The sequence below is a fragment of the Enterobacter sp. BNK-8 genome (assembly GCF_048685095.1).
GTDB classification, from domain to species: Bacteria; Pseudomonadota; Gammaproteobacteria; order Enterobacterales; family Enterobacteriaceae; genus Enterobacter; species Enterobacter quasiroggenkampii.
The window spans coordinates 1,986,146-2,043,309 of the sequence record NZ_JBLQTN010000001.1; the positions used below are offsets into that span (position 1 = coordinate 1,986,146).

Genomic DNA, 57,164 nt, shown 5'->3' on the forward strand with positions numbered 1-57,164 from the left:
TGCAGTTCTGCAATGCTCTTCTCCTCGCTGTATGTGTCGGGGTTGAGCGGATACTCGGCGTCGTAGTAGACCAGCGCGGCCTTTTTCGTGACAGGGTCACGTTTTAGCGTGATATCTCCCTTCTCCAGCTCCGCCTCAAAGGTGTCGCCAAGAAACGGCAGCGTTAGCGGTCGCGACCCGTCGATATCGAAGTAGCGGAAATAGCGGCTCTGCTGGCCATATTCAATCACATCCCGCCACCATGCGTTTTCCAGCGAGGTGGACATGTGGTTGGGGACAATGTCCAGAATCAACCCCATACCGGCCTGCTTAAGCGCGGCGGCCATACGGTCAAACCCGTCTCGCCCGCCGATGGCAGGGTCGATTTCATTCGGGTTGGTCACGTCATAGCCGTGGGTAGACTCCGTCGTGGCAGTGAACACGGGCGACGCGTAAAGGTGGCTGATGCCGAGATCCTTCATATACGGCACCAGCGCCACAACGCGGTCGAAGGTCATGCCGTTACGGAACTGAATTCGGTACGTGGCGGAAGGGATCATAACGATGCTTCTCCATCAGCAAAGCGAACGACAATACCGTTCGGGGGTAAAACGTCAGTGACCTCCGGCGAGGCAAAACGCGTCTCCCCCGCCAGAGCGGGCAGCGCGACAGGCTTAATGCCGATATTAAGCGCCAGTGAGAGCGTCCCCGACGGAAAGCGCCAGCATACCGCCACCATGCCGGGCGCGGTCTTGAGCACATGGCCCTCAACGGCGCCGCCCGGATGCAGAAGCGGAACGATATAGCGATGGCGCAGCGTCAGCAGATGGCGCGTATAGCGCAGCCACGTCTTGCCCTCGTCGGTGGCGACTTTATGCCAGTCGAGCTTTGAGCGGATAAACGTGTTCACGTCGTTCGGGTCCGGGACGGTTTCATCGTGCCCGGCATGGCCAGTAAACTCTTTCGCGCGCCCTTCCCGCACCGCCTTTGCCAGTTCGCCGTGAAAGTCGGTGAAGAACAGGAACGGATGCGTTTCCCCAAACTCCTCGCCCATAAACAGCAGCGGGATATGCGGGGAGAGCAGCAGCGCGGCAAGCAGCACCCGCGTCTTGTCGGCACCCGCGAGGGAGATAAGCCGCTCGCCCTGGGCGCGATTGCCGGTCTGATCGTGGTTTTGAATAAAATCGACGAAAAACTGCGGCGGCTGGGTGCGGCACTCCACCCCGCGAGATTCTCCGGTTTGCAGAGACACCTCGCCCTGGTAGACAAACCCTTCCGCCAGCGCCCGGGCGAACTTTTTCTCCGGCTCAAAGGCAAAATCCTGGTAGTAGGCGTGCGTCTCACCGGTGGCAAACACGTGGGCGGCGTTGTGGAAGTCATCGTTCCACTCGCCGGTAAACAACGGCGCGTTGCCCTGTTCATCGCGCGGATGCAGGAAAATCACGTTGCGGCTGTCTTCCGTGGTCAGGTGAACGTGACGGTGCGGAATGGCCTCGCGAATTTTTGCGGCAATCTCCTCGAGAATATGCGTATCCGAGCCGTCTTTAATCTGGTCGATGGCATCAAACCGCAGGCCGTCCAGCCGGTATTCCGTCAGCCAGAAGAGCGGCGCGTCGGTCATGTACTGTCTCACCGGCTCGCGCTCGTAGGCGATGCCGTTGCCCCACGGCGTCATCCGCTGAGCATCGAAAAACGCGGGCGACAGCAAAGGCAGATAGTTCCCCTCCGGGCCGAAGTGGTTAAGCACGATATCCAGCACCACGGAAAGCCCCAGCCCGTGCGCGGCATCAATAAACGCGTGGAAATCCTCCGGCGTACCGTAGGCAGAGTGAGGGGCATACAGCAGCACGCCGTCGTACCCCCAGCCGCGGGAACCGCCAAACTGAAAGACGGGCATCACTTCAAGCTGGGTAATCCCGAGCTCCGCCAGATACGGCAGCTTGTCGATGGCCGCCCGGAAGGTGCCCTCCGGGGTAAAGGTGCCGATGTGCAGTTCGTAAATGATCGTCTCTTCCCACGGCCGCCCTGCCCAGTCGCGGTTGACCGGCTGGTAACGTCGGGGATCGATCACTACCGAGGGGCCGTTAACGTCGCCCTTTTGCGCCCGCGAGGCGGGATCAGGCACCGCCATGCCGTCCTGAAGAACAAACTGATATTCTGCACCGTGCGTGACGCCAGGGACGTCTGCCTGGAACCAGCCGCCGCCTGTTGCCGTCATCGGCACATCGGTGGCGGCAAGACGTAGCGTAAGTTCTTTCTGTCCTTCTGCCCAGACGCGAAAACGTACAACGTCATCGGAAATAAACTCAGCACCCCACTGCTTTTGAAATGTCCTGAATTCCATTCATTGTCCTCGAATGACCCACATTTTACGCGGAACGAAGTACAAGCTTAGTTCAGGATTAAAAGTGCGTGAGCTCAGCGGATTTAACCGCTTCGTCTATTCTTTATGAAATAACTCACTATCGGGAATACTATGCAGATTCGAAAAGGATTAAATACGGACCTCGTCCGTCTTGAATGTTGTGACTTTTCTTTCACTATTAGCCACATTGCGCGAGAGCCCTTTATCCATTGTGATTTGCATATTGAAGCCGTCGCCGAGCCGTGGATAAAAACCTACGAACTTGACATTCAAACGCTTGAAAACCATTGCGTTAATCCGGACGCCATATTTCTTGTGGCGGAAACGGATGATGGTGAATTAGCCGGATTTATTACCGCGTCAATCGGCTGGAATAAGTTTATTTCAGTGGATTATATTGCCGTTGATCGCACCAGACGCAGAACCGGCGCCGCGCAAAAATTAATGGCCGCCGCCCACGTCTGGGCCCGCAGCGTAAACGCGCCCGGATTACGGCTTGAAACACAAAATGTGAACGTCTCCGCCTGCCTGTTTTACCGTCACTACGGATTTACTCTGGGCGGGTACGACCGTTATCTCTACAACGCCTTGCCGGAAAAAGACGAGGTCGCCCTGTTCTGGTATTACATGCTGGTCTAGCGGAAACACATTGCCACATCGCGGTCATATTTCTGTCACTGAATTTCATTACGCTTTCGGGATTTTAACCAGGGTGTTGAGGAAAAAAGCGTGAATTCAATGGCTAAGGCATTACTGCTGGCATTACCTGTTATGAGTGCAGCGGCAACCGCGACGGCTGCCGGGCGCGACCTGTGTGAACCGAAAGCGTACGAAATGGCGCTGCGCTATCAGCAGAAATCGGCAGAGATTATGGCCCTTCAGCTGCAAACCTATCGGTTTGCCACCGAGCGTTTCAACGAGAAGTTAAAAGATCTGAAAACGCCCGAAAACTACGCCGTGGTGATGGACCTCGACGAAACGGTGCTGGATAACGCCCCTCTGCTGGTGCGCGACGCGGAGCAGTGTCACGACTATACACAATGGGACACCTGGAGCGACTGGGAGAAGCAGGGAAAACCCGGCTTAATCCCGGGTGCAAAAGCGTTTCTTGACCACGTGAATCAGAGCAAGGTCCGGATCTACTATGTCTCGGATCGTATGCAGGAAAATAAAGCCGACACGCTGAAAACGTTAAACGCTCTCGGCCTGCCGCAGGTGTCTGACGAAAGCGTGCTGCTGGATACGGTCAGCAAGGAAGAGCGCCGCCAGAGCATCCTCAAAAAGCAGCAGATCGTGATGCTGTTCGGCGACAGCCTGCCGGACTTCGCCGTGCAGTTTAAAAACAAAAAGCCGAGCGAGCAGCAGCGTGAGCTGGTTGAAGCCAGCGCCGAACACTTCGGCAACGACTGGATTGTGCTGCCTAATGCCGCTTATGGCGCCTGGTCCAAAGCCACGCTCGAGAGCTGGAACGCACCGCTGAAAAAATAAGGTCTTACGGGCCGGAAAAGCATTGCACGCCTTCCCGGCCTTTCGGTTGACTATCCATCCCGTTTATAGGTCCTATCATTTCTGGGCAGGTTCTTATAATTTTACGGAGCAGTAAGATGAGCACTTTCAAAGGAGACTCGTATGCTTACCGTGAAAAAACTTGCTCTTTCCACGCTGATTTCCAGTTCACTGCTTTTCTACCCTGCGCTCCAGGCCTCGGCAGAGACGCCCCAGCACGTCGTTAAACAACCGGCGGGCGGATATAGCGTTCAGGTTGGGGACGTTCTGGTCACCTCGTTTACCGACGGGACCGTCGCGCAGGATCTGCACAAGCTACTGCGCCGGACAACGCCGCAAAACATTGATGCGCTGCTCGCGAAAAATTTCCAGACCAACCCGGCTGAGGTCTCCATCAACGCGTTCCTGATTGCGATACCCGGACATAAAATCCTGGTGGATACCGGCTCTGGCCAACTCTTTGGTCCTGATACCGGCGGACGTCTGGTTGAAAGCCTCGCAACGCAGGGGATAAAACCCGAGGACATCACTGAAGTCCTGCTGACTCACGCTCACTCCGATCATGCCGGTGGTCTGGTGAAAGATGGCAAGGTGGTGTTCAGCAACGCGCGCGTTTTCGTTGGCAAACCGGATATCGACTTTTTCTTTAACGACGACAATCAGAAGAAAACCGGCTACGGCAAGAACTACTTTGACGTCGCGCAGAAGACCTTGAAGCCCTATCTTGACGCGGGGAAAGTGGTGCCGTTTAGCGGCACATCGGAAATTCTCCCGGGTCTGACCGGCACGGTTCATCCCGGCCATACGCCGGGTTCAGCCTTCTACACGCTAACGAGTAAAGGCGAGAAGATCACCTTTGTCGGCGACATCATTCATGCCGCGGCGGTTCAGTTCCCGCAGCCTGCGGTGACCATCACCTATGATGAAGATCAGAACAAAGCGGCAAGCGTACGCGAGCATGCGTTCGCTGACTTTGTGAAAAACAAGGACCTGGTTGCCGCCCCGCACCTGCCTTTCCCGGGCATCGGCTATGTGACGAAAGGCGAGAAAAGCGGTTATGCCTGGGTCCCTGTCACCTATACCAACCGGGACGCCAGCGGCGCGAAATAGAGCGATGACGCGGATATCTGACATGGACATAGCCCTGCTCCTGACGCTGGACGCCCTGCTTCAGGACAGGAACATCACCCATGCGGCCGCTCGGCTGGGCATCAGCCAGCCCGCGCTGTCTGCCCGTCTCGCCCGTCTGCGCACGCTGTTTGGCGAACCGCTGTTCATTCCCTCCCCGCATGGACGCGGGGTATTACCCACGCCGCGAGCGGAAGCGCTCAGGCCGCAGGTGGCGAACGTACTGCGCGGCATCAGCGCGATGTTTGCCCCCACGGCATTTGATGCGCAAACCAGCAGCCGGACCTTTGTTATCGCGCTGCATGAGAACCCGGCGCTGATGCTCGGCACCGAACTACTTAACCAGGTGGGAACCGACGCCCCCGGCATCCGCCTGCGCTTCGCCCTGCCAGCAATGGCTGACCTGCCGCAGCAGCTGGAAAACGGGGATGTGGACATCTACATCGGCGTGAGCGCGGGCGCCCATGACGGCTGGGTGAGGCGCAAACTCCTCGACGACGCGTTTGCCACCGCTCAGCGTAAAGGCCATGCGCGCGGAACAGGTCCGTTAGATCTGGAAAGCTACTGCGCGCTTTCCCATCTGGTGGTGTCGTCAGTGGGAGATCCGTTTACCGGCTTTGTCGACCAAACTCTTGCCGGGCTGGGCTATCAGCGACACGTCGCCATGTCCACCCAGAGCTACGCCATGGCGCCGCCGCTGGTTGCCGGTACCGACCTGGTCTGTACCCTGCCGGAACGGATGCTGCGACGGTTCGCCAGCACGCTGGATATTTTTCCACCACCGCTGCCGCTCCAGCCGATTATCATCAACATGTACTGGCACCCGAAAAACAGCCAGGATCCGGCGAATGCCTGGCTACGCGAGCAGCTGCTGCGGGCCGCCGGACGTCAGGTGTGATCGAGGGTAACCAGAAACTTTTTAAGCACTTCTGAGCGTATAATCCGGTGGCAAACCAGGGTGAGTTCGCTCTCCCGCAACCGGTCGAGGATGTCCACGTAGACGACGTTCTCGACGCTCACCGCCTTTGCCGACGCGGGCAGCAGCGCCAGACCAAACCCTGCCGATACCAGGCTTATCACCGTGGGCACGTCAGTCGCGTTTTGCACCACGTCCGGCTGAAAGCCCGCCCCGCTGCAGGCGTCATAGAAATACTGTTCCAGCCCCATACCCTCCGGGTCGCGCAGGGAGATCCATTTTTCGTCTTTCACCGAAGAAAGCGTCAGCGCGGCGGACCCGGCCAGCGGATGCTGACGATACAGCGCCAGCACCGTTTTCTCCGAGGCGAACGGCCGGCTTTGCAGATCGTCCGGTAGTGACGGCAGCGGCGCGCGGATGATGGCCACATCCAGCTGGTTGCTCTGCACGGCGGCATAGAGCGTCTGCACGTTTCCCGTCATCAGCGACATGGTAATGGCCGGCCAGCGGCTATGCATCTGGCGAAGCGCGGCGGGTAGCCTGCCGTCGAACATCGCGCTCGACACGCACCCGAGGTTTAACACGCCCTGCTCGCCCCTTGCCGTCTGTCTGGCGTCCAGCACCGCCTGCTCGGTTAACGAGATGGCAAGCCTGGCTTTTACCAGGAACGCTTCGCCCGCGGGCGTCAGGGTTAAGCGGCGATTCGCACGGCTGAAAAGCGTGACGCCTAAACGTTCTTCCAGCGCCTTTATCTGCTGGCTCAGCGCCGGTTGCGCCATGTTCAGACGCTCGGCGGCCCGGTGCATATGGAGCTCTTCGGCCACGACGATGAAGTGGCGCATCTGACGAAACTGCACGAGACGACTTCCTGAATTGATATGAATTTACTTATCAATTTAACAGTAATGATGCAATTGATGCTATTGGTCATTGCCATAAAAATGGAGGTATTCAACCGAGGGAGGAAAATATGGAACACAAGATTAACGATCTCCGCAGCGCCATCGCCTTACTGCAGCGCCACGAAGGGCAGTATATCGAAACCGATCATCCGGTCGATCCCAATGCGGAGCTGGCGGGCGTCTATCGCCATATCGGCGCGGGTGGCACGGTCAAACGTCCAACCCGTACGGGCCCGGCCATGATGTTCAACAGCATTAAGGGCTATCCGCACTCCCGCATCCTGGTGGGCATGCACGCCAGCCGCGAGCGCGCGGCGCTCCTTCTGGGCTGCGAGCCCTCTGAACTGGCAAAACACGTCGGCCAGGCAGTCAAAAAGCCGGTTGCGCCGGTTGTCGTCCCGGCCTCGCAGGCCCCCTGTCAGGAGCAGGTCTTCTACACTGACGATCCTGACTTCGACCTGCGCAAGCTGCTTCCGGCCCCAACCAACACGCCGATTGATGCGGGTCCGTTCTTCTGTCTGGGGCTGGTGCTGGCAAGCGATCCGGAAGACAGCTCGCTGACGGATGTCACCATTCACCGCCTCTGCGTGCAGGAGCGCGACGAGCTTTCCATGTTCCTTGCCGCCGGGCGCCATATCGAAGTGTTCCGCAAAAAGGCGGAAGATGCCGGAAAGCCGCTGCCGGTGACGATCAACATGGGTCTCGATCCCGCCATCTATATCGGCGCGTGCTTTGAGGCCCCAACCACGCCGTTTGGCTATAACGAGCTGGGCGTCGCCGGGGCGCTGCGCCAGCAGCCGGTTGAGCTGGTGCAGGGCGTGGCGGTCAAAGAGAAAGCCATCGCGCGGGCGGAAATCATCATCGAAGGTGAACTGCTTCCGGGCGTGCGCGTGAGAGAGGATCAGCACACCAACACCGGCCACGCGATGCCAGAGTTCCCGGGCTACTGCGGCGAGGCGAATCCCTCCCTGCCGGTGATCAAAGTGAAAGCCGTGACCATGCGAAACCACGCCATCCTGCAGACGCTGGTGGGACCGGGGGAAGAACATACCACGCTGGCCGGACTGCCGACCGAGGCCAGCATCCGCAATGCGGTTGAGGAGGCTATTCCGGGCTTCCTGCAAAACGTCTATGCCCATACCGCGGGCGGCGGTAAGTTCCTCGGGATACTGCAGGTGAAAAAACGCCAGCCGTCAGACGAAGGACGCCAGGGCCAGGCGGCGCTTATCGCCCTGGCCACTTATTCGGAGCTGAAAAACATTATTCTTGTCGACGAAGACGTGGATATTTTCGACAGCGACGACATCCTGTGGGCGATGACGACGCGCATGCAGGGCGATGTCAGCATCACCAATATTCCGGGGATCCGCGGCCATCAGCTGGATCCGTCCCAGTCGCCGGATTACAGCACCTCGATTCGCGGTAACGGCATCTCCTGCAAGACGATCTTCGACTGCACGGTGCCGTGGGCACTGAAGGACCGCTTCGAGCGCGCGCCGTTTATGGAGGTGGATCCGCGTCCATGGGCGCCGACGCTGTTTGCTGACAACACGAAATAAAATCATGCGCGTATGACCTGCGGGTCATACGCTGATTTTCTTCTCAAGTGTGGCGATATTTTCACCCGCCACGCGTTCCACAGTGAAACGATCGACGCTCAGCAAAATGAGCATCAGCCCCCTGCCGCTCTCCAGCAGCGGCGACATTTCGCAGAAGCGGTCTCGCCTGGCGGCCTCAAGCCGCTCCTGCGGGAACGCGTCACCCGCGTCGCTAAAAACAACGCAGACGTCATTGCCGCGGACATCGAACTGGACGCGAAAGACGCGCGAGTTATCCTCGTGAAGCGCGTAGCGGATGATGTTCGTCGCCACTTCACAGGCGGCGAGATCGAAGGCGAAACGCCACTCATCATCGACGGGAAGCGCGCTCAATCTGTCGCCAAGCCAGCCGGACAGCGGCGTCAGGGACGCGATCGCCGCCGGAAACTCAGCCTGTTCCGGCCTCTGCATCTACTGCCCCAGTTGCGCAAGCGCGCTATGTTTATCCGGATAGATGCGGAAGATGCGATCCATTCGGGTCAGGGTGAACATGTTCATGATCCCGGGGTTCAGGGCGCACAGCGCCATTTCGCCTTTTCCGTTCATCAGCTTGAACAACGACACCAGCATCCCCAGCCCGCTGCTGTCGATAAAATCCACTTTGCTAAAGTCGACGATTAAGGCTTTACGATCGCTGCCAATTTCCTCCGTCACGGACGCTTTAAACGTCGCGGCAACGGAGGCATCCAGCCGCCGGACCGCGGGCGTGAGAATGTTGGCATGCGGTAGTCGCTCGGTGTTAATAATCATTCTGTTCTCCCTGACGTTCAATCACGAGCAGTGACACGTCGTCGGTTAAGGCGATCGGTTCATCACGATTTGCATTGCGCCAGCCAGTCAGGTGGTCACCAAACCGCGGCAGGAGCTGGTCAACCGGGAGCCGGGCATGCTCATGAAGCCAGCGTTCGAGACGCTGCGGGCCAAACTGCTCGCCGCTGACGTTCTCGCACTCCGTAATACCGTCACTGAATAAGCATAAGCGATCCCCCGGATTGAGGGTAAACGCGACATCCTCCCAGCTCAGGTCTGGGATCAGGCCGACCGGCGGGCCGCCATCGCCCACGGACGTGACAGCGCTGTCTGCGTTCACAATGACGGGAGTAGGATGCCCTGCCTGGCACAACAATCCCTGCCCGCTTTCTGGATCGATCACGCCGTAAATGAGCGTGAAATAACTGGTGATGTCGCTCTCTTCACTGCAAAAGCGGCTGTTCAACATCCTGACAACCTCCGCGGGTGACTGAATGCCGCCCTCATCGGTAAACAGGAAGCGGTCCACCACCCGGCCATGTAAAAACTGGCGAGCCACCGCGAGGGACATCATCGCGGCCCCCACGCCGTGACCCGAGACATCAACGCAATAGAATCCCAGATGGGAATCCAGCGGAAAGATATTGAACACATCGCCCGAGACCCAGGCTGACGGCAAGAAAAGCCAGTCGGAGAAGTAGTCGCCGTAGCGTAAGCGGTGTGAAGGCAGCACCGAGTGCTGAACCCGTGCCGCCAGTTCAAGATCTTTTTCAATCTGATGCAAGGCTTCACTCAGGCGCTTGTTGTGCGCCGCGAGGGTCGCCTCCAGCGTCAAAATACGAACCCCGGCGTGAAGCCGCGCCCGGAGTTCAGCCTGTTCAACGGGCTTACTCAAAAAATCATCCGCCCCGGCATCAAACCCCTGCGTCACGTCCCCGGCATTCTCACGGGCCGTCAACAGGATCATATACACATAGCGGCCAAACTGACGGTTGCGGATGGTCTGACACAGCGTCAGCCCGTCCATTTCCGGCATTTCCCAGTCGCTTATCACCATGCTGACCGGCTGACTGGACAAGATTTCCAGCGCGGCAACACCATTTTCCGCCTCGCTCACGAGATACCCCCACTGGGTGAGCATCCGGGAGAGTAACCGACGATAAATCAGCGAATCTTCAACAATTAACACGTGCAGCGCCGACATGTATCCCTCCTATAGCGGTAAGAACCAGATGAGGCTCACGGTCCCTTCCCTGAATTTTGCGTTACCGTTGCCGTGCCCCGGATAGCGCGTCCCCGCATAGTTAGCATACTGAACAGAGAACGATCCCGGCGTATAGCCCGCGTAGCCAAAGCTGTAGCTGTAATCGCCGTTCCAGGGCTGCTGCTGGCTGCTGTCCGGGAACCAGAATGCCGTCGCACGAACGAAGAAATGTTGTTTAAAGGTGTAGCCGCAGCCGCCAAGCATGACGTTTTTATTTTTACGGATGTCATCGCTGCTGAGGTCGTAGTAGCGCGGCACCCAGCTGTACCCGACCTGGCAAATGATGGAATCCCCTTTATTAATCAGGAGCGTGTTTTCAACCGGTTTCGGTAGTGAAAACTTGTAGGCCAGCGTGAAGGCGCCCTGTTCGAAATAGGTATGTCTCCGGCTGCCTGACGTCCAGAAGTGGTTTTCACCGTAGTTACCGTAAACCAGGCTGAACGTATTGGCGTGCCAGTCGTCATAGCCGAAGCTGTAGCGAAAATCGGCGGTATAGCGGGTGGTATCTCTGACCGGCAACCGGGAGGTAATGTTGGCAAACCAGAAGCTGTACGGGGAATACTGCAGACTAAGGTTGAGCGTCTGGTTAATTTTTTTCTCCTGCGCGGCGCTGTCAGAGCTATTAGGCACGCTCACCAGCTGCTCTTTCAGCCCCGAACTGAAGCTCAGAGCCCCTGAAAATTTCTTGTCATTACCCGAGAACAAACGCCCCCACCGGCTGGTAAAAACGCCTGCCTGAACGGGTTCACCGTTCTTATCGCGCAGGGTTTCTTTATCACTATTTTGTGCCGCCTCTGCGGCGGGGATCGCGGCGAGCAGCACGCCCGCCAGAAGCCATTTTTCGCGCATAACCGCCATCCTTAGTTAGGTATCCAGCGTGCGCCGACGTCGTATTTTGCCATCAGCCACAAAATACCCAGTGCCGCCGCATGCACTAACGTGTTCTCTATCCAGGCGTGACGCCATAAATCGAAGGTGATGAACTGGCTCACCAGCAGCACCACGTACACATGCAAAATAAAGGTATAGAGCGAGTGCTGGCCTAGCGGGATCAGGAACCATCCCAGCAGGCGGTTGAGCGGCGTCCAGCAATACGTCAGCACCAGGTAGACGGTAACCATCAGGGCGATATCGTTTAGCACCCTCACCGGGCCCAGCCCGTTCTTCGCCGCCCAGGTGTGATAAAACGTATTGAAGCTGTCAGGCGGGATGACGTGCATGAGAAGCGCGGGCGGCATAAACGGGTTGGTATGGTTCTGGGCAACAAACCCCAGAATGAGCGCCACCAGCACCAGCGCGATCGCGACCCCTTTTCCCGGCGGCGTCCGGGCGAAAGAGAGCAGTTCGGCTTTATACCAGCCGCTGGCCATCCCCAGCACAAAGATGAACTGCCAGGCGAGCAGTGGAAAGGCAAATTCGAACTCCGATGGCGTCAGCCGAAGCGGCCACCATTGCCACAGGCTGTACACCAGCAGCGACAGCCCCAGCAGCCACCAGACTTTCCCTTTCTGCAACATCCCTAAAAAAAGGGGGCTAAAGAGCAGCAAAAAGATATACAGCCCAAGAATCTGCGTCTGATGGGGGCCGATCTGCAAATAGAGAATAATGTTGAACCAGGTCTCTTTAATTTGCGGCGTAACAGGATAAAGCGACCAACTTTGACCCGAAAAACGGTCGGTAAAATGGGTGACCTCGAAAACATTAATATGTGGGATATAGGCCAGGAGAATAAATGACACTATGATAATGATATTTACGCGATATATTTTCCACGCCCTGAGATAAAGCCCCCAGGAAACCGTGAGTAAAACCACTTTTTGCAGACGCGCGCGATTCAGCATGCCAAGCATAAACCCCGAGAGAATGACAAAGCCTTCTGCACCGGTTGTTAGCCCAAAACGTTCCCAGGAGAATATATTAAATACCGACATGACCTCCGTATGCGCCACGACCATCATGACGAGGGCTATGCCGCGCATAAAGTCAATTCTCAGGTCCCGTGCACCTGCTACGGCATAACGCCATGCTGTTGATTTAGCATCATCTTCTTGCGCTACCGACGGCGCAACATGGCTCATAGGGTGTCCTTTGCCTGAAAACGAAAATTAAGGTCTAAATAAAGTAGATAGCCTAAAGGAATAGTAACCGCAATTTATCGACGGCCGATGAAACATCATTAAGCAGAATTTAAGCTGAATTAACCACCGCTAAATATTAATAAAAACGTGGCTGGACACTTTTATTCGGCGTTCTACACTTATCTTAAATCTTGTTTAATCGCTATTTTATCTCGCTTTTGGGCAACTGTCTGCGCAGCAGAATGGGTCTGCATTTTCACGGAATCAGGAACGCCGGAACTATGGATTTTTATTTTTCCCGTTTTGAACATCGTCGTCCTCCGGAGCCGTTAACAACACCGCGTTGGGTGATGATGACCTGGCAGGTGTTAGCGATCGCGGCGCTTATTCTTGGTGCCAATTATATTTACTGGCGCTGGACCGCCTCCCTGAATACTGACGCATTATGGTATGCCATTCCGCTGGTCCTCGCCGAAACCCTGGCGTGGATTGGCACCGTGCTGTTTACCATCAATTTGTGGAAAGAACAGGATCCTCCTCAGAGTCCGCCGCCCGGCGAAATTAACGAATGTCTGTCGCCTGAGGAGGCCGTAGAACCTCGTCCTGTAAAAGTGGATTTGTTCATTGCCACCTACTCGGAAGATACCGAGTTGGTCAGGCTATCCATTCGCGATGCCCTGAAGATGGCGTACCCGTTCCCGATTGACTACCGCATCCACGTGCTTGATGACGGCCGCCGCCCGGAGATGAAAGCCGTCTGTGAAGAGGAAGGCGTTAACTATATTACTCGCCAGACCAACATCGGCTTTAAGGCCGGCAACCTTCGCAACGGCCTTGAGCAAACCGACGGCGATTTTATTGTTATCTGCGACGCCGATACCCGCGTATTTCCCACCCTGCTCAGCCATACGCTGGGTTATTTTCGCGATCCGGACGTGGCCTGGGTACAGACACCGCAGTGGTTCTTCGATCTTCCGGAAGGAGAAAATCTGTCGCGCTGGGGCCAGCGAAAAGCCGGAAAAGTGGGCTACGGTCTGGGCTGGCTGATACAAAAGTGTGTTGGCCCGGTCACGATAGGCCGCGACCCGTTTTTTAACGATCCGCGCATGTTCTATGACGTGATCCTGCGGCGGCGCAACTGGGCGAACGCGGCTTTCTGCTGCGGTGCGGCGTCCATTCACCGTCGCGAGGCGGTCATGCAGGCCGCGCTGAGAAGCTATGTCTGGTCCGTCGAAGAGGAGATCCATCGCCATACCCGCGACATCCGCGATGACGAAACCCGGGACGCGCTGCAGAATGCAATGCGTCCGCACGTGGCGTTTGACACCGAGCTTACCCCCTACAAATTCCACGTCTCGGAAGATATTTACACCTCGGTACTGCTGCACGGTGACGCCGCACGACGCTGGCGCTCGGTTATGCATCCGCGGGTTGAGTCGAAGATGCTCTCTCCGCAGGATATGCTGACCTGGATGATCCAGCGTTTTAAGTACGCCGCCGGCTCGCTGGATATTTTGTTCCATGACAACATCTTCAGCCGTCGCCGCTTCAGGCTTTCCCTTCCCCAGACGCTGATGTATGCCACCACCTTCTGGTCGTACATGGCCTGCGTGTGGAACACGGTGTTTTTGATTTCGCCCATTATCTATCTGTTTACCGGCATTCCGCCGGTGTCCGCCTGGTCGACGCCGTTCTATCTGCATTTTCTTCCGTTTTTTATTTTCTCCGAACTGGCCTTTATGTTCGGTACGTGGGGGATCTCGGCCTGGGACGGCAGGGCCTCTTACCTCTCCTTCTTTTCCATGAACCTGCGCGCGCTCAATACGGTGCTGCGCGGCGAGCAGATCAAATTTCACGTCACGCCAAAAGAGCGGCAGACGGGCCGTTTTCTCTACCTGGTGAAGCCGCAGATTGCCATCGTAGTGCTGACCCTCGCAGGGCTTATCTGGGGCGGTATCCAGGTGGCGCGTGGACAGGTGGACGACCCCTCCGGCTACGTCATCAATATTTTCTGGGGAGGGGTGAACATCGCCGCCATGCTGCCGCTGATTTTCGCGGCCATGTGGACGCCCGCTGAAGAGGATGAGGTCACCCAATGAGGATACGTGATGCCCTGCTGCCCGCGCGCAGCTACCTCACCATTTTGCTCGGCTTCCTGCTCGGCTTTGCCATTGTGGTCTGGGTGGAGAAACAGATGCCCACGCGCGTGGAAAGCAGCGGCGGCATCGCGCTCAGTAAAGACTTCCCGCCGCTGCCTGCGAAACGCGCGCTGACCTATGACGAAGCCATCTGGGCGCGGGTCGCCTGGCAATACTACGTGAATAATACCCAGCCAAACGGGCTGGCGAACGCCAGCGACGGTGAGCCGTGGCTGAGCCTCTGGAGCGTAGGGAGCTACCTGTTTGCGACCGCTGCCGCAGAGCAGCTCAATATTATTTCCGCCGATGAATTCGACGAGAGGGTCGGCACGGCCCTGTTCACGCTGGGGCAGTTACCGCTCAACAAGCAAGGCCTCCCTGCCGCGTATTACCATGCGGACACCCTGAAGATCCTCGGCAAACCCGACGCCTCGGCAATTGGGCTGAGCCGCCTGCTGACGGCGCTTCAGACCCTCCTGTGGCGCTATCCTCAGCACGCGGCGGCTATCCACGATCTGTTTAGCCTCTGGAACACCGGCGCACTGATTGAAAATAACGTTCAAAGTCAGGCGGCCGTTCCGCTCCATCACTGGACGCTGACTGATGACGAACAGCGGGACAGCTTTGGCTACCGTCTCTATGCCAGCCATACGCTGCGCCTGATTGACAGCGCGGCAGGCCTCGCGGTGACCAACCCGCCTGAAGGGCAAAAGATGATCGATCTGGATGGCGTGATGGTGCCCGATGAGGGACTACGCACGCCCTGGGGCAAGCAAACCTCCCTGATCAGTCTCCCCTATCTGTTAACCGGTCTTGAGCTGGGCTTTGATGCGCAGAGCGCTGAAATCGCGTGGCGGATTATGCAGATCCAGCAGCGGCGCCATAGCCTGCGCAGCCCAAAACCGCCGGTCAGCACGGATTATGCCGAACCGGCGCCGGATTACGTCAACGATCTGCCTGACAGGCAGCCGGTTCAGGCGCGTAACCTGCGCGACGAGGTCCCGGAGAAAGTGGCGATTACCTCCACCCGCACCGCGTTTGCCTGGTATGCCCTGTTCCGCAACAGCTGGAGCGAAGCGCTGCGCCAGCAGGTTCTGGCCCTTCAGGTGCCTGGTAAAGGCTGGCAGCGCGGGTTAAATCTCAACAACAGCGTCAATGCCGTCGTGGACGCCGATACCAATGCCATTGTGCTGGAAAGTCTGTCTTACATCGCGCATGGTCAGATGCTCTGTCTGGCCTGCCTCTACACTTCCCCCTCAGCAGGAGCAACGCCATGAAGCCACGATCCCCGATCCTTTTCCAACTGCTCACGGGAATAACGATCTGCTGGCTGGCCTTATCGACCGTGCGTGCGGATACCGAGCTGCCTGCATCAGGTTACTCCCCGCGCAGCGGCGAGCTGACCGCCCGGGAGATGACCATCGCGAAAAACGCCTGGCAGTATTTCGTCACCAACTATCAGCCCACGACGGGCCTGGTGAATGCGGTCAACAAATATCCCTCCACCACCATGTGGGACAGCGCCTCCTATCTGGCCGCCCTGACGGCGGCGCGCGAGCTGGGGATCATTGATAAAGCGGAATTTGACCGCCGGATGCTGAAGTTTCTCGCCACGTTAAACACCCTGGTACTGTTCCGCAACGAGCTGCCCAACAAGGCCTATAACACCATCAGCGGCCAGAAGGTGGACTACACCAACAAGCCCGGCGAAATTGGCTTCTCGGCGCTGGATATCGGGCGAATGCTGGTCTGGCTGAAAATCATCAAAGAACGTTACCCGGAATACGGCAACAGTATTGATAACGTGGTGCTCGGCTGGGATTTCAGCCATGCGATCGACCCCTGCGGCACGCTGTATGGGGCCTATCTGGAGAACGGCCAGCCGAAATATGTTCAGGAAGGTCGACTGGGCTATGAAGAGTACGGCGCGGCCGGTTTCCAGCTGTGGGGGTTTAATACCTGTAAAGCCAGCCGTCCGCAGCCTTACGAGCTGGCCGAAATCTACTGCGTGCTGGTCCCGTACGATACGCGCGATCCGCGCAACACGTCGCAGCATAACTACGTGGTGACGGAATCCTACCTGCTCTATGGGCTGGAGTTCGGCTTTGATAAACCGACCGACCGGGATAACGCCCCGCGCGACTACTCCCTGACGTGGATGAAAAACTTTGCTGACCGCGTTTATCAGGCTCAGGAGAACCGCTATACCATTACCGGCGTTCTGACCGCGCGCTCCGAGCACCAGCTCGATAAGGCGCCTTACTTCGTCTATGACACCGTCTTCAGCGACGGATACAACTGGAACACCATTACCGATAAGGGCCAGTTCGTCCCTAACGCTGCCGCGATTTCGCTGAAGGCGGCGCTGGGCATGTGGGTGCTGTGGAACTCCCCTTATACCGACCGCCTGCTGAATACCATTGAGAATGCCAACGAAGAGGGAAAAGGCTACTACGAAGGGCTGTATGAAAACGGTGACGGCCCGATCAAAGAGTTCACCGCGAACAATAACGGCATCATGCTGGAGGCCCTGTTGTTCAAAAAAGAGGGAAAACTGCTGGCCTTCAACACCGACAACCCGAAGAGCAAGGATTTTGCGCCGTCGCTGTGGGATCAAAAGCTGCTCGATCAGTTTGAAGAGAACAACGCGCTGCGCAGTCGCCCGTTCCTGACCAGCACACCGGCCGTAAAAAGCTGGTGCGACCGGACCGGCGTCACGCAGCGTACCAAACCCGCCTGTCAGGCCTGTCAGTGCGCGTCATGCAGCGCGGACGAGCCCGTTAAACTGCCTCCGGTGACTGCGCAATGCTTAAAACCTTAGCCAGAGGGCTCGCGGGATTACTCCTCGCAGGCGCGATCGTCTTTGCCCTGTTTGGCCATCAGGGCGCAGGCTGGCGCTGGCTCATCCACGGCGGCTGGCACTCCAGTGCGCGTATTGCCGCCCTGACGCCGGAGGAGCAGACGTGGGCGGCGATCGCCTGGCGCTATTTCGTCAATAATACCCAGCCGCAAACGGGCCTGGTCAACGGGAGCGACAAACAGCCTCGCGTCACGCTCTGGCAAATGGGCGATACGCTTATCGCCCTGCTGGCGGCAAAAGAGCTGGGGCTAATTGATGATGCCGAGTATGACGCTCGCTTAACCCGTATCATGGGCACCCTTAACCGCCTGATGCTGACCGATGCCCGGACGCCGGGCCGACTCTATTCCAGCCAGACGGCGACGCCCGTCGACTTTAGCGGCAAGCCCAGCAAAAACGGCTGGTCCGCGCGCGATATGGCGCGTCTGATGCTCGCCCTGCGCCTTACCGCAGAGCGGGAACCGCAGTACAGCGAATACCTCGATAAAATCATCCTGCGCTGGAATTTCTGCCCGGTCATCGACGGCGAAGGCGAACTGTGGTCATCTTCCCTGCAAAACGGCCAGCCGGTGGTGCGCGAGGAGCTGCGCCTGGGCGAGAGCGAGTATGCCGCAACGGCGTTTCAGCTATGGGGGTTTTCCCCGGAGAAAGCGTTTACGCCCCCGGCGCACCACGTCATCATCGCCCAGCGGCGTCTGGCCGTTGATGCCCGGGATCCGCGCACCACGTGGCAGCCCTCCCTGATTACCACCCTTCCCTATATGCTGCCGGGTCTGGAGTTTGGCTGGGAGCCCGAAGGCGTTGCGGCCGATCGGCAACAGCGACTGCGCAAGCAGGCCGAAAACGTGTGGCTGAGCCAGAAGAGCCGCTGGGAGACCGATAAGACCCTGACGGCCAGAGCAGATTTCTCGCTCTCTCAGGCGCCCTGGCATATCCAGGATACCGTCTGGGGAAATGGCTATGCCTGGAACTCGGTCGGCGACGATGGCCGGGACTACACCCGTTTCGCGCAGGTATCGACCAAGGCGGTTTTTGCCCTGTGGGCTCTTTGGGACACTCCGTACACCGACGTGCTGATGACGGTCACAAAACACCTTAACGATCCGCAGAAAGGCTGGTACGAAGGCCGTCAGGAAGCCACGGGCGATACCAACGCTGCCTTAACCCTCTCAACCAATGCCACGGTTCTGGAAGCCCTTTTCTTTAAACACAACGCCGGGCCGCTGTTTGATGTGCGTCGGTCGAAGAAAGAGAGCTATTTTTCACGCCGTCTGGCAGAGGAATACACGCCTGTCGGCCACTGTCTGCCGGGCGAAAGCACCATAAGGAGGACGCCGTGAAGTTTTATCGCGATCTGTTTGAATCCAGCCTGAACCGCGTCTTTCCGAATAATGAAAAAACCGCGTTTTTTCAGACGTTCTATGACGCCTTCGTCCATATGTCACCCGAAACTGAAGCGCATTTTTCTCGTCTTCCGGATCGTGAAGGTCAGCAGACCCTGTTTAAAAGTTTCTTCGCCATGCTTGCGGTGGACGGCGCCCTGATTGTCCCTGATTTCCTCGAGCGCCTGGCGCGGGAGCAAAGCGACGACGGCCTCCACCTCCCCCCGCGATTCTTTGCCCTGTGGCGCGAAGCGATGTTGAACGCGGTGAGCGAGCGCGATCCGCAGTGCGACGATGAGATCCTGACGGCCTGGGCCATGGCGATCGCGCCCGGGCTGGAATACCTGCGCCGACAGGCAGAACTGCACTACCGCGCGTAGGGAGGATCACGATGAGTTCGTTCACGTACGATCTTAACGCACTGCCGGCTGCCGTCATGATTTATGACCGCGAGGAACGCCTTCAGGCCTGGAATCACAACGTGGCTCTGTTTTATCCGGTCATAACCCCGTGGCTGAAGGTGGGGACAACACTTGAGGCGCTGGCGGAACGCTTTATCGATGCCGTTTACAATGTCGACCCCGGCCTGCGCCAGACGCTGCGCGAGTCGATCGTGCGCAACTGTCGGCAGGATAAACATTGCGAAGTGCGGCAGGCGGGCCAGCGGCGGATCTTCGTCCAGCACCAGCGGCTTGCGGACGGCGGCATTGTCAGCCTGCACAGCGATATCACGGAGCTGGATGAAGCGCAGCGCGCGCGCCATCAGCTGCATGACGACTTTCTGCTGACGGCGGAATCCATCCATATCGGGATCTGGGACTGGCAGGTTTCTGGCGACACGCTCCAGGTGAACGACACTCTGCTTGCCATGCTGGGCCAGTCGCGCACACAGTGGCGATATCCGGTGCGTTTTCTCCTCAATCAGGTCCACGAGGACGATCGCGCAGCGCTACGCAAGGCGCTGCACGCTTCGAAGCAGGATCACCGTCCGGTCTTTGAATGTGAAATTCGCGTGCATCACCCTACCGAAGGACTGCGCTGGATGCTGCTCTCCGGCCAGGTGGTCACCCTCTCAATTGAGGGAAACGCCGAGCGCGTGATTGGCACGCTGCAGGATATTACGCGGCGCAAAGAGGCTGAAATTCAGGCGTTCGCCTCGGCCATTGAGGCACAAAAAGCCAATGAGGCGAAAAGCGCGTTCCTGGCGAATATGAGCCATGAAATTCGCACCCCTATGAACGGCATTATTGGCATGACCCAGCTGTGCCTGGATACGTCTCTCAGTGCCGATCAGCGCGATTATCTGACCCTGGTGATGAGCTCTGCCCAGTCTCTGCTGCATATCATCAACGACATTCTCGATTTTTCCCGAATTGAAGCCGGCAAAGTGGAGCTGGAGGCGGACCCCGTGCCTGTGCGCCCCTTTATTCAGTCGCTTATTCGCCCACACATGCCGGGGGCGAGCGAAAAAGGCATTGAGCTGCTGGTTGATATTGCGCCCGGCGTCCCCGACGTGCTGCTGGTCGACGGCGCGCGTCTGCGCCAGATCCTGACCAATCTGCTGGGTAACGCGCTGAAGTTTACCCATCAGGGAGAAGTGATCCTGATTGTTGAGCCCGACGATAGCGCGGACAGATGGCGTTTTCGCGTGCGCGACAGCGGCATTGGCATACCGGCAGATAAGCAGAAGGCTATTTTTGAAGCCTTCAGCCAGGCGGACAACTCAACCACCCGCCGCTACGGCGGTACGGGGCTCGGGCTAACCATCTCGGCAAGACTGGTTGCGGCCATGGGGGGCGAATTAACGGTCTCCAGCGAGCCGGGAAAAGGCAGCGAATTTTCGTTCTCGCTGCCGCTGGCGGCGCAGACCCTTGCGCCCGGAGAGCGCCCACATAGCCAGCGCTTTAACGGGGAACCCGTGCTGGTAGTTGATGATAACGCGACCAACCTACGGCTGCTGGCAGCGATGCTCAGCCAGATGGGGCTGAAACCCACCTGCGTTAACAACGCCAGCGAGGCCATCAATCGGGTTAAAACGGGAACGGCTTGGCCGCTGATCCTGCTGGACGCGCAGATGCCGGATATGGACGGCGTGTCGCTGGCCCTTGAGCTTTCAGTTCTGCCGCAGGTTGCTGAGAGCCATATCATTATGCTGAGCTCCATGAGCCGACATTTTGATATCAATATGCTGAAGCGGATCGGGATCAAGACCTATCTGCATAAGCCTATCGCCCAGGATGAATTACATCAGGCGATTGCCGCCGCGTTTGAACGTTCGCCGGCGCCCGTGGGTGAAAGCCCCCCCGCGCCTGTCTCCTCGCCAGGGGCTACGGGACTGCGGATCCTGCTGGCTGAAGATAATCTGGTCAACCAGAAGGTCGCCGCGCGCCTGCTCGAGCGGCTCGGACACACCTGTCAGATCGTCGATAATGGCGTCGCGCTGCTGGAACGCTGGCGCGAGGATATGTGGGACGTTTTGCTGATCGACCTTCAGATGCCAGAGATGGACGGTGAAACCGCCATTCGTCTGCTGCGTGAAGAAGAACGGTCCCGCCCCGGCCCGGCTCAGCCCACCGTCGCCATGACCGCACACGCTATGCAAGGGGACAAAGAGCGCTGTCTTAACATGGGTTTCGACGGCTACATTCCCAAACCCATCAGCCAGGAGCGTCTCGCTGAGGAGATTGCTCGCGTACTCCAGCGCCATGAAGATTTCTCCGACTTTCCGGATGAAGCACGCCTGCTGAAGCAGTGCGCTGACGATCCCGCCCTGGTGCAGGAGCTGCTGGCCCTGTTTGGCGAAGGGCTAAATGAAGCAATCAAAACCATTACCCAGGCGATCGACAGCAACGACCGCGAGGCGCTGCGCCGCGCGGCCCACAAGCTGCGCGGAGAAGCCGTCACCCTGGACTTCAGCACGCTCGCACAGCAGCTGCAGGTGCTGGAAAGCGACGCGCATGCGCTGGATGGGCAACAGCTTGCGGCCCTGAATGACAACCTTCGCCAGGAATCGCTGCGCCTGATGGCGTGGCTCACCGCACGCGGGGTAAACGCATGATGACTCGCAACTGCGCGCTGCTCTTTGCCCTGTTGACCACCCACACGGTGGCGAACTCCGTGCCGGTCAGCTGGTCTCTGGCAGGAGAATGGCAGGTTCAGGATGCCAATGACAGCGCACATCCTGCCGCATCTGGCTGGCGCCCGCTTCAGGTTCCTGCCAACTGGTACAGCGCCGGGTACGATCACCAGGGCGCGCTGTGGTATAAGCACGCGTTTTCCCTACCCGTGCAGCCCCCCGACGTAATGAGTACCCTGGTGTTTGACGGCGTCGATTATCTTGCAGAGGTGACGCTGAACGGCCAGCCACTGGGCAAGCATGAGGGCTATTTTCAGCGCTTTTCGCTGGATGCCCGTTCAGCGTTACAACGTCACAACCAGCTCGAGGTCAGGGTCGACAGCCCTTACGAAGATCCCACTAAGGTCTGGCCGCTGCATAAAACGCTCATGAAGGGGATCCTTAACCAACATGACACGCGTCCCGGTGGGGCCTGGTCGCCGCAAGGACAGGACGCTAACTCAGGCGGCATCTGGGCACCGGTCAGGCTTCATCTTAGCCGGGGCGCTACCCTTGATGAGACCATCCTGCGGCCCGACTGGACGCAGGGGCTGACTCGCCCGGCGTTAAAGGCGGAGATTCGCTATCGCGCGCTCGATCCGGGCCCGGCGACCGTACGGCTCACCGCTACGCCCGCCAATTTCAGTGGCAAGCGCTTCCAGGCTGATTTTCCGGTTACCCTCGAAAGCGGCGCCCATTCCGTGCAGGTGACGCTGCCCATGCCGAAGGCAAAACTGTGGTGGCCCGTCGGCACGGGGAAACCGCACCTGTATACCATTCGCGTGGCATTGCGGGATGAGAACGGCCTGATGGACACGGCGGTCACCCGCACCGGGCTGCGTAAGATCGTCGAACAGCCCGACAATAAGGGCTGGCTCATTAACGACAAACGCCTTTTCATTAAGGGCAGTAATTACATCGGTTCCCCGTGGCTCAGCACCATGACGCGAGAAAAATACCGTCGCGATCTTCGTCTGGTGGAGGCCATGAACGCCAACGCCATACGCGTGCACGGACACGTTGCCGGACGTGCATTGTATGACGTGGCCGATGAGATGGGGATGATGATCTGGCAGGACGTCCCGCTGCAGTGGGGCTACGACAGCCGTGACGCCTTTACGAAAAACGCGGTTCGCCAGACGCGGGAGATGATCGAACAGTTTGGCAATTCCCCCGCCATCATAGTCTGGGGCGGGCATAACGAACCGCCGTGGAATTCGCCGTGGATGGAAAAACGCTTCCCGGACTGGAATAAAGATCTGAATCGCGCGCTCACGCAGCAGGTAGCGGATACGCTTGCCGAAGATACTTCGCGCATCGTGCATCGATTTTCCGCCGTCGAGGAGCATTACTGGGCGGGCTGGTACTTCGGTACCGTGCGCGACCTGCTTGCACCGGCCAAAACGGGGATCATTACCGAGTTCGGCGCGCAGGCGCTTCCCCGCTTATCGACGCTAAAAACCATCATCCCGGCTGCGTCGCTCTGGCCAAAAACGACCGCCGCTGACGATCCCGGCTGGACCGTCTGGAAATACCATAATTTTCAGCCCTTCCAGACCTTTAAGTTTGCCGGTATTCCGCGCGGGAAGAACATTCAGGCGATGATTCGCAATACTCAGGCGTATCAGTCGCAGCTGGTGGCCACGGCGGCAGAAAGCTATCGCCGACAGCGCTACCAGCCGGTGACGGCCCTGTTCCACTTCATGTTCGTGGAAACCTGGCCCTCCATCAACTGGGGCGTGGTGGACTACCTGCGTAAGCCTAAGGCCGGGTTTTACGCGTTACAACGTGCGTACCAGCCTGTTCTGCCGTCCATTGAGCCGGTCACCGCGCAGTGGCAATCCGGGGCGGTGGCGACCGTGCGTCTGTGGGCCATCAACGACACCTGGAAACCGTGCCGCGAATGCCGTCTGAGCTGGCGCATCACCCAGTGCGATAAGGTGCTGGCAAAAGGCACGACGACGATGACGATCGCAGCAGACTCAGGAACGATGATTAAAACGCTGACGGCTACGCCCGCGGGCCAGGATGACGTGTCGATTCGGTTTACGATAAAAAACAGTGCGGGAAAAATTGTCGGCGAAAATCAGCGCACGGAGTCCGTCATAAAGTGAGCGAGGGGAAAAGGAAAATTGCCGCTTCCCCTGCTTTCTTGTACCCTTTCAGCGTTTACCCCAATCCCCTAAAAATCGAGACATCCGGACGCCTATGACTGCACATATTTCCAAAGATCCTTTGCATGGCGTAACGCTGGAGATGATGGTCAACGCCCTGGTGGCGAAATATGGCTGGAGCGAGTTGGGCGACCGCATCAAAATTAACTGTTTCAGAAAAGACCCCAGCGTTAAATCGAGCCTGAAATTTCTGCGCCGCACCCCATGGGCGCGCGCGGAAGTGGAAGCCCTGTATCTGGACTCTCTCAACGATGAGGGAAATACAGAGCAGGCGGCGCCCGCCTTTAATCCCTGGGCCAACAGTCGGATTATCAAGAGCTAATACGCAAATGACGCGACACGTAAAACGGATCGGTGCGCTGGCTGCCTGCGCGCTTTTACTTGTGAGTTGCTCCTCAAAACCACCGAAATCGCTGGTTACCCCTCTCCCCACCGTCAGCAAACCGACGCCGCAGGCAAACCAGCCGATGCGCGGCATCTGGCTGGCGACCGTCTCGCGTCTCGACTGGCCCCCGGTGGCCTCGGTGAATGGCCGCAGCGCGGACCAGCGCATCGCGATGCAAAAGCAGGCGCTGATCGCAAAGCTCGACAACCTTAAGCAACTCGGCATCAACACGGTCTTTTTCCAGGTGAAGCCGGACAGCACGGCGCTCTGGTCATCAAAGATTCTCCCGTGGTCGGATATGCTGACCGGCAACATCGGGGAATATCCGGGGTACGATCCGCTGCAGTTTATGCTTGATGAAGCGCACAAGCGCGGCATGAAGGTCCATGCCTGGTTTAACCCCTATCGCGTATCGACCAACACCAAACCGTCCACCATCGCCGCCCTGAACCGGACCGCCTATCAGACCCCGTCCAGCGTCTATGTCCAGCATCCGGAGTGGGTGCGCATCTCAGGCGACCGCTTTGTGCTCGACCCGGGCATTCCCGAGGTGCGGGACTGGATAACCAAAGTGGTGACCGAAGTGGTGGCGAACTACCCGGTAGACGGCGTGCAGTTTGATGATTACTTCTATGCCGAATCGCCGGGCTCCGCGCTGAATGATTCACAGACCTGGCGGCAGTACGGCCAGGGATTTGCCTCAAAAGCCGACTGGCGAAGGCACAACACGCAGCAACTGATCGTCCAGGTCTCCCGCGCAATCAAGCAGACAAAGCCCGACGTTGAGTTTGGCGTCAGCCCGGCGGGGGTATGGCGTAACCGCTCCTTTGACCCGGCAGGCTCCGACACAAGGGGCGCCGCGGCCTATGATGAATCCTTCGCCGATACGCGTCAGTGGGTGCAGCAGGGCCTGCTGGACTACATCGCGCCGCAGATTTACTGGCCCTTCGCGCGTGATGCCGCGCGCTACGACGTGCTGACCAGATGGTGGGCCGACGTCGTGAAGCCGACCCACACGCGCCTGTATATCGGCATTGCGTTCTACAAGGTAGGCGAGCCGTCGAGAAACGAGCCGGACTGGACGGTTCAGGGCGGCGTGCCGGAGTTGAAAAAGCAGCTCGATCTCAACGATTCGCTGCCCAACGTCAACGGCACCATCCTGTTCCGGGAAGATTACCTGAACCAGCCGCAGACCCAGCAGGCGGTAAACTACCTCCGTGGACGCTGGGGTAGCTAAGTAACGATCAGGCAGAAACGCCCGTTTCTGCCTGTTTTTTTACGGCTTCGGCCCGAACATCGCCTCGAGCTGCTGCGCATCCGGCATCCCCACCACCTGCTGCAGCTCATTTTCCGCATTCAGATAATAAATAGCCGGCGTGGCGTTAGCGCCCAGGCTGTCCATCAGCGCCTGGTGCTTCTGCAGTATCGCTACCGTTTCCCGAGAAGCCTCGCCTTCAGGCTTGGGCAGTTTTTTGCCACCCGAAAGCTCGTATTCGCGCCAGGCCGAAACCGGATCTTTCGCATTCAGAATGGCGGCGGCGTTGCGTCCGCTGTTAGGGTTGAGGAATGCCACCAGCAGCGTATTGAGCTGAACCTTACCGGCCTTGACCCACGGCTGCGCTTCGGCCCAGAACTGCTTGCAGTACGGACAGAACGGATCGGCAAAGACAAAGACCTTACGCGGGGCGTTATCCGCCCCTTCTTTCAGGGGATGCGCCGCATTGAGGTTCTTCCACATTTCACGTCCCATTGGGGCGTAGATCTCTTTCTGGAAATAGCCCTCGCTGAGGTTCTTCCCTTTTTCATCATAAAGATAACCTGAGATCACGTGCTTGCCGTCCGGCGTAAGAAAGAGCGTGACGCCCATATCCTGATACTGCCCCAGCCAGGCTGGCGCCCCGCCCGGCGCATCCAGCTTCTTGATGATTTTGATGTTCTGCTGCTCGCTGAAGTGCTTCACCACATCCGGTATGGCTTCAGCCGCCTGTACCAGCCCTGACGTCGCCAGCGCCGAAAGTAACAGTAATTTTTTCATTTCCCTCTCCGGTTTGTCGGGGGCATTTCGCCCCCTTCAGGTTAGCGGTTTTTCAGTGCTTCACTGACCATTTCGTCGAATTGTTCGAACGGTACCCAGCCGGGAAGCAGCCCCTCGCCGATAAGCGTGGCGGGCGTGCCCTGGATCCCCATTTTTTCCGCGACGATGAGGCTGCGCCTGATCGTCAGAAAACTCTCCTCGTCCGGCGTCGTCACGCTCACGCCCGCCCGCTTTTGCGCCTCCTGAATGCTGGCGTCATCGTGGTACCCCTTTTTCGCCATCAGGGTGTGGTTCAGCTTCATAAACTGCTCAGGATGCGCACGCCAGACGGTTAACGCGTCTCGTGCGGCGGTCAGCGAACTTTCCGAGCGGAAAGGTAAAAACTTAAAGACCACCGCCACGTCCGGATGTTTTTCGACAATCTTCTCCAGGTACGGATCGAATTTTTTACAGTATGGGCAGTTGTAATCGGTAAACACCACCAGGGTGAGCTTTGGGTTTTTCGCGCCGATGCGCGGGGAGTTTGGATCGTTAAACAGGAAATCAGCGATCATCTTCTGCGCGCGCTGCTCCTGGTCCGGCGTCAGCGGCTGGGCGGCGAATACCTGAAGCGGGGCCAGCAGGAGCAGAAGCGTAATAAAGAATTTTTTCATGACACAGTTAGCCTTTTGCATTGTTCAGGGTGGTGACCAGGGTGCGTTTGTCCAGCAGCGGCGAGAGGATCTCGCCATCAGGCAAGCCGGGGCCATACACCGCGTTAAACGGAATGGCGTAACGGTTTCGCTTCGCCAGAAAATCCGCGATAAACGCGGACGGCTGGCTCCAGTCTCCGCGCAGGGCCACCACGTCCGGCTGGCGCAGCGCGGCAATCACGTCCGGCTGACTGAGTACGCGGTGCTCGTTAACTTTGCAGGTCACGCACCAGTCCGCCGAGATATCCACAAACACTCGCTTCCCCTGCGCCAGCGCATTCTCGATAGCCTCTTCACTGAGCGGCTGCCACGGGATAGTCTGCGCAACGTTTTGTGCCGGAGCGTCAGGCGGCGCGTTAAGCAGACCGCGCAGCTGATACCCGCCGAACGCCGACAGCGTGATGACTACCAGCCAGAACAAGGGCGAGGATTTTTGCCCCTTCAGCGCGAACAGCACCTGCGCAGAGGCAGTCAGCGCCAGCATCACGATCTGGCTGACCGCCTCGCCCAGATGCACGCTCAACAGCGTTGCCAGCCAGAGGCTGGAGGCCAGCATCATCATGCCGAGGATGACCCTGAGCGTGTTCATCCAGCGGCCGGGTTTCGGCAGCAGCATGGCCGTTTTCGGTACCAGGGCAACGAACAGCCACGGCAGACTCATGCCCACGCCGAGCATCAGGAAGATCAGCCACAGGGCGTGCAGCGGCGCGCCAAGGGCAAAAGCGACCGCGGTACCGAGGAACGGTGCGGAGCACGGCGTCGCCAGCAGGGTGGCGAACATTCCTTCGCAGAAGCTGCCGCCGATCCCCGATCCCCCTGCCGTCGCCAGCCGTCCTGCGGCAGAAGAAGGCAGCAGCATCTCAAACGTCCCAAACAGGTTCAGCGCAAACAGGAAGGTCACGGCGACCATCAGGCCGATAAACCACGGGTTCTGGAACTGAATACCCCACCCCAGCGACGCTCCGGCCAGCTTCAGCGCGGTGACCATCCCGGCCAGCAGCATAAAGGAGGTGAGGATCCCGGCGCTGGTGGCCAGAAAGCGCAGCCTGATGGCGCGGCTGTTCGATCCCGCCAGTAAGATGCTGTTAAGCTTCATGCCCATCACCGGCAGCACGCAGGGCATCAGGTTCAGGATCAGCCCGCCCAGCAGGGCAAAGAGCACCATTTTTCCCGTCCCGTCCGGTACGGAGGTCTCTTCGGGCGTTGTCCCAACGGTCATGGTGGTTTGCTGCGCCCGATCGCCGTTGGTCAGCACAAACGACAGCCTTTTGCCTGCCAGCGAAGCGGGTTTATCGCCCCATTCGTCGGTCACGGGTACCGTCACCCGAAGCGTAGTGCCGTCATGTTTAATGACCGGCTCGCCGGGCAGAATGTCACCCTCCAGCGGGTCAAAGTAGATCCCCGGATTGTCCCACGTCCCGTCCGTCGTGCCGGTAATCACCAGCTTGTCGCCAGAGAGCCAGGCAGAGAGATCCTTGGATACGCCAGACGTGCCCGGCACGGCGCGCATCGCTTGCCCGAAGGCGCTACGGAAGCCCTCATCCACCGGTTGGGTAAAATCGAGGTGCAGCGGGTAGTCCGTCAGCAGGCAGACGTTGCTGCACGTAGAGAGCGTCAGCGTCCCGTCGAGCGTGTCGCCCTTCGCTCCGTCGAGCGTAATCGGGATCGTCACCTTATCGTGATAGCCCTGCGTGGTCATGCCGGAGATATCAAAGCGCGACGGCACCGGCCAGGACCAGCTGTCCGTTACGTCTTCCGGCCAGCTGATTTTCGGCGCCACGCCGCCCTCGCCCGGCGATCGCCAGTAGGTTTTCCAGCCGGGCTTTAGCTCAACGGTGAGCAGGCCTTTAACATGCGTTTGTTCCCTCTCCGCCTGAAAGCGGATGCGGGCGTGATCGTTTTGTGGGGAGACCAGCCAGCCGGTGTCTGCCGCATGGACAATGCCGATGCAGGACAGCCACAGGAAGACGAATCCCCTGAAGAGGTTAACCATGTTGTACTCCGTGAACAGTAAAAAATTATCGTGTGAGGACGATGTTTTTCATTCACGGAAAACGCAGTTTTTAAGGTGTATTCGGGGAGGCGGCGCCTGAACGGGCTGTTCCGCCGGAGCCAGTGCCCGCCCTTGCGTCAACAGCTGCAGCAGCGCGAAGAAGATAATAATGGCCGGTAATGCACCGTCGAAGAACAGCGGCTGGGCGCAAAGCAGCGAGTGCGCGCCGAGCTGACACGGCGACGGGCCGGGTTGTTCAGTGTTGCTGGTTTGAGTCGGGGCATCTGCACTCAGCGAAATCTGCGGATCCAGTCCCTGTAAAAAATGGTTGAGCATCACCGCACGCTGCACGAGGCAAAGCGCCATCGCGAGACAGGTGATCATCAAAAGCCATTTTCCGAGGAGCTGACGGTTGCGCATAACATTCCAGAGTGATAAGACGCCCCGATCATAAACGATAGTGATGAATCTACAAGTGCCGGAAGTGTAAGGTTTTGTCTGCCGCCGCTATTCGCCCGTCAGCGCGTCATAGACGTCGCGTAGCCGCGTGCGGAGAAACAGCACCGCCTTGTGCTTGCGGGATAACAGCGCCTGTTCGCTGGCGCCGGTCTCCTCTGCCAGCATCTTAATGCTGTAGCCGTGGAGCTCGGTCTTTTCAAACGCCTCCCGCTGCGGCGGCGGAAGTTCAGACAGCGCCTGGCCCAGCTCTTCCCACAGCAGCGTCTTGAGGTACTCCTCTTCCGGCGTGTGCGGTACGCCGAACAGGGTTTCGGCTAGCTCGTCTTCCGGGAAACCGTCGTCGTCTTCGCCCGTAAAATAGCCGGAGAGCGACACCTCGCGCTTTTTACGCGCCCGGTCGGTCATTTCGTTACGCGCCGCGCGGAACAGCCAGGCGGCGACGTTTTCGACCGGCTGCTCCACTTTCATCAGCTGATACGTCACTTCCTGCAAAATGTCGTCGGCATCATCGCGCACGGAGGTCCGTCCGCGAATGAAGGCTTTCAGCCGGGCGCGGCAGGCGTTGAGCGCCGACATCAGCATGGATCCGCCCGCCTCCCCGGCTTTCATCTCGCTCACTCTGCTTCCGGCGCTTTTGGCGTGGCTTCACCGCGCTTATCGTCACGATGGCCATGCCAGCCGCAGTGGCCGCGACCATGGCGACCGAACCCTTCACGGCGCTGCTGAATAAACGCCTCACGCTGTTCGGGCGTCATGTTCATCCAGCGCTCGTGCATCCGGCGGTGCGCGCCAAACATCCCGGGGCGGAAACCCAGCCCGCCAAACAGAATGCGGCTCAGCACCAGGATCCCCAGCGCCTGCCAGAATCCGATGGCCTTCACGCCGAGGATCGCCGGGAGCAAGGCGTTCCACAGGGACATCACCAGCAGGCCGAGCACGATGAAAATCACCGCGCCGATGACTAAGCCCTTGCCCATACGGTGGCGACCAAATCCGCGCCCGTGGCCTCTGCCGTGCATTTCAAAATCTCTCATGGTGTTTATCTCGTTTACAGTAACTGATTATGGCTTGTGATGAGGTAGACGGATGAGGGAGTGAAATATTGCTGGGGGGAATGAATAATTTTGCGGGGAGCGTATTTTCACACGCCCCGTGAAAGCCATTACAGGCGCTTGTTCATGGTTTAAGGCCGGTTAAGCGCAATCTTATTCCTTATTTCCAGGATTTTATCTGCACACTCTTCCGCTGATAACAAAGCGGTGTCCAAGATGAGATGTTCTCTCTCCCAGGGTTCATACTCACGTTTTTTTACGCGTTCCCAGTCAGGAGGCGTGAGTCCCGGGATATCAGATATTCTGTTCTCTACGCGATAACGATGTTCTTTTTCGTCTGAGCAGACAATTTCAACTTCCAGGAAAGGGACATTCAACGACAGAGCAATATTGCGGAAAGCATCTCGCACAAGGTGAATATCATTAACGGAATCGGTCACAACGGTGGAGCCCAGCTTAAGATTTTCACTCGCTAAACCATAGAGGGCAAAATAGCCCTCCGGACCCGTTTTCTGACCGGGTTCAGAAACTGAACGAATGGCCTGCTCAACGGTATCAACCCGCAGGTAGACCGCTCCCAGCCTTTGAGCAACTATTTTTGCAACGGTGCTTTTACCGCTGCCGGGTAGCCCACTAAAAATAATTAACATAATTTCCCCTGGTGAGAGTTATATTAGATTTGTGCTGCCTGTAGAGACCTTCTGAATTATACAGTTACGGTTACGCCAGGTACAAAAAAGGCTCCTTGCGGAGCCTCCCCTCATAAAATCAAGCCTGCACCGGCAACCTAAAACTCGAAATACTCCGTGAAAGCTGCTGCGCCTGCTCTTCCAGCGAGGCCGCTGCCGCAGCGGACTGCTGCACCAGCGCGGCGTTCTGCTGGGTCACGCCGTCCATCTCGGTCACCGCCTGCCCGACCTGACTGATCCCGCGGCTCTGCTCTTCGGAGGCGACGGAGATCTGCTCCATCAGTGTATTCACTTTATTCACCGACGAAATGATCGAGTCAATCACCTCGCCCGAGCGGCTCACCAGCTCCGCACCGTTTTTCACGCTGGAGACCGACTGCGCGATCAGGCTTTCGATGTCTTTAGCCGCCACCGCGCTTTTCTGCGCCAGGGTGCGTACTTCGCTGGCTACGACCGCAAAGCCGCGTCCCTGCGTACCGGCGCGCGCCGCTTCAACCGCCGCGTTCAGCGCCAGAATGTTGGTCTGGAAGGCGATGCTGTTTATCACGCTGGTGATGTCTTCAATGCGCTTCGAGTTCGCCGCAATGGTATTCATCGTGTCGATGACTTCACGGGTTACCGCTTCACCGGTGTGGGCATTTTTCACCGCGTCCTGCACCAGTTTCCCGGCCTGATACACATTATCGGTATTGTTCGCCACCGTCGCACTCAGCTCTTCCATGCTGGCCGCCGTCTGGGTTAACGCCGAAGCCTGCTGCTCGGTGCGTGACGCCAGGTCGATATTACCGGAGGCAATCTCCTGGGCTGCGTGCGTTACGGTATGGCTCGCATCGCGCACCTGGGCGATAGTCGCCAGCAGCGCCTGACGCATTTGCTCCATCGAGCCCATCAGATGGTCGATTTCGTTGCCTGTACTCCCCTTCACCGGCACCGGAATGTCCAGCTTGCCTGCCGCAATCTGGCTGCAGTGCTCGCGCGCCAGGTTAACCGGCGCAAAGACAAAGCGCTTCATCAGCAGGCTGACGGCGACAATCACCACCACAAACAGGCTGGCGATAGCGGCAATGATCGCCAGGCCAGAGACGAAGTTACTGCTCGCATCCTCGTTCAGGCTTTTGGCGTATTTCTGGTGGACGGAAAGCACCTGGTCGAGAACGATCTCGTACTGGCGGTCGAGGCGGGAGACTTCCGGGATCAGCGCGTTGAATTTGGCAACATCGTGCGCCTCGGCGGCGTCGATCAGCGGCGCCAGCCCCTGGTTGCGGTAGTTTTGCCAGGCGTCCTGATAGGCAGTGACCAGCGGCGCTTCATCGCTCAGGCGCGGCGACGCCATAAAGGCCGCAAAGGCGTGGTCCGCTTTGGTCAACGCCTCTTTCACGGCGGTAAGCTTTGCAGCGCCGTCCGCCGCGTTGCCCGCTTCCACCATCTTCACATACTCCATCACCCGCACGCGCAGCGTACGGCTGTGGTTAATAGGGTCAATAATGGACAGCACAACCTGGATCTCTTTGTTGACGTTATCCAGCGAATTATTACTTTTAATGATGAGGCCAACGCTGGTGACGGTGCTGACAACAAAGAAGAAAAGCAGCGAGAACAGGACAATCAGGGACGACTTTTTCAACGACATAAACCAATACCTCAAGGAGAATTATTCCTTATGGTTATCGGCCATTCCAAAACTTAAATTAATTAAAGTTATTGAAGTATCGAACCGGGCTATTTCGCTGACTTATAGCGTCGCTGCAGGGTGGCATTGAGCTTGCGCTGCAACGGCTGCGGCGTCTCCCCCTCGATTAATTTGCTAATCAAATCAAAGCAGTGCCACGCCAGCTGGCGGTTGTCCTGGCGAATGGTATCCACCGGGATCGTCAGCGAATCGTAGAGATAGTGATCGTCAAAACTGGCTAACCTGATATCGCTTTGCAGCAGGTTATGCTGGCCCATATAGCGTAGCACCCCTTCCAGCAGCCCGCAGGCGGCGGCGAAGAGCGCTTTCGGCGGACGCCCCAGGCGGGCGCAGAGTTCAGCAAACATCTCGTATCCGGAGCTCGGATGATAGTTGCCGTGAATGATCCACTCGGGTCGCAGCGCCACACCGGCCTCACGCAGCCCTTGCTTAAAGCCTTCCAGGCGGTCGCGCGTGGGCGACAGGCGGGGCTGGCCGCCGAGAAAGTAGAACTCATCAGGATGCTGGCGCGCAATGTCGGCCACCAGTTCGGTCGTCGGGGTAATGGAGTCGGTGATCACCAGCGGCAGCGCGCTGTCGTTGATGTGGCGGTCAAACAGAACCACCGGCAGCTGCTCGCTCAGCTTATGGTAGTCCGCGTCGTTGAGCATACTGGAGGCCACAATCAGCCCGTCCACCTGGCGCGCCACCATGTTGTTCACCACCACCGTCTCCTGCCCTGGGTTTTCATCGCTGCAGGAGATCAGCAGCTGAACGCCCGCCTCGCGGCACAGTGTTTCCAGCTCGTGAGAAAAGACGGCAAAACCGTAGTTGGTGATCTCCGGGACCACCAGACCAATGGTGTGGCTGCGGTTATCGCGCAACGAGCGGGCGTGAATGCTGGGCTGATAGTGGTGCTCTTTTGCAATTGCCAGCACGCGCTCGCGCGTCTCTTCCGCCACGCGAAGCTCTTTGCTGCGACCGTTCAGGACCAGGCTGGCGGTGGCTTTTGACACACCCGCCAGCTCCGCGATGTCTTTAATGGTGACGCGTTTTGTTTTTCTCACAACGACTTAGATCCGGCTGCCAAAACCCTCATTCTATCATGCAGGCGCGCAGCGACCAGTAGCGTAATGTGATATCGGACGCACCTTCGAATCGCACCCGGGCCGGATGGTCAGGAAAATAGCGGCTGCTCATCACCCCTTCGCCCTGGTTAATGAAGATTTCGACGCTGGAGCGGTCGCACAGAACGCGTAAGTGACGGACGTCACCCTGCCAGTAGCGGGTCAGGGTTTCACCGGTTTTCAGGCTCGCGCGCTCCAGGCGCACGCCCTGCTCATCGAGCGTGAGGCGCAGCGCGCCGGCAAAATCGACGTTCACCTGCGATGCGCCTAGCTCAAACTCCAGGCGCGTCGCGTCCAGTTCGGGCGCGTCGCTGGCGCGCCCCTGCCAGTGCTGCTCATCTTCACGCAGCGCCGCCAGCTCGCGCGCCGGGGTCTGCCAGAGCCTGCCGTCGCGATAGCGTAGTTCGCGCGGGCAGGTCATCTGGTGCATCCAGCCGTGCGCCCGGGTGGGCTGAAGCATCTCTTCCCCGTCCGGTACGCCCATCCAGCCAATCAGGATGCGGCGTCCATCTTCCGCCAGCGTGGTTTGTGGGGCGTAAAACTCAAACCCCGCATCCAGCTCGTGAAGCTCGCCGTGATCAAATGCGGCGCTGGCGTAATCAAACGCCCCGCTCATCCAGGTAGCCGGATAGGTATTGAGGTAGCGATGCGGCTCGCGCGACAGCCCCTGCGGGCAGCAGATCAGGACATGTGTCCCGTCGAGGGCAAACAGGTCCGGACACTCCCACATATAGCCCGCGTCCGTCAGGCCGTTAACCCCGTGACCGGCGATCTCCCCGCAGGATGTCCAGGCGTGCAAATCGGCTGATTTAAACAGCAGCACCTTGCCGCGCTTCTGCACATCCTGCGCGCCGAGCACCATGTACCACATCCCCTCGTGCTGCCACACCTTCGGGTCGCGCACGTGACCCGTGTAGCCTTCCGGCAGCGCCAGCACCGGCCCCAGCTTCCTGAAGGTCCCGTCCGGCTGCTCCACGGCCAGGCACTGCCAGGCGGTGCGGCTACCGTCATCGAACTTGACGTTGCCGGTGTAGCACAGGGTCAAAACGCCCTCGTTATCGACGGCGCTACCGGAGTAGCAGCCGTTGCGGTCATACGCTTCGTCGGGCATCAGCGCCAGCGGCTCATGCCGCCAGTGCACCAGGTCCGGAGAGCTCCAGTGCCCCCAGCACTTAAAGCGGTGCTCGCAGTCCAGGGGGTTCCACTGATAGAACAGGTGATAGCGGCCAGCGAACCAGATAAACCCGTTCGGGTCGTTCATCAGCCCCGTCACCGGCGCGGCGTGCCATTGCGGATAATGGCTGTCCGCCAGCGCCCGCGGCTGACCTGTCATAACGGCCTGCAGGATCGCAGGCCAGCGGGAAGGTAACGTCATTATTCAGAATCCGTTTTATATTTCAGCAGCAGTGAAACGGTAAACGCCACGCCGAAGGCAATCACCATGCCGATAATATAGTTGAGCAGCGAGCTGGCCTGCACGATGGCCATCCCCGGAATCGCGGTCAGCCCGACAGCGGTCATGTACACATGCACGGAGACCACCCATGCCCCGCCCACCGCGCCTCCAATCAGCGCAGCGATAAACGGCTTAACGAAGCGCAGGTTGATACCAAAAATGGCCGCTTCGGTGATACCCAGCATTGCAGAGAACGCCGACGGCAGGGTAATGGCTTTGATTTTGGCGTCTTTGGTTTTGAACCACACCGCCAGACAGGCGCCGCCCTGCGCCACGTTCGCCATGGCCCAGATCGGCAGCAGGAAGTTAACGCCAATCGACGGGTTGCCCAGCAGCCCGGCTTCAATCGCGTGGAAGCTGTGGTGAATACCGGTGATCACAATCACCGAATACAGTCCGCCGAACAGCAGCCCGGCGAGCCAGCCCGCGTGGGCGATCAGCGTGCTCAGAATAAAGGAGATACCGTCGCCCAGAGCGCGCCCCGCCGGGCCGATAATCAGCAAGGCGATAAAGCCGGAGATGACGACGGTGAGGAACGGCGTCAGGATCAGGTCTAACGCATCCGGGATCGCGCGGCGCAGGTTTTTCTCCACGATGCTCATAAACCAGACGGCCAGCAGCACCGGGAATACCGTGCCCTGATAGCCAATCATCGCGATCTCAAGGCCGAAGAAGTTCATGGTGTGGAAGCCCGACGCCACGCCCCAGGCGTTGGTCAGCGCCGGGTGGGTCAGAATGCCGCCCAGCGTCGCGCCGAGGTACGGGTTACCGCCAAATTCGCGCGCGGCGGTAAAGCCAATCAGAATAGGCAGAATGATAAACGCCGCCGAGCTGCACATGTCCAGCATGATGTAGATGGCGTTATCCGCATTGACCCAGCCGTAGGTTTTCACCATGCCGAGCAGGCCCATCAGCAGACCGGACGCCACAATCGCGGGGATGATCGGCACAAAGATGTTGGAGAGCAGACGGGCAATGCGCTGGAACGGGTTCAGCTTGCGCGCCGCCAGATCCGCAGCCTCAGATTTACTGGATTCGCTAATCCCCGCCGCCTGAATAAAGGCGGCGTACACCTTGTTGACCACGCCCGTGCCAAAAATCACCTGCATCTGCCCGGCGTTACGGAAGCAGCCTTTCACGCCGTCGACCTTGCCGATAGCCTGCTGATCCGCCAGCGCGTCATCGACCAGCACCAGACGAAGACGCGTTGCGCAGTGCGCCGCGCTGGCGATATTTTCCTTGCCACCGAGCAGCGGAATAAGCTCGCGGGCGATTTGATTAAAATCCATAGATACCTCTGCCTGACTTCTTTTTATGATGTGCGAAACGCTCCCGCCAGGCGGGAGCGTGATGGGTTAAAACCAGGTTTCCATCTGGACCCCAAAGTTCCATTCCCCGCCGGCGTTGAAGCCGCTGCTGCCAAAGGCATCATCGCTGGCGTAATGATCCAGTTTGCTGCTCCAGTCCATCCAGGTGGCAAACAGGCGCAGTTCGGGACGGCTGAAGAAATCGCCGATTTTGCTCGCTTTTAAGGTTGGCGCAAAGGTCAGCTTGTAGAAACTGCCGTTCACGGCGTTGCGATCCTTATAGCCTTCCGGGTTTAAATCCATGTACTGATAGCTGCCCTCAAACGCCAGCGCGAAATTCTGGGTGACCTCTTTGATCAGGCGGGTGTTGAGCGTTACCCACTCATAGCTATCGCCCTTGACGTAGCGATCTTTACTGCTCTGTGTCAGAACGGCGGGCGCAACGCTCCAGCCACCGCCGATCGGCGTGACACCGTAACTTGCGAAGCGCCAGGTATCCGCCTCTGACAGCAAGGCGCCATCGGAGCCGATGCTTTTCACCTCCGCACCCAGCCCGTGACCATACAGCAGCGCCGTTTTGGCGGTCCCTTCGCGCAGGCCGTAGAAGCTGTCATTATGCAAGCCCACCAGAGCATGAACGCCGTGATTGGCGGCATCCGTTTTGATGAGATCGCCGTTAGTGTCTTTACGGTCGTCGTTATCCTTCGCCCGCAGGCCGCTCACCATCAGCTGGAACGGGCCGGCGAAGTGGTTCATGCTGAGGATATAGTTCTGAACGTTGTTGTCGGTCTGCTCCACGCTGCCGAAGTTGCGGCCATAAATGGAGAAGTTGCTGCGCAGCGAATCGTTCCATTTCACGTCATAAACGCCGCCGCCGGTACCGGCCAGGAACACCACATCGGAATCCAGCCAGTGAATGTCAAAGTTGTCGCGGTCGAAGCGTTTACCCGCCCAGAAGGTGCTGCCCTTCAGCGCGCCGGTAAAATCAGGCAGATTGCCCAGCTCTGCGAAGGCCTGGCGAATATTGAGGTCGCTGGTATCAGCTGACCAGTCGTTATAGGTTCTCTGACCGTCGGCCAGCATCGCCTTGAAGCGCGTGGTCGCCCCGTTATCCAGGGTTTGCTTGTGCTCGAGGTTCAGCTCGACGTAGGTGTCGGCTTCGTTACCCAGACGCCCCACCGCACCGCCGGTTTCACCGGCTGGCGTCAGGTAAGGGCCGCTTTTGCTGCTGGAGGCGGCATCGTTCATCAGCAGGCCAGAGCGGGCATAGCCGTGGAACTCAAACCCGCCGGTCTGATCCGCCTTCTTCTCCAGCGCGGTGGTGCGCTGCGCCACCTCCTGGGTCGTCGTTTGCGCCTGCTGCTGAGCGGCAACCAGCTGCTGCGTTTTTTGTTCAGCAGCCGCGGCGCGCTTCTCGGCTACCTGCGCGCGCGTCTCCGCGTCCTGAAGGCGCTGCTCCATCGCGGCAAGGCGCGCTTCAATACTGGACATATCCGTCTGGGCAAAAACAGAGGTACTTCCGGCCAGCATGCCTATCATCACGGCAAGTCTGCGTTTTTTATACATTTTGTCGCATCCCTAAAAGAAGTCATTAAACGTGCTAAATTGCTAAACCGGTTTAGGTTGCTGATACTAAACCTGTGAATTTTGGATCGGCAATCTTTTTTGCTAAACCGATTTAGTAAGTGTGATCGAGGCGACAATTCAGGCCGCCGGATGGCGGCCAGGAGAGGAGAAATTACAGGTCGTGCTGCCAGGGCAACGCGGTCATCGCCCCTTTGGCGGTGGTAGCCAGTGCGCCGCAGCGCTGGGCGAGCGCGATAACTGGCGTCAGGTCCTGTCCGGCGGCCAGCCCGTAGAGCAGCCCCGCCACAAAGGCATCGCCCGCACCGGTCGTATCGACGCACTGCACAGGCGTTGCCGGGTAGTGGTTTATGGTACCTTCATGCCACGCGGTTACGCCCGCTTTTCCCTGGGTAACCAGCACCAGACGCGCCGGGCAGCGCTGCATCAGCACCTCCAGACCAACGTTTACCTCCGCGCTGCCGGTGAAAAAGGCCAACTCTTCTACCGAGAGTTTCACCACGTCAGCGCTTTGCAGTGCCTGTTCAAGACAGCGGTGAAGTGCGTTCTCATCCGGCCAGAGATCCGGGCGAATATTAGGGTCGAAGCTGACGTAACCGCCCGCCTCCCGAATGGCGGCCATCGCCTGAAAGGTCGCAGCGCGGCTCGGCTCGGCGCTTAAGGCGATGGAGCAGACGTGCAGCCACTCCCCGGCGCTGAACGTCGGCAGGTCGGCGGGTTCGAGAAACAGATCGGCGCTCGGGCGCACCATGAAGGTAAACGATCGCTCGCCGTGGTCGTCCAAATCAACCACCACCGTTGAGGTGCGGTGCGCCGGGTCAAGATGCATCCACGTCACGTCAACCCGCTCGTCAGCGAGCGTTTTCGCCATAAAGCGCCCGAAAGGATCGTCGCCAACCCTGCCGATAAAGGCGCTCTGGCCGCCCAGCCGGGTAATACCGACCGCGACGTTCGCCGGCGCGCCACCGGGACACTGCAGTAATCGACCTTCTCCATCGGGCAGCAAATCCACTACCGCATCGCCAAGTACCCAGATTTTCTTCATGTGATCCTCGTAGCTAAACTATGTTAAACCGTTTTAGCTATTTAAGCACAGGCCGGGCTAAGGGGAAATAACGGGAGGAAAATTTGAGTTAACGCACCAGATGCGGCCAGTGGATATCGCCGACGCCATTCAGCTGCGGCCGGGCAAACAGGAATCCCTGAAAGCGTCGGATCCCGGCAGATTCGAGCCAACACCACTCCTCAATTTTCTCGATACCTTCCGCCACCAGGGTGATTTCAAGATCGGAGCAGCAGCTGATGATGGAGCGCACAATCGCCTGCTTCGGGCCGCTCAGGTGAATATTGCTGACAATTTCCCGGTCGATTTTAATTTTATCCGGCTGGAACCGGGTCAGCAGCGAAAGTCCGGCATAGCCCGAGCCAAAATCATCGATCGCCAGGCCAATCCCCTCACCGCGAAGCTGCTTGATGGCACTGTTAAACTGGTTGAACCCGGAGATCATCTCGTTTTCAGTGACTTCAATGACCACCTGCTCCGGCTGAAGGCCATGTTTTTTAATCTGAGCGACCAGAAATTCAACTGCGCCAGGGACATTCACCAGCGACATGGGCAGCAGGTTTACCGCGATTTTATGGCTGCCAATGCCCAGCTTTTCCGCCAGCGCAAAGGCATAGGCTTTTGTCTGGAGATCGACTTCGTAGATGTTGTCGGGGTCGACAGTGCTGAAGAAATGCTCCGGGCTGCCGCCGTCGTTGCCGCGGATAAGCGCCTCAAGGGAGCTGATCTTCCCTTCCGAGGGCTCGACAATAGGCTGCAGCGCGAACTGGCAGGTTTGCCCGGCAATCAGGCCCAGGTGTGCGCCAAAGGGTAGCGTTTCGGTCGAGAGCGTCCATTTGTCCGCGGTGTAGCGTGCCCCCGACGGGACCGGACGTTTACCGGTTATAAAGGTCTGAATAAATTTGAACACCCGATCGTCGGAGGTCAGATAGCTGTCCAGCTTGCTGTAGCGCAGCACCGACTGCAACACCTCTTTCGGCGACTGCGTTTGCAGATCGAACAGCAGCATGCCGACGTTTTCGAAGCGTCTGCGCGGACCATAGTCCCGCAGCAGTTCTACCACCCCGCTGTGCCGCTTGTCCTCACGGATGGTATAGAAAAGTTTGACCACACTCTCTTCCGCCCCTTCGAGGATCTGCAGAACCTCATTCCCATTAGCCAGGAGGACGCCGGTAATAGCCAGTTTTGTGTTGCGGCCCCTGGCGCGCTCCACCAGCTCCCGCAGTTCGGTGGACGGGCGGGATAAATTCAACTGGCTTCGGTAGATCAGAGTCGTCAGCACAAAAAGGGGTTCCAATGAGAAAGAGAGGTGCCTTGAAGCTACTATGTAACATACTTAATCAATGCGACCTAACATATTCACGCTACAGGGGAACGTTACTTTTTCTCGTCCCCGATCCGGCTGTTAATCCTTTCCTGCATAAAGTCGTAAAACGGGTTCGAGGTGACCCGCATCAGCGCCTCTTTTCCGACGCTCAATACGGACGTTTCTCCCCAGAGCGCAATCGTCCCCAGGCTGATACCGTAGCGATTTTTCACCCCAGGTTCGCGACCATAGAGATCGTCATCCGGCGGGAACGGCACCGCAACGTGCGACAGGGAATAGACATCCTGCGGCCAGGACTGGGCAAGCGGCACCACCGTCTCCTGCGTTCTGCCTGCCGGGGTTATTTTCGCCACCGTCGAGAAACTGTGCTCGCTGGCATTGGTGATAATCGTGACACCGTAACGCCTCTGTGCGACCGGCAGCAGCGCCGTGGTGGCCGTCCAGGACGACGGTTTGAAGAGCGGACGGAAGCTCGCCGCCTGGTTGATATCGAACATCACCAGCTCGCTGCCGTTTGCCGGAAGCTGGTCAAACAGGCCACTGACCACCGCGCGGGTACTGACCGTGGAGTCCATCACCGACTGGAACGCCAGCACCGGCGGCAAATTCGCCAGCCTGTTTTCCCGCGCCGCGCGGCCAATCTGCTCCTGCAGGGACTTTGTCAATAACCACGACTGGCGGGCGGCGTTCACCGGGAACGAATTGTATTTATACGGATTATATTCCGGGGAGATATTCAGCCAGGCCGCTTTGGCAAACGGCGGCAGCAGCGCCGGTAGCCCGGCGAAACCGGCGAACCGCGCAAAGGCCGTCACGCCAATCATCGGCGAGAGCAGGATCACCTGCTGCGGTTTACGCAGTGCAGGCGCGTCCAGCGCATCGAGGGCATATTTCATCGCCAGCGCCCCGCCGTTGGAGTAGCCCACCAGATGCAGAGGCACAGCCTCACCCGCCAGGCGCGTGGCTTCCCGTACGGCAAGGCGCGTGGCCGCCAGCCACATTTCCCAGTCAACATCCGTCAGCGCGCCGGGCGCGGTGCCGTGTCCGGGAAGACGCGGGACCACGGCCACAAAGCCGTGCTGCTGATAGTTCACGGCAAGGCGCCTGACGCTGTATGGCGAATCCGTCAGCCCGTGCAGCAGCACCACCGCGCCGCGGGGCTTGCCGGCTGGCATCAGCACAAAGGAGCGGTTGGCATCGGGGGCAAACTGACCGGGCCACACCAGGCTCTGGCGGTAATAGCGGTTTAACGGGGTTTGTTCCTCGCCAGCTGTTTTCGCCGTCACCGCGTTATCCAGATCGGTGAAAATCGCCCTTTCCCGGGCGAGGTACCCGGCGAAATCGGCGTTATCCAGCTCGCGAACGGACATCTCATCTGCCCGCCAGGTGTGCCACAGGTGCAGTTCCGGCCCCTGCTGCGAGAGATACACCCGCACCGCCAGCAGGACGACCAGGACGATCCCCACGACCATTCCTGTTTTCTTTGCAAGCGCGATCAGGCGCACGCTGACTCGCCAGGGCAAATTCGCCATGAGGGATCCCTTTTATGTTCTCAGTGCTTCTATCTTATCAAAAATGTGAACAGGCTGACGTATTCACCAAATTCATACCTGTCCGGTCAGCCAGTGCACCAAAAGTGAACTACGCTGCACAAATGTTGATCATTGGTTAACCAAATATTGCATGAAGTTTACTGCGCAGCGGGTTTTCACCCGCCTGTGAACATGGCACGCGTCATGCATTGTTAATCAGATAACACAATTTCGGCCATTGACAGCCTGTTAACAGCGAGGCGGTATGACGACGAAACCTGAGATGTTGAGCCGTATCGAAGCGACCTTCAGCCAGCTTACCCCCAGCGAGAAGCGGGTCGGGAGCTGGCTGCTGGCGCACGCCGCGCAAATCCCGTTTGAAACGGCGGAGAGCGTCGGGCTGGCGAGCGGGACCAGCGGGATCACCGTCGGACGCTTTCTGCGCAAGCTGGGGTATCGCAACCTGGAGGATGCCAAAAAGAGCCTGCGCGATCCTTACCAGCCCTGGGGCATGAACGAGCGCCTCGACTCCTGGCAGCAGCAGCGCCCCCTGCCCAACCGCCTTCAGCATGCCCTGTCGCTGGAAGTGGACGCCATCACGCAGGTGTATCAGCTGGCGCAAACGGACGCTTTTCGTCAGGTGGTGCACCATCTGGCCCACGCGGACGCGGTCTTTGTGCTGGGGATCCAGTCCACGCGCGGGATCGCCAACGCCTTCTTCAGCCACCTTGAATACCTCCGCCCGCGGGTGAGCTACTCCGAAGGGGCATCCGGCAGTTGGGTGGAATCCCTGAACTCCGGGTTTGCGCACCCTTATGTCGTGCTGACCGATACGCGTACCTACTCCACGATGGCCCGACAGTACTGCCGCGTCGCGAGCGAGAAAGGCATTCCGCTGGCCTTAATCACCGATATCTGGTGCCCGTGGGCGCGGGATTATCCGATTGATTTACTGCAGGTGAAAACCGATACCGGTCATTTCTGGGATTCACTTGCCCCTGTGAGCTGTCTGTTCAACCTGCTGCTGTCGGGCGTGGTGGAAGCACTGGGTGATGCGCTCCCGGCGCGCCTGGCCGTAAACCGACAATTACAACAAGAGTTTGGTCAATTCGAACGCTAAAGGAGCGGAGCTATGCCCGTAGAGAGTGAACTGATTGATGTGGCGAAGACGTTCCCCACGCTGCATATCGATCTGAAGTACGCCACCGCCGACAATATTACCGGCCGCCCGATTTACCAGGAGGCGCTGTGCCTGCTGCATACCGACGCGGCCACCGCGCTGGCAAAAGCCATCAGCATTGCCACGCTGGCCGGACTGAAGCTGGTGGTTTACGACGCCTATCGGCCGCAGCAGGCGCAGGCCCAGCTGTGGGAGGCCTGCCCGAACCCGGAATATGTTGTCGACGTGGCGATTGGCTCCAACCACAGTCGCGGCACGGCCATCGACGTCACCCTGATGGACGAACATAACGCCGTGCTGGATATGGGCGCCGGTTTTGACGAAATGCATGACCGCTCGCATCCGTATCATCCTTCCGTGCCGCCCCACGCCCAGCGCAACCGTCTGCTGTTGAACGCCATCATGTTCGGCGGCGGTTTTGTCGGGATCGGCAGCGAATGGTGGCACTTCGAACTGCCGAACGCCGCCAGCTACCCGCTGCTTGATGACCGTTTTGCCTGTTTTCCCCTGACGCACACCCCTCTTTAAACCTGGAGCACTGCCATGAAAACATCGCTTCTCTCGACCGTCATTGCCGCCACGCTGGCCCTGAGTGCACCGCTGGCGCTGGCTGCCGTCCCGAAAGACATGCTTGTCATCGGGAAAGCCGCCGACCCGCAAACGCTCGATCCGGCCATCACTATTGATAACAACGACTGGACCGTCACCTATCCGTCCTACCAGCGTCTGGTCAAGTACAAGCCAGGCTCTACCGAGGTGGAAGGCGATCTGTCGACGGGCTGGAAAGCCTCCGACGACCAGAAAGAGTGGACCTTCACCCTGGCGGATAACGCCAAATTCTCCGACGGCACGCCGGTCACCGCCGAGGCGGTCAAACTCTCCTTCGAACGCCTGCTGAAGCTCAGCCAGGGGCCGTCTGAAGCCTTTCCAAAAGATCTGAAAATTGATGCCGTTGATGACCATACGGTGAAATTCACCCTCAGCCAGCCGTTCGCGCCTTTCCTCTACACCCTGGCGAACGACGGCGCCTCCATCATTAACCCTGCGGTGCTGAAGGCCAATGCCGCGGACGACGCGCGCGGCTATCTGGCGCAAAACACCGCTGGCTCCGGGCCGTTTATGCTGAAGAGCTGGCAGAAAGGCCAGCAGCTGGTGCTGGTGCCAAACCCGCACTGGTCGGGCGACAAGCCGCATTTCAAGCGCGTCTCGGTGAAAATTATCGGTGAGAGCGCGTCGCGCCGTCTGCAGCTTTCCCGCGGTGACCTGGACATTGCCGACTCCCTGCCGGTCGATCAGCTGTCGGCCCTGAAGCAGGAAGGGAAAGTCGCCGTCGCCGAATACCCGTCTCTGCGCGTGACCTATCTCTACCTCAACAACAGCAAAGCGCCGCTCAATCAGGTCGATTTACGCCGCGCGGTCTCCTGGGCGACGGACTATCAGGGGATGGTGAAAGGCATTCTGAGCGGCAACGGCAAGCAGATGCGCGGCCCGATCCCGGAAGGCATGTGGGGATTTGATGACACGGCAATGCAGTACAGCCTCGACGAGGCCAAAGCCAAAGCGGCCCTGGAGAAGGTTAAAGACAAGCCCGCCAGCCTGACCTTCCTCTACTCTGACAACGATCCGAACTGGGAGCCTATCGCGCTCTCAACGCAGGCCAGCCTTGGCAAGATCGGCATTAACGTCAAGCTGGAAAAACTGGCCAACGCCACCATGCGTGACCGCGTCGGCAAAGGCGATTACGACATTGCCATCGGCAACTGGAGTCCGGATTTTGCCGACCCGTACATGTTCATGAACTACTGGTTCGAATCGGACAAGAAAGGGCTGCCGGGCAACCGCTCGTTCTATGAGAACAAAGAGGTCGATTCCCTGCTGCAGGCCGCGCTGAAAACCACCGACCAGGCGGAACGCACCAAAGATTACCAGCAGGCGCAAAAGGTAGTCATCGACGAGGCGGCCTACGTTTATCTGTTCCAGAAGAACTACCAACTGGCGATGAACAAAGAGGTCAAAGGCTTCACCTTTAATCCGATGCTCGAGCAGGTGTTCAACATCGCCACTATGAGTAAATAACGGTTCTCGCCGGGGGAAAGGGTATGACGTTCTGGAGCATCGTGCGCCAGCGCTGCTGGGGGTTACTCCTGGTGGTGGCCGGTGTCTGTATTATCACTTTTATTATTTCGCACCTGATCCCCGGCGATCCGGCCCGTCTCCTGGCCGGGGACCGCGCCAGCGACGACATCGTGCAGAACATCCGCCAGCAGCTGGGGCTGGATCAGCCGCTGTACGTTCAGTTTGGCCGCTACGTGGACGCCCTGGCCCACGGTGATTTAGGCACCTCCATCCGGACCGGACGTCCTGTTGCGGAAGACCTGAAGGCTTTTTTCCCCGCCACGCTGGAGCTGGCCTTTTGTTCCTTGCTGCTGGCGCTGGTCATCGGCGTGCCGCTGGGAATTTTGTCAGCGGTGTACCGCAACCGCTGGCTGGATCACCTGGTGCGTTTAATGGCGATGACCGGGATCTCAACCCCGGCCTTCTGGCTTGGGCTGGGCGTCATTGTGCTGTTCTATGGGCACCTGCAGATCCTGCCGGGCGGCGGCAGGCTGGACGACTGGCTCGACCCACCTGCCCACGTCACCGGCTTTTATCTGCTGGATGCCCTGCTGGAAGGTAACGGAGAGGTCTTTTTCAATGCGCTGCAGCACCTGATTTTGCCCTCGCTGACGCTGGCGTTTGTTCACCTGGGCATCGTGGCGCGTCAGGTCAGGTCCGCGATGCTGGAGCAGCTTAGCGAAGATTACATTCGCACCGCCCGCGCCAGCGGCCTGCCCGGCTGGTATATCGTCCTGCGCTACGCCCTGCCGAATGCGATGATCCCATCGATTACCGTGCTCGGGCTGGCGCTGGGCGATCTGCTGTACGGCGCCGTGCTGACCGAAACCGTCTTTGCCTGGCCGGGCATGGGGGCCTGGGTGGTGACATCCATTCAGGCGCTCGATTTCCCTGCCGTGATGGGCTTTGCCGTCGTTGTTTCGCTGGCCTACGTGCTGGTTAATCTGGTGGTCGATCTGCTTTACCTGTGGATTGACCCGCGAATTGGGCGCGGAGGTGCCGAATGATGTTAACGCAGGAAACGCCCGTCCCGGTTAAACCCGTCAGACAACGCATCAACTGGGCAAAGCTGTTCTGGATGCTGCGTCAAAGCCCGCTCACGATCGTTGGTGGCGTCATTATGCTTGTGATGCTTTTCATTATGGTGGCCGCACCGTGGATCGTGCCGCACGACCCGAACGCGCTGGATCTGACCGCGCGCCTGAAGGCGCCGTCTGCGCAGCACTGGTTTGGTACCGACGAGGTGGGCCGCGATCTGTTCAGCCGCGTGCTGGCGGGCAGCCAGCAGTCCATTACCGCCGGACTGGCGGTGGTGGTGATCGCGGGCGGCATCGGTTCGCTGCTGGGCTGTCTGTCCGGCGTGCTGGGCGGGCGCGGCGACGCCGTCATCATGCGGGTGATGGACATTATGCTCTCGATACCTTCCCTGGTGCTGACCATGGCGCTGGCCGCCGCGCTCGGGCCGAGCCTGTTTAACGCCATGCTGGCGATTGCGATTGTCCGCATTCCGTTTTACGTCCGCCTGGCACGCGGCCAAACCCTGGTGGTACGCCAGTTTACCTACGTGCAGGCCGCCCGCACCTTTGGCGCCTCCCGCTGGCATTTGATCCGCTGGCACATCCTGCGCAACGCCCTGCCGCCGCTGATCGTGCAGGCGTCGCTGGACATCGGCAGCGCCATCCTGATGGCCGCCACGCTGGGGTTTATTGGCCTGGGGGCGCAGCAGCCGACCGCCGAATGGGGCGCGATGGTGGCCGTCGGCCGTAACTACGTTCTGGACCAGTGGTGGTACTGCGCGTTTCCCGGTGCGGCGATTTTGATAACCGCCGTGGGCTTTAACCTGTTTGGCGACGGTATCCGCGATCTGCTGGATCCGAAATCGGGAGGTAAACAGTGATGACCGATCCGGTACTCAAGATTGAAGACCTGCATCTGAGCTTCCCGATTTTCCGCTGCGAGGTCCACGCGCTGAACCACGTCTCGCTGGAGATCGGCAGGGGTGAAATTGTCGGCGTGGTGGGCGAATCCGGTTCGGGTAAATCGGTGACCGCCATGCTCGCCATGCGGCTGCTGCCGGAAGGCAGCTACCGTATTCATCATGGTCAGGTGAAATTACTCGGCGAAAATGTCCTGACGGCGTCCGAGAAACAGCTTCGCCAGTGGCGCGGCGCAAAGGTCGCGATGATTTTTCAGGAGCCCATGACCGCCCTCAACCCGACGCGGCGAATTGGCAAACAGATGGTCGAGGTGATCCGCCAGCATCAGCCGCTTTCCCGGCATGAGGCGCAGCAGAAGGCGATTACCCTGCTGGAAGAGATGCAAATCCCGGATGCGAAAGCGGTCATGGCGCGCTATCCGTTTGAGCTGTCCGGCGGGATGCGCCAGCGGGTGATGATCGCCCTTGCCTTCTCCTGCGAGCCGGAGCTGATTATCGCCGACGAACCGACCACCGCGCTGGACGTCACCGTCCAGCTGCAGGTGCTGCGCCTGCTGAAGCACAAGGCGCGGGCCAGCGGCACTTCGGTGCTGTTTATCAGCCACGATATGGCTGTGGTGTCCCAGCTCTGCGACAGAATGTACGTGATGTATGCGGGCAGCGTGATCGAGAGCGGTGCCACGCAAACGCTGATCCACCAGCCTGTACATCCCTATTCCATTGGCCTGCTGCAGTGCGCGCCGGAAAACGGCCAGCCGCGCGCCCCGCTTCCCGCCATCCCCGGCACGGTCCCCAACCTCAGCCAGCTTCCGCAGGGATGCGCGTTCCGCGAGCGCTGCTTTGCCGCCGGGACGAAATGCAGCGAAACACCGCGCTTACAGCCCCATGGCGCAGAAGGCCAACAGGCTGCCTGCTGGTATCCACAACGGGAGAAAGCCCATGTCTGATGTACTGCTGGAACTGGATAGCGTGCACGTGAATTTTGCGGCACGTAAAAACTGGCTGGGCCGCGTGACGGAACAGGTCCACGCGCTCAACGGGCTCGACCTTAAAATCCGTCGGGGAGAGACGCTTGGCATTGTCGGGGAGTCCGGCTGCGGGAAAAGCACGCTGGCCCAACTGCTGATGGGCATGCTTAAACCCAGCATCGGCACCTGCCAGCGGGCGCACCATGCGGGCGGCATGCAGATGGTGTTTCAGGATCCGCTCTCTTCGCTCGACCCGCGCCTGCCGGTCTGGCGCATTATCACCGAGCCGGTGTGGGTACAAAAGCGCAGCAGCGAGCGCGAACGCCGTCAGCTGGCTGAAAACCTGGCGCTACAGGTGGGCATTCGCCCGGAGTATCTCGACCGGCTTCCGCACGCCTTCTCCGGCGGGCAGCGCCAGCGCATTGCCATCGCCCGGGCGCTCTCGTCCGATCCGGATATCATCGTGCTCGATGAACCCACCAGCGCACTGGATATCTCCGTGCAGGCGCAGATCCTCAACCTGCTGGTGACCCTGCAACAGCAGCGAAATCTTACCTACGTGTTGATCTCACATAACGTCTCGGTGGTCAGGCACATGAGCGACCGCGTGGCGGTGATGTACCTTGGGCAGATTGTGGAGCTGGGCAGCGCCGCTCAGGTGCTAGGGGAGCCGCGCCATCCTTACACTCGTCTGCTGCTCGATTCGGTTCCCCGCACCGGTGAACCGCTGGATGAGACGCTGGCCTTACGCAAAACGGAGCTTCCCGGCAACCGTCATCTGCCCGAAGGCTGTTTTTTCCGTGACCGATGCCCGATGGCCGCGCAGGGGTGCGAACGTCCTCAGCCGTTACAGCCCTCTCGCGAGGGCCGTGATGTCCGCTGCTGGCGCAGTCTGGGTTAAATTTGCGCCATCCCACCGTCCACGAACAGCTCGGTGGCGTTAATAAAGCTGGCCGCGTCGGAGGCCAGAAACGCCACCGCTTTACCCACCTCACCCGGCGCGCCTAAACGGCCGAGCGGCACCTGTGCGGCCAGCGCGTCGTACAGCCCCTGACGATGTTCTTCCGGCACCAGATCGCCGAGGCCAGGGGTTTTGATCGGCCCCGGGCTTACCACGTTGACGCGGATCCCACGGCCCTGCAAATCCAGCGCCCAGGAGCGGGCAAAGTTGCGCACGGCGGCCTTGCTGGCGCTGTAGACGCTAAAGTTTGCCGTCCCTTTAATGGACACCGTCGAGCCGGTCAGAATAATCGAGGATCCGGCGGACAGCAGCGGCAGCGCCTTCTGTACCGTAAACAGCACCCCGCGGACGTTGGTGCCGAAAATCCGGTCAAATTGCTCTTCGGTTATCGCGCCCAGCGGCAGCATATCGCCGCCACCCGCATTGGCGAACAGAATATCGAGGCGGCCTTCTTCTTTGGCTATCCGGGCATAGACCTCGTCCAGGTCCGCCAGTTTTGACACGTCAGCGCGAATGCCCACTGCCGTTGAAGCGATTTCAGCCACCGCCGCGTCCAGCTCGGCCTGACGTCGTCCGGTGACGTACACCTTCGCGCCCTGTGCAGCAAGCTCCTGCGCCGTGGCAAGACCGATGCCGGTGCTGCCGCCGGTGACCAGTGCGATTTTTCCTGAGAGAGTCGTGTTCATGTCATTTACCTTTTGTTGGGTTTGCGTTGGACAAACTTTAGCCCTTGCCGGATTAGTGAAAAACCGGCAAAAATGAAAATGACTATTCACACACAGAAATAATCAGGGGAGCCGAATGGACCAGCTAATGGCGATGCGCGCTTTTACCCGGGTGGTGGAAACCGGCAGCTTTACCCGCGCGGCGGACTCGCTGAACATGCCCATTGCCACCCTGAGCAAGCTGGTGAAAGCGCTTGAGTCGCATCTTGAGATACGTCTCCTGCACCGGACGACTCGCCGGGTGGTCGCGACGCCGGAAGGGGCGGATTACTATGAAAAAGCGCTCAGGGTCTTGATAGATATCGAAGATATCGACACCGCGTTTCGCGTTTCCCGCGCGACGCCCAAAGGGCATTTGCGGGTTGACGTGGGCGGCTCCACCGCTCGGGACGTGCTTATTCCCCTGCTGCCGGATTTTATGCAGCGTTATCCGGAAATCCGCATCGACCTTGGGGTAGCCGATCGTCCGGTGGATCTTATCAGCGGTAACGTAGACTGCGTCATCCGCGGCGGCCCGCTGAACGACTCGACCCTCATCGCCCGCCATATTGGCAACGCCGAAATGGTCACCTGCGCGACGCCGGGTTACCTGAAACACCATGGCGTTCCGGCCTATCCGCAGGAGCTGTGCAACGGCCACAAGCTCATTAGCTACCTCTCGCCCGTCACCGGGCGGGCATTTCCGTTTCGCTTCAGAGAGAACGGCGAGACGCTGGAAATCAATATTCCGCATTTTCTCGGCGTAAACGAAAGTAATGCCCATCTGGCGGCTGCCGCAGCGGGATTGGGGATCGTTCAGACGTTTGAGTATTCGGCAAATGCGTATTTACAGGCGGGTACGCTGACGGCGATCCTGAGCGACTGGCGCCCTGCCGCCTATCCGTTTCATGTGGTTTACCCTCAGAACCGGCATCTGACGCACCGTCTTAAGGTGTTTATTGCGTGGCTGGCGGAGGTGTTTCCCGCCGCACTGAAGGGATAGCCGGGCGCAAACCCGGCAGGGAGTTAATTTAGCGTGTAGTCCAGGGTAATCTCGGCTTTCAGAAGCTGCGAAACCGGGCATCCCGCTTTCGCTTTCTGAATGATACCGTCGAACTGCTGTGGGGCGATGCCCGGGACGGTCACCTTGCTTTTCAGGGCAACCTTCGTAATCGCAAAGCCGCCGTCGGTTTTATCCAGAGAGACGTCCGCGGTGGTATCAATAGCGTCAGCGGTATAGCCCGCTTCCCCGAGCATCAGCGACAGCGCCATCGAAAAACAGGCCGCATGTGCCGCGCCGATCAGTTCTTCCGGGTTGGTCCCCTTTTCACCCTCAAAGCGGGTATTGAAACCATAAGGCTGCTGATTGAGAACGCCGCTCTCGGTGGAAACCGTCCCTTTACCGCGCTTAATGTCGCCAGACCAGTGTGCCGAACCGTGCTTATGAATAGTCATTCTTGCTCTCCTTTTGGCTTACAAAGGGTTAAGTATAGAAGGCTGTCCGGATTTTGCGGGCAAGACAGACGAGTCTTAGTCACTGAGTAAATGGTGCGCCAGCGCGTCGAGGAACACGCGCAGCGCGGCAGGCTGGTATTCCCGTGACTGATAAATGCCATGGATGGCAAGCGGTTTCGGCTCCAGCGCCTCCAGTATCGGTACCAGGAATCCCTGATCCAGCGCGGCACGCGCCTCGCGCTCCGGCAGCATGGCAATACCACAGTGCTTAATAGCCGCGTCCATCAACAGCGAAGAGATGCTGGCGCTCAGGTTGCCGCTGACGGCCACGCTCAGGCTTTCACCTTCCGGCGTCAGGAAGTGCCAGGACTGCCCGGCAAAAAAGCTGTAGTGCAGGCAGTTATGCCGGGCTAGTTCTTCGGGAAAGACGGGAATACCGTGCTGTGCCAGATACTCCGGCGAGGCGCAAAGCACCGAGCGGCACTCCCCCAGCCGGCGGGCAATCATGCCGGGTTCAGGGTTATCGGTAATACGTACGGCGACATCAATGCGCTCTCCCACCAGGCTGACCGGGTGGTTGTTCACGTCCAGCTCAATGCGCAGCTGCGGGTAGCGCGAGAGCAGACCGGGCAGCACCGGCGCAATCAGGTGCATCGCGGTAAAGTGCGCGCAGGCCACCCGCAGGGTGCCGGACGGCAGATCTTTTTCAGACTGGCCTTCAATTTCCTGAGAGATCTGCGAGAGCGTCCGCGTTTTTTGCAGCACCTTTTCCCCTGCCGCAGTCAGCGTCAGCTTGCGCGTGGAGCGGTTTACCAGACGCGTCCCCGCCCACTTTTCCATCTGTTCAAGGTAGCGGCTCACCATCGGTCGGGAAATACCCAGCGCGCGGGCCGCCGCGCTCAAACTTCCCAGCTCGCATATCCGGTTGTAAACCTGGGCGGCAATAACGCGATCCATATCAACTCCATCTGCTCGATTTATGAAACTAAGCATGTCCTGTTTCAGGAATTCTGGCAAATGCGAATATCCGTACAATAGAGACATTCCTGAACAACAGAGACAACAGCATGAAATTCACCCACATAGCCCTGCTTTCCACGCTTTTCACTCCGGCTGTTTTTGCCGCACCGTTGAGCATTGATACCTATAACCCTCAGGAGAAAGGCATTTTCGCGGTCTCCTCCACGCTGGTTTCCGGCCCGAAAGAAGCGGTGCTGTTTGACGCGCAGTTTAGCGTGAAGGATGGCGAAGCGCTGGTAGAGAAAATTCGTCAAAGCGGTAAAACCCTGAACAAGATTGTGATCACCTCCGGCGATCCGGATTTCTATTTTGGCCTGCAGCCGCTGGTCAAAGCCTTCCCGAACGCCAAAGTGGTGGCCACGCAGCATGTGGTTGACCACATCAAGGCTACCAAAGACGCCAAGCTCGCCTTCTGGGGTCCGCAGATGAAAGACGGCGCGCCAACCGAGCTGGTCGTCCCGCAGGTGCTCGCCTCCACCACGTTTATGGTGGACGGAGAAAAGATCGATATCGAACAGCCTGACAGCTACGCGGCCTATGTGTGGATCCCGTCAGCGAAAACCATCCTCGGCGGCACCGGGGTAGCCTGGGGAATTCACGTCTGGACGGCAGACACCCAGACAGCGGAAAGCCGTAAGCAGTGGCAGGAAACGCTGGTGAATATGGCGGCGCACAAACCCGAGCGCGTCATCCCGGGTCACTATCTGGGCACCCCACCAGCCGGGACGGGGGCGATTGATTTTACCCGTGACTATCTCCAGCGCTTTGAAAAGGCCTTATCCGTTCATAAAGATTCTGCAGGCGTCATCAGCACCCTGAAAAAACAGTATCCGAACCTGGCTGAAGAGAGCTCGCTGGAATTAAGCGCTAAGGTGAATACCGGCGAAATGAAGTGGTAATGTAAACTCTGCTCCTGCTATATTTTCGTGATAGCAGGAGCACCGTCATAATATTCTCTCAACGCCACGTCGATTTACCCCCACATTTCAAAACCACACAAAAGCATACACTTATGTCATTTTTATTTCTAAGATGAATCTGAGCCACAACCGGGAAAATATTTGCCATTCTGTTTATGAATTAATTTTTTTGCGAGCCGTACCATTAAACAGACAACGACACGGAGGCAGCATGTTTACTTATTACCCGGCAAATACCGCAGCAGCACAACCTGAACTCGTTAACGCGATTGCACAGGGTCTTCACGCCGAGCACGGTGCTGTGACTGAAGATGACATTTTGATGGAACTGACCAAGTGGGTGGAATCCACAGATAATGACATCCTCAGTGACATCTACCAGCAGACCATTAACTACGTCGTCAGCGGGCAAAACGCACCCTTGTAAAAACCTGCTAAGCTGGATCTGCAACCTAAGGGGTTACATTTCGTTTGCGTAAGCAAACTGGTCCTTAAAACTATCAACAGGATTGAGGAGTTAATATGAAATCGAACCGTCAGGCACGCCATATTCTGGGACTGAATTACAAGCTTTCTAATCAGCGCAAAGTGGTGATTGAAGGCGACCACGAAACGCAAGTCACTCACGCCACCGGCAGAAAACGCCACGCGGGCAAGTAAGTTCCAGACTGAGATCCAGAACACCATCGGCAATCCCGATGGTGTTTTTGTTTATGTGTTGCGGTAATTAATATTTAGCTCCTTTATAATACCGCCGGACCGCACCCCATCGCACAGGCCAGAAAGATGACAAACAGCAGTGTCAGGGACGGATCTTCATAAAAAGAGTGAGTGACATGGACAACAAACTGAAAAAACATCGTTCCTTATACATCCCATATGCCGGACCGGTTTTACTCGAATTCCCCCTGCTCAACAAAGGCAGCGCCTTCAGCATGGAAGAGCGCAGCAGCTTTAACCTGCTGGGTTTACTGCCTGAAGTGGTTGAAACCATTGAAGAACAGGCAGAGCGCGCGTGGATCCAGTACCAGGGTTTCAAAACTGAAATCGACAAACACATCTACCTGCGCAACATTCAGGACACCAACGAAACCCTCTTCTATCGCCTGGTACAAAACCATCTTGAAGAGATGATGCCGGTGATCTACACCCCGACGGTGGGTGCCGCCTGCGAGCGTTTCTCAGAGATCTACCGTCGCTCCCGCGGGGTATTCATCTCTTATCAGAACCGTCACAACATGGACGATATTCTGCAGAACGTGCCTAACCACAATATCAAAGTGATTGTGGTGACTGACGGCGAACGTATTCTCGGCCTCGGCGACCAGGGCATTGGCGGGATGGGGATCCCAATCGGTAAGCTCTCACTCTACACCGCCTGCGGCGGCATCAGCCCGGCGTATACCCTGCCGGTAGTGCTGGACGTCGGCACCAACAACCAGCAGCTGCTCAACGACCCGCTCTATATGGGCTGGCGTCATCCGCGTATTACCGACGACGAGTACTATCAGTTTGTCGACGACTTCATCCAGGCCGTGAAGCACCGCTGGCCGGACGTGCTGCTGCAGTTTGAAGACTTTGCGCAGAAAAACGCGATGCCGCTGCTGAACCGCTATCGCGATGAGATCTGCTCCTTTAACGACGATATCCAGGGCACCGCAGCCGTCACGGTGGGTACGCTTATCGCCGCCAGCCGTGCAGCGGGAAGCCAGCTGAGCTACCAGAAAATCGTCTTCCTTGGCGCAGGCTCCGCAGGCTGCGGTATTGCCGAGCAGATTATCGCCCAGACGCAGCGCGAAGGCTTAAGCGAAGAGCTGGCCCGCTCCCGCGTCTTTATGGTGGACCGTTTCGGCCTGCTGACCGACGGCATGCCGAACCTTCTGCCATTCCAGACGAAGCTGGTGCAGAAACGCGAAAACCTGAAAAACTGGGATACCGACAACGAAGTCCTTTCCCTGCTGGACGTCGTGCGCAACGTGAAGCCGGATATTCTGATCGGCGTTTCCGGGCAAACCGGTCTCTTCACTGAAGAGATTATTCGCGAGATGCACAAGCACTGCGAGCGCCCTATCGTGATGCCGCTGTCTAACCCGACTTCCCGCGTGGAGGCGACGCCGCAGGACATCATCGCCTGGACCGAAGGTAACGCGCTGGTTGCGACCGGCAGCCCGTTCGATCCGGTGGTGTGGAAGGATAAAACCTATCCGATTGCCCAGTGCAACAACTCCTATATCTTCCCGGGCATTGGTCTGGGGGTGATTGCCTCCGGCGCGTCCCGAATCACCGACGAAATGCTGATGTCGGCGAGCGAAACCCTGGCGGGCCACTCGCCGCTGGTCAACGACGGCGAAGGTCTGGTTCTGCCTGAGCTGAAGGATATTCACAAGGTGTCGCGCGCTATCGCGTTTGCGGTGGGTAAAATGGCGCAGCAGCAGGGCGTGGCGGTGAAAACCTCTGCCGACGCGCTGCAGCAGGCCATCGACGACAACTTCTGGAAGCCTGAATACCGCAGCTATCGCCGTACGTCGATTTAATCCGCTCCGCCCGGTGGCGCTTCGCTTACCGGGCCTACGGGCTGGCTGTTTTCCCTCTCCCTGTGGGAGAGGGTCAGGGTGAGGGCAACAAACCGCACCATCGAATACCCACTAGCCAAACCCCTTTTCCCCCGCTACACTCCTTTCATCCATTAACCCACTGAATATATAAGGAGGCCAATTATGCTGTATCGTGAAATTTTCAATGTTTCACATACATTTGGTGATCGCACCAGCTCAAGCGTTATCGGTATCGTGCTGCGATAACTTCTGCTTGAGCGAAGACACCAACCCCTGAAATCCCTTCTCTCGGGCTTACTGAGTTATCGTCAGCGATGTTTGACGAGGCATAAACATGCCTGTAACTCTTGGGTAAGCAACAATGAGCACTTTACTCACTGCACAATCTTTACGCGTTGATACGGCGTTTAGCACGCTCTTCGACTCACTCTCCTTTACGCTGAAAAAAGGCGATCGCATTGGCCTGCTGGGCGACAACGGCTGCGGTAAAAGTACGCTGCTGAAGGTGCTGGACGGCACTGACTCCCCCGCCGCCGGAACGGTCTCGCTGGCCGGGCACTGCCTGATGGCACGCGTGGAGCAACATCTCCCGGGCGCTATTTTTCCGCTGACCATGCTGGATGCCGTCCTGGCCCAGTTGCCCTCAACTGAACGGGAAAGCCTGCGCTGGAAAGCCGAAACGCTGCTGGCAAGCATGGGCTTCACGCCGCAGGATACGATGCTGCAATCCGCCACGCTGAGCGGCGGACAGCACACCCGCCTGCTGCTGGCCCGGGCACTGATTCACGAGCCGGACCTGCTCCTGCTGGATGAACCCAGCAACCA

53 protein-coding genes (2 of these 53 running past the window's edge) are annotated in these 57,164 nt (G+C 58.5%); 27 read left to right on the forward strand and 26 right to left on the reverse strand.

Annotation, left to right across the window (positions count from 1 at the left end; translation table 11 throughout):
* Positions 1-539 carry the 5' end (the start) of a malto-oligosyltrehalose synthase gene (gene treY, locus ACMGGU_RS09575; protein WP_420300483.1) on the reverse strand. The gene continues 1,930 nt to the left of window position 1, outside the view, so 539 of the gene's 2,469 nt are visible here — the first part of the coding sequence; the start codon lies at positions 537-539; its stop codon lies beyond the left edge, outside the window.
* Complete coding sequence (gene treZ, locus ACMGGU_RS09580) at positions 536-2,323, reverse strand: malto-oligosyltrehalose trehalohydrolase (protein ID WP_420300484.1); 1,788 nt, start codon at positions 2,321-2,323, stop codon at positions 536-538. The genes treY and treZ overlap by 4 nt, the downstream gene beginning before the upstream one ends.
* A 132-nt stretch (positions 2,324-2,455) precedes the next feature.
* On the opposite strand from treZ, the gene ACMGGU_RS09585 reads away from it, so the two are divergent.
* The 4 genes from ACMGGU_RS09585 to ACMGGU_RS09600 all read left to right on the forward strand — a co-directional run bounded on the left by ACMGGU_RS09585 (position 2,456) and on the right by ACMGGU_RS09600 (position 5,876).
* Positions 2,456-2,983 carry a GNAT family N-acetyltransferase gene (locus ACMGGU_RS09585; RefSeq protein WP_045910584.1) on the forward strand — a complete coding sequence of 176 codons (528 nt, stop codon included), beginning with the start codon at positions 2,456-2,458 and terminating at the stop codon, positions 2,981-2,983.
* Between the two features lie 99 nt (positions 2,984-3,082).
* Positions 3,083-3,832, forward strand: a complete 750-nt coding sequence (locus ACMGGU_RS09590) for a 5'-nucleotidase, lipoprotein e(P4) family (RefSeq protein ID WP_420300967.1) — start codon at positions 3,083-3,085, stop codon at positions 3,830-3,832.
* 141 nt (positions 3,833-3,973) lie between these two features.
* A complete protein-coding gene (locus tag ACMGGU_RS09595) occupies positions 3,974-4,960 on the forward strand; it encodes an MBL fold metallo-hydrolase (RefSeq protein WP_395299297.1) in 987 nt (328 codons plus the stop codon).
* A 4-nt stretch (positions 4,961-4,964) separates the two neighbouring features.
* Entirely contained in the window at positions 4,965-5,876 is a 912-nt protein-coding gene (locus ACMGGU_RS09600) for a LysR family transcriptional regulator (protein ID WP_262801670.1), read from the forward strand.
* Here ACMGGU_RS09600 and ACMGGU_RS09605 read toward each other — a convergent pair.
* Positions 5,867-6,751: a LysR substrate-binding domain-containing protein gene (locus ACMGGU_RS09605; protein WP_008501665.1), complete on the reverse strand. Its 885-nt coding sequence runs from the start codon at positions 6,749-6,751 to the stop codon at positions 5,867-5,869. The two genes, ACMGGU_RS09600 and ACMGGU_RS09605, sit on opposite strands and share 10 nt — an antisense overlap.
* Positions 6,752-6,864: 113 nt before the next feature.
* Here ACMGGU_RS09605 and ACMGGU_RS09610 point away from each other — a divergent pair, with 113 nt between their 5' ends.
* Complete coding sequence (locus ACMGGU_RS09610; RefSeq protein ID WP_395299298.1) at positions 6,865-8,355, forward strand: UbiD family decarboxylase; 1,491 nt, start codon at positions 6,865-6,867, stop codon at positions 8,353-8,355.
* 24 nt (positions 8,356-8,379) lie between these two features.
* Here ACMGGU_RS09610 and ACMGGU_RS09615 read toward each other — a convergent pair whose 3' ends face one another.
* From ACMGGU_RS09615 to opgC, 5 genes are read right to left on the reverse strand one after another with little or no spacing between them, the layout of a single operon-like run.
* Positions 8,380-8,805 carry an ATP-binding protein gene (locus tag ACMGGU_RS09615; protein ID WP_208762889.1) on the reverse strand — a complete coding sequence of 142 codons (426 nt, stop codon included), beginning with the start codon at positions 8,803-8,805 and terminating at the stop codon, positions 8,380-8,382.
* Positions 8,806-9,144 carry an STAS domain-containing protein gene (locus ACMGGU_RS09620; protein ID WP_048223277.1) on the reverse strand — a complete coding sequence of 113 codons (339 nt, stop codon included), beginning with the start codon at positions 9,142-9,144 and terminating at the stop codon, positions 8,806-8,808.
* On the reverse strand, positions 9,134-10,348 hold the full coding sequence (locus ACMGGU_RS09625) for a PP2C family protein-serine/threonine phosphatase (protein ID WP_126533853.1): 1,215 nt from the start codon (positions 10,346-10,348) through the stop codon (positions 9,134-9,136). The genes ACMGGU_RS09620 and ACMGGU_RS09625 overlap by 11 nt, the downstream gene beginning before the upstream one ends.
* A 9-nt stretch (positions 10,349-10,357) precedes the next feature.
* Entirely contained in the window at positions 10,358-11,257 is a 900-nt protein-coding gene (locus tag ACMGGU_RS09630; RefSeq protein WP_045910591.1) for a hypothetical protein, read from the reverse strand.
* 11 nt (positions 11,258-11,268) lie between these two features.
* Positions 11,269-12,486 carry an OpgC domain-containing protein gene (gene opgC, locus ACMGGU_RS09635; protein WP_126533852.1) on the reverse strand — a complete coding sequence of 406 codons (1,218 nt, stop codon included), beginning with the start codon at positions 12,484-12,486 and terminating at the stop codon, positions 11,269-11,271.
* Between the two features lie 281 nt (positions 12,487-12,767).
* Here opgC and ACMGGU_RS09640 point away from each other — a divergent pair, with 281 nt between their 5' ends.
* The 9 genes from ACMGGU_RS09640 (at position 12,768) to ACMGGU_RS09680 (ending at position 25,777) form a co-directional block, all read left to right on the forward strand.
* Entirely contained in the window at positions 12,768-14,585 is a 1,818-nt protein-coding gene (locus ACMGGU_RS09640) for a glycosyltransferase (RefSeq protein WP_126533851.1), read from the forward strand.
* Positions 14,582-15,901, forward strand: coding sequence for a DUF3131 domain-containing protein (locus ACMGGU_RS09645; protein WP_069719201.1), 1,320 nt, complete (start codon positions 14,582-14,584; stop codon positions 15,899-15,901). Before ACMGGU_RS09640 ends, ACMGGU_RS09645 begins: the two co-directional genes overlap by 4 nt.
* A complete protein-coding gene (locus ACMGGU_RS09650) occupies positions 15,898-17,445 on the forward strand; it encodes a DUF3131 domain-containing protein (RefSeq protein WP_420300485.1) in 1,548 nt (515 codons plus the stop codon). Before ACMGGU_RS09645 ends, ACMGGU_RS09650 begins: the two co-directional genes overlap by 4 nt.
* A complete protein-coding gene (locus ACMGGU_RS09655) occupies positions 17,430-18,824 on the forward strand; it encodes a DUF3131 domain-containing protein (protein ID WP_420300486.1) in 1,395 nt (464 codons plus the stop codon). Before ACMGGU_RS09650 ends, ACMGGU_RS09655 begins: the two co-directional genes overlap by 16 nt.
* Complete coding sequence (locus tag ACMGGU_RS09660) at positions 18,821-19,246, forward strand: globin (RefSeq protein WP_024909518.1); 426 nt, start codon at positions 18,821-18,823, stop codon at positions 19,244-19,246. The genes ACMGGU_RS09655 and ACMGGU_RS09660 overlap by 4 nt, the downstream gene beginning before the upstream one ends.
* A gap of 11 nt (positions 19,247-19,257) precedes the next feature.
* On the forward strand, positions 19,258-21,924 hold the full coding sequence (locus tag ACMGGU_RS09665; protein ID WP_420300487.1) for a response regulator: 2,667 nt from the start codon (positions 19,258-19,260) through the stop codon (positions 21,922-21,924).
* Complete coding sequence (locus ACMGGU_RS09670; protein WP_420300968.1) at positions 21,924-24,095, forward strand: glycosyl hydrolase 2 galactose-binding domain-containing protein; 2,172 nt, start codon at positions 21,924-21,926, stop codon at positions 24,093-24,095. Before ACMGGU_RS09665 ends, ACMGGU_RS09670 begins: the two co-directional genes overlap by 1 nt.
* A gap of 94 nt (positions 24,096-24,189) precedes the next feature.
* Positions 24,190-24,477, forward strand: coding sequence for a VF530 family DNA-binding protein (locus tag ACMGGU_RS09675; RefSeq protein ID WP_032647326.1), 288 nt, complete (start codon positions 24,190-24,192; stop codon positions 24,475-24,477).
* 7 nt (positions 24,478-24,484) lie between these two features.
* Entirely contained in the window at positions 24,485-25,777 is a 1,293-nt protein-coding gene (locus ACMGGU_RS09680; RefSeq protein WP_196364540.1) for a glycoside hydrolase family 10 protein, read from the forward strand.
* A gap of 39 nt (positions 25,778-25,816) precedes the next feature.
* On the opposite strand, the gene dsbG is transcribed toward ACMGGU_RS09680, so the two are convergent.
* The 15 genes from dsbG to ACMGGU_RS09755 form a co-directional block, all read right to left on the reverse strand.
* Positions 25,817-26,575: a thiol:disulfide interchange protein DsbG gene (dsbG, locus tag ACMGGU_RS09685; protein ID WP_277717691.1), complete on the reverse strand. Its 759-nt coding sequence runs from the start codon at positions 26,573-26,575 to the stop codon at positions 25,817-25,819.
* A 41-nt stretch (positions 26,576-26,616) separates the two neighbouring features.
* Positions 26,617-27,228: a DsbA family protein gene (locus ACMGGU_RS09690; RefSeq protein WP_063621701.1), complete on the reverse strand. Its 612-nt coding sequence runs from the start codon at positions 27,226-27,228 to the stop codon at positions 26,617-26,619.
* Positions 27,229-27,235: 7 nt separating this feature from the next.
* Entirely contained in the window at positions 27,236-29,260 is a 2,025-nt protein-coding gene (locus ACMGGU_RS09695; RefSeq protein ID WP_420300488.1) for a protein-disulfide reductase DsbD family protein, read from the reverse strand.
* Positions 29,261-29,308: 48 nt separating this feature from the next.
* Positions 29,309-29,680 carry a hypothetical protein gene (locus ACMGGU_RS09700; protein WP_069719193.1) on the reverse strand — a complete coding sequence of 124 codons (372 nt, stop codon included), beginning with the start codon at positions 29,678-29,680 and terminating at the stop codon, positions 29,309-29,311.
* 87 nt (positions 29,681-29,767) lie between these two features.
* Positions 29,768-30,328, reverse strand: coding sequence for an RNA polymerase sigma factor (locus ACMGGU_RS09705; protein ID WP_023327516.1), 561 nt, complete (start codon positions 30,326-30,328; stop codon positions 29,768-29,770).
* Between the two features lie 5 nt (positions 30,329-30,333).
* On the reverse strand, positions 30,334-30,753 hold the full coding sequence (locus ACMGGU_RS09710; RefSeq protein WP_069719192.1) for a hypothetical protein: 420 nt from the start codon (positions 30,751-30,753) through the stop codon (positions 30,334-30,336).
* Positions 30,754-30,902: 149 nt separating this feature from the next.
* Positions 30,903-31,421, reverse strand: coding sequence for an AAA family ATPase (locus ACMGGU_RS09715; RefSeq protein ID WP_069719191.1), 519 nt, complete (start codon positions 31,419-31,421; stop codon positions 30,903-30,905).
* 118 nt (positions 31,422-31,539) lie between these two features.
* A complete protein-coding gene (locus ACMGGU_RS09720) occupies positions 31,540-33,090 on the reverse strand; it encodes a methyl-accepting chemotaxis protein (RefSeq protein ID WP_167210779.1) in 1,551 nt (516 codons plus the stop codon).
* 89 nt (positions 33,091-33,179) lie between these two features.
* The gene (locus ACMGGU_RS09725) at positions 33,180-34,196 is read right to left on the reverse strand and encodes a LacI family DNA-binding transcriptional regulator (protein WP_023344186.1); all 1,017 of its coding nucleotides are present in this window, start codon (positions 34,194-34,196) and stop codon (positions 33,180-33,182) included.
* A gap of 28 nt (positions 34,197-34,224) precedes the next feature.
* Positions 34,225-35,631 carry a sucrose-6-phosphate hydrolase gene (locus tag ACMGGU_RS09730; RefSeq protein ID WP_420300489.1) on the reverse strand — a complete coding sequence of 469 codons (1,407 nt, stop codon included), beginning with the start codon at positions 35,629-35,631 and terminating at the stop codon, positions 34,225-34,227.
* On the reverse strand, positions 35,631-37,001 hold the full coding sequence (locus ACMGGU_RS09735; protein WP_023619263.1) for a sucrose-specific PTS transporter subunit IIBC: 1,371 nt from the start codon (positions 36,999-37,001) through the stop codon (positions 35,631-35,633). The genes ACMGGU_RS09730 and ACMGGU_RS09735 overlap by 1 nt, the downstream gene beginning before the upstream one ends.
* A 66-nt stretch (positions 37,002-37,067) precedes the next feature.
* Positions 37,068-38,585: a carbohydrate porin gene (locus tag ACMGGU_RS09740; protein WP_420300490.1), complete on the reverse strand. Its 1,518-nt coding sequence runs from the start codon at positions 38,583-38,585 to the stop codon at positions 37,068-37,070.
* Positions 38,586-38,757: 172 nt separating this feature from the next.
* Positions 38,758-39,648: an aminoimidazole riboside kinase gene (locus tag ACMGGU_RS09745; RefSeq protein ID WP_196352222.1), complete on the reverse strand. Its 891-nt coding sequence runs from the start codon at positions 39,646-39,648 to the stop codon at positions 38,758-38,760.
* 88 nt (positions 39,649-39,736) lie between these two features.
* Positions 39,737-40,948: an EAL domain-containing protein gene (locus tag ACMGGU_RS09750; protein ID WP_196352221.1), complete on the reverse strand. Its 1,212-nt coding sequence runs from the start codon at positions 40,946-40,948 to the stop codon at positions 39,737-39,739.
* 95 nt (positions 40,949-41,043) lie between these two features.
* Positions 41,044-42,525 carry an alpha/beta hydrolase gene (locus ACMGGU_RS09755; RefSeq protein WP_196352220.1) on the reverse strand — a complete coding sequence of 494 codons (1,482 nt, stop codon included), beginning with the start codon at positions 42,523-42,525 and terminating at the stop codon, positions 41,044-41,046.
* A 265-nt stretch (positions 42,526-42,790) separates the two neighbouring features.
* On the opposite strand from ACMGGU_RS09755, the gene ACMGGU_RS09760 reads away from it, so the two are divergent.
* Genes ACMGGU_RS09760 through ACMGGU_RS09790 form a run of 7 tightly spaced genes read left to right on the forward strand, consistent with a single transcriptional unit; the run spans position 42,791 to position 49,625 of the window.
* Positions 42,791-43,645, forward strand: coding sequence for a MurR/RpiR family transcriptional regulator (locus ACMGGU_RS09760; RefSeq protein WP_045410261.1), 855 nt, complete (start codon positions 42,791-42,793; stop codon positions 43,643-43,645).
* A gap of 12 nt (positions 43,646-43,657) precedes the next feature.
* Positions 43,658-44,233 (forward strand): D-alanyl-D-alanine dipeptidase, encoded by a 576-nt coding sequence (ddpX, locus tag ACMGGU_RS09765; protein ID WP_025911023.1) that lies wholly within the window; start codon positions 43,658-43,660, stop codon positions 44,231-44,233.
* Between the two features lie 15 nt (positions 44,234-44,248).
* Positions 44,249-45,781 (forward strand): ABC transporter substrate-binding protein, encoded by a 1,533-nt coding sequence (locus ACMGGU_RS09770; protein ID WP_223539018.1) that lies wholly within the window; start codon positions 44,249-44,251, stop codon positions 45,779-45,781.
* Positions 45,782-45,804: 23 nt separating this feature from the next.
* Positions 45,805-46,827 (forward strand): ABC transporter permease, encoded by a 1,023-nt coding sequence (locus tag ACMGGU_RS09775; RefSeq protein WP_023327529.1) that lies wholly within the window; start codon positions 45,805-45,807, stop codon positions 46,825-46,827.
* Positions 46,824-47,717: a D,D-dipeptide ABC transporter permease gene (gene ddpC, locus ACMGGU_RS09780; protein WP_395299316.1), complete on the forward strand. Its 894-nt coding sequence runs from the start codon at positions 46,824-46,826 to the stop codon at positions 47,715-47,717. The genes ACMGGU_RS09775 and ddpC overlap by 4 nt, the downstream gene beginning before the upstream one ends.
* The gene (locus tag ACMGGU_RS09785) at positions 47,717-48,703 is read left to right on the forward strand and encodes an ABC transporter ATP-binding protein (protein ID WP_420300491.1); all 987 of its coding nucleotides are present in this window, start codon (positions 47,717-47,719) and stop codon (positions 48,701-48,703) included. Before ddpC ends, ACMGGU_RS09785 begins: the two co-directional genes overlap by 1 nt.
* Entirely contained in the window at positions 48,696-49,625 is a 930-nt protein-coding gene (locus ACMGGU_RS09790; protein ID WP_395299318.1) for an oligopeptide/dipeptide ABC transporter ATP-binding protein, read from the forward strand. The genes ACMGGU_RS09785 and ACMGGU_RS09790 overlap by 8 nt, the downstream gene beginning before the upstream one ends.
* Here the strand turns inward: ACMGGU_RS09790 and ACMGGU_RS09795 are convergent.
* The gene (locus tag ACMGGU_RS09795; RefSeq protein ID WP_223539020.1) at positions 49,622-50,371 is read right to left on the reverse strand and encodes an SDR family NAD(P)-dependent oxidoreductase; all 750 of its coding nucleotides are present in this window, start codon (positions 50,369-50,371) and stop codon (positions 49,622-49,624) included. The two genes, ACMGGU_RS09790 and ACMGGU_RS09795, sit on opposite strands and share 4 nt — an antisense overlap.
* A gap of 115 nt (positions 50,372-50,486) precedes the next feature.
* Here ACMGGU_RS09795 and ACMGGU_RS09800 point away from each other — a divergent pair, with 115 nt between their 5' ends.
* The gene (locus ACMGGU_RS09800) at positions 50,487-51,392 is read left to right on the forward strand and encodes a LysR family transcriptional regulator (protein ID WP_045908779.1); all 906 of its coding nucleotides are present in this window, start codon (positions 50,487-50,489) and stop codon (positions 51,390-51,392) included.
* Between the two features lie 23 nt (positions 51,393-51,415).
* Here ACMGGU_RS09800 and ACMGGU_RS09805 read toward each other — a convergent pair whose 3' ends face one another.
* Together ACMGGU_RS09805 and ACMGGU_RS09810 are read right to left on the reverse strand one after the other, a co-directional pair.
* The gene (locus ACMGGU_RS09805; protein WP_008501708.1) at positions 51,416-51,844 is read right to left on the reverse strand and encodes an OsmC family protein; all 429 of its coding nucleotides are present in this window, start codon (positions 51,842-51,844) and stop codon (positions 51,416-51,418) included.
* A 75-nt stretch (positions 51,845-51,919) separates the two neighbouring features.
* Complete coding sequence (locus ACMGGU_RS09810) at positions 51,920-52,801, reverse strand: LysR family transcriptional regulator (protein WP_223539021.1); 882 nt, start codon at positions 52,799-52,801, stop codon at positions 51,920-51,922.
* Between the two features lie 110 nt (positions 52,802-52,911).
* Between ACMGGU_RS09810 and ACMGGU_RS09815 the strand changes: the two genes are divergently transcribed.
* The 5 genes from ACMGGU_RS09815 to ACMGGU_RS09835 all read left to right on the forward strand — a co-directional run.
* Positions 52,912-53,763: a Vmh family MBL fold metallo-hydrolase gene (locus ACMGGU_RS09815; RefSeq protein ID WP_048223329.1), complete on the forward strand. Its 852-nt coding sequence runs from the start codon at positions 52,912-52,914 to the stop codon at positions 53,761-53,763.
* A gap of 232 nt (positions 53,764-53,995) precedes the next feature.
* Entirely contained in the window at positions 53,996-54,211 is a 216-nt protein-coding gene (gene bdm, locus ACMGGU_RS09820; RefSeq protein WP_013096534.1) for a biofilm-dependent modulation protein, read from the forward strand.
* A 95-nt stretch (positions 54,212-54,306) separates the two neighbouring features.
* Positions 54,307-54,444, forward strand: coding sequence for a stationary-phase-induced ribosome-associated protein (gene sra / locus ACMGGU_RS09825; RefSeq protein ID WP_008501714.1), 138 nt, complete (start codon positions 54,307-54,309; stop codon positions 54,442-54,444).
* 176 nt (positions 54,445-54,620) lie between these two features.
* Positions 54,621-56,318 (forward strand): NAD-dependent malic enzyme, encoded by a 1,698-nt coding sequence (locus ACMGGU_RS09830; RefSeq protein WP_008501715.1) that lies wholly within the window; start codon positions 54,621-54,623, stop codon positions 56,316-56,318.
* A gap of 382 nt (positions 56,319-56,700) precedes the next feature.
* Positions 56,701-57,164: the beginning of an ABC-F family ATP-binding cassette domain-containing protein gene (locus ACMGGU_RS09835; protein WP_395299319.1), read on the forward strand. 1,249 nt of this gene lie beyond the right edge of the window; the window shows 464 of its 1,713 coding nt (coding positions 1-464); its start codon is at positions 56,701-56,703; the stop codon falls past the right edge of the window.

Excerpts from the sequence above, each read along its gene's own strand:
- treZ (WP_420300484.1), bottom strand. The coding sequence starts at position 2,323 with ATGGAATTCAGGACATTTCAAAAGCAGTGGGGTGCTGAGTTTATTTCC.
- ACMGGU_RS09585 (WP_045910584.1), top strand. The coding sequence starts at position 2,456 with ATGCAGATTCGAAAAGGATTAAATACGGACCTCGTCCGTCTTGAATGT.
- ACMGGU_RS09590 (WP_420300967.1), top strand. The coding sequence starts at position 3,083 with ATGGCTAAGGCATTACTGCTGGCATTACCTGTTATGAGTGCAGCGGCA.
- ACMGGU_RS09595 (WP_395299297.1), top strand. The coding sequence starts at position 3,974 with ATGCTTACCGTGAAAAAACTTGCTCTTTCCACGCTGATTTCCAGTTCA.
- ACMGGU_RS09600 (WP_262801670.1), top strand. The coding sequence starts at position 4,965 with ATGACGCGGATATCTGACATGGACATAGCCCTGCTCCTGACGCTGGAC.
- ACMGGU_RS09610 (WP_395299298.1), top strand. The coding sequence starts at position 6,865 with ATGGAACACAAGATTAACGATCTCCGCAGCGCCATCGCCTTACTGCAG.
- ACMGGU_RS09615 (WP_208762889.1), bottom strand. The coding sequence starts at position 8,805 with ATGCAGAGGCCGGAACAGGCTGAGTTTCCGGCGGCGATCGCGTCCCTG.
- ACMGGU_RS09620 (WP_048223277.1), bottom strand. The coding sequence starts at position 9,144 with ATGATTATTAACACCGAGCGACTACCGCATGCCAACATTCTCACGCCC.
- ACMGGU_RS09625 (WP_126533853.1), bottom strand. The coding sequence starts at position 10,348 with ATGTCGGCGCTGCACGTGTTAATTGTTGAAGATTCGCTGATTTATCGT.
- ACMGGU_RS09630 (WP_045910591.1), bottom strand. The coding sequence starts at position 11,257 with ATGCGCGAAAAATGGCTTCTGGCGGGCGTGCTGCTCGCCGCGATCCCC.
- opgC (WP_126533852.1), bottom strand. The coding sequence starts at position 12,486 with ATGAGCCATGTTGCGCCGTCGGTAGCGCAAGAAGATGATGCTAAATCA.
- ACMGGU_RS09640 (WP_126533851.1), top strand. The coding sequence starts at position 12,768 with ATGGATTTTTATTTTTCCCGTTTTGAACATCGTCGTCCTCCGGAGCCG.
- ACMGGU_RS09645 (WP_069719201.1), top strand. The coding sequence starts at position 14,582 with ATGAGGATACGTGATGCCCTGCTGCCCGCGCGCAGCTACCTCACCATT.
- ACMGGU_RS09650 (WP_420300485.1), top strand. The coding sequence starts at position 15,898 with ATGAAGCCACGATCCCCGATCCTTTTCCAACTGCTCACGGGAATAACG.
- ACMGGU_RS09655 (WP_420300486.1), top strand. The coding sequence starts at position 17,430 with ATGCTTAAAACCTTAGCCAGAGGGCTCGCGGGATTACTCCTCGCAGGC.
- ACMGGU_RS09665 (WP_420300487.1), top strand. The coding sequence starts at position 19,258 with ATGAGTTCGTTCACGTACGATCTTAACGCACTGCCGGCTGCCGTCATG.
- ACMGGU_RS09670 (WP_420300968.1), top strand. The coding sequence starts at position 21,924 with ATGACTCGCAACTGCGCGCTGCTCTTTGCCCTGTTGACCACCCACACG.
- ACMGGU_RS09675 (WP_032647326.1), top strand. The coding sequence starts at position 24,190 with ATGACTGCACATATTTCCAAAGATCCTTTGCATGGCGTAACGCTGGAG.
- ACMGGU_RS09680 (WP_196364540.1), top strand. The coding sequence starts at position 24,485 with ATGACGCGACACGTAAAACGGATCGGTGCGCTGGCTGCCTGCGCGCTT.
- dsbG (WP_277717691.1), bottom strand. The coding sequence starts at position 26,575 with ATGAAAAAATTACTGTTACTTTCGGCGCTGGCGACGTCAGGGCTGGTA.
- ACMGGU_RS09690 (WP_063621701.1), bottom strand. The coding sequence starts at position 27,228 with ATGAAAAAATTCTTTATTACGCTTCTGCTCCTGCTGGCCCCGCTTCAG.
- ACMGGU_RS09695 (WP_420300488.1), bottom strand. The coding sequence starts at position 29,260 with ATGGTTAACCTCTTCAGGGGATTCGTCTTCCTGTGGCTGTCCTGCATC.
- ACMGGU_RS09700 (WP_069719193.1), bottom strand. The coding sequence starts at position 29,680 with ATGCGCAACCGTCAGCTCCTCGGAAAATGGCTTTTGATGATCACCTGT.
- ACMGGU_RS09705 (WP_023327516.1), bottom strand. The coding sequence starts at position 30,328 with ATGAAAGCCGGGGAGGCGGGCGGATCCATGCTGATGTCGGCGCTCAAC.
- ACMGGU_RS09710 (WP_069719192.1), bottom strand. The coding sequence starts at position 30,753 with ATGAGAGATTTTGAAATGCACGGCAGAGGCCACGGGCGCGGATTTGGT.
- ACMGGU_RS09715 (WP_069719191.1), bottom strand. The coding sequence starts at position 31,421 with ATGTTAATTATTTTTAGTGGGCTACCCGGCAGCGGTAAAAGCACCGTT.
- ACMGGU_RS09720 (WP_167210779.1), bottom strand. The coding sequence starts at position 33,090 with ATGTCGTTGAAAAAGTCGTCCCTGATTGTCCTGTTCTCGCTGCTTTTC.
- ACMGGU_RS09730 (WP_420300489.1), bottom strand. The coding sequence starts at position 35,631 with ATGACGTTACCTTCCCGCTGGCCTGCGATCCTGCAGGCCGTTATGACA.
- ACMGGU_RS09735 (WP_023619263.1), bottom strand. The coding sequence starts at position 37,001 with ATGGATTTTAATCAAATCGCCCGCGAGCTTATTCCGCTGCTCGGTGGC.
- ACMGGU_RS09740 (WP_420300490.1), bottom strand. The coding sequence starts at position 38,585 with ATGTATAAAAAACGCAGACTTGCCGTGATGATAGGCATGCTGGCCGGA.
- ACMGGU_RS09745 (WP_196352222.1), bottom strand. The coding sequence starts at position 39,648 with ATGAAGAAAATCTGGGTACTTGGCGATGCGGTAGTGGATTTGCTGCCC.
- ACMGGU_RS09755 (WP_196352220.1), bottom strand. The coding sequence starts at position 42,525 with ATGGCGAATTTGCCCTGGCGAGTCAGCGTGCGCCTGATCGCGCTTGCA.
- ACMGGU_RS09760 (WP_045410261.1), top strand. The coding sequence starts at position 42,791 with ATGACGACGAAACCTGAGATGTTGAGCCGTATCGAAGCGACCTTCAGC.
- ddpX (WP_025911023.1), top strand. The coding sequence starts at position 43,658 with ATGCCCGTAGAGAGTGAACTGATTGATGTGGCGAAGACGTTCCCCACG.
- ACMGGU_RS09770 (WP_223539018.1), top strand. The coding sequence starts at position 44,249 with ATGAAAACATCGCTTCTCTCGACCGTCATTGCCGCCACGCTGGCCCTG.
- ACMGGU_RS09775 (WP_023327529.1), top strand. The coding sequence starts at position 45,805 with ATGACGTTCTGGAGCATCGTGCGCCAGCGCTGCTGGGGGTTACTCCTG.
- ddpC (WP_395299316.1), top strand. The coding sequence starts at position 46,824 with ATGATGTTAACGCAGGAAACGCCCGTCCCGGTTAAACCCGTCAGACAA.
- ACMGGU_RS09785 (WP_420300491.1), top strand. The coding sequence starts at position 47,717 with ATGACCGATCCGGTACTCAAGATTGAAGACCTGCATCTGAGCTTCCCG.
- ACMGGU_RS09790 (WP_395299318.1), top strand. The coding sequence starts at position 48,696 with ATGTCTGATGTACTGCTGGAACTGGATAGCGTGCACGTGAATTTTGCG.
- ACMGGU_RS09795 (WP_223539020.1), bottom strand. The coding sequence starts at position 50,371 with ATGAACACGACTCTCTCAGGAAAAATCGCACTGGTCACCGGCGGCAGC.
- ACMGGU_RS09800 (WP_045908779.1), top strand. The coding sequence starts at position 50,487 with ATGGACCAGCTAATGGCGATGCGCGCTTTTACCCGGGTGGTGGAAACC.
- ACMGGU_RS09805 (WP_008501708.1), bottom strand. The coding sequence starts at position 51,844 with ATGACTATTCATAAGCACGGTTCGGCACACTGGTCTGGCGACATTAAG.
- ACMGGU_RS09810 (WP_223539021.1), bottom strand. The coding sequence starts at position 52,801 with ATGGATCGCGTTATTGCCGCCCAGGTTTACAACCGGATATGCGAGCTG.
- ACMGGU_RS09815 (WP_048223329.1), top strand. The coding sequence starts at position 52,912 with ATGAAATTCACCCACATAGCCCTGCTTTCCACGCTTTTCACTCCGGCT.
- bdm (WP_013096534.1), top strand. The coding sequence starts at position 53,996 with ATGTTTACTTATTACCCGGCAAATACCGCAGCAGCACAACCTGAACTC.
- sra (WP_008501714.1), top strand. The coding sequence starts at position 54,307 with ATGAAATCGAACCGTCAGGCACGCCATATTCTGGGACTGAATTACAAG.
- ACMGGU_RS09830 (WP_008501715.1), top strand. The coding sequence starts at position 54,621 with ATGGACAACAAACTGAAAAAACATCGTTCCTTATACATCCCATATGCC.